Here is a 57,671-nt window from a genome sequence, read left to right as displayed (position 1 = left end):
GAAGGCCCGCATCGCCTTCGTCGCATGATGGCGTCGGTCGAGCGGCGCGCTCCAGTCGAATTCCTCCTCGACATCCACCGTCACGAGGAAGCGTCGCCCGAAATCGTCCGGCCAGTGGATGCGTTCGGCGGCGGAGGCCGCTTCGTGACGCCGGGGACGGGCGGCCTCGGGCACGGTCAGGCGATCGACGCCTGCCCTGCGCGCTGATCCTCGGCAATGGGCAGCGCCAGCACGACGCGGTGCAGGCCGATGGTCAGTCCGCCGCCCATCTCGGCCCCCAGCTTGTCGATCAGGCGCAGCGAGAAGCCGGTGCCCAGCAAAGGCGCACCGTCACGCTGTTCCTCATCCCCCGCCTCGCTGAGCAGCGCGGCATCGGCCTCGACGGTCAGCGCGAGGGGTCGGTCGATACGCAGCGCCGCCATGCCCTGATCGGCGGACAGGCTGGCGGACAGCCGCTCGCCCACCACGCAGTTGGACAGGAGGACGGAGAAGAGTCGGGTCAGCAGCCGCTCGCACGCGCGGTCGTCGGCCAGCGCCGACAGGGTTGCGGACGACGGATCGAAACGGATTTCGGCACGGCGCAACTCGGCCAGCGGGCGCAGTTCGGCCAGCACGCGCTGGATGAGCGGGGCGAGCGGGACGATGGTGGGCCGAAGCTCCAACACATGTCCCTCGATCCGCGCGGCGGTGTCGAGATCCTCGACCGAGGCGAGCAGATCGGCGGCCATCGCCCGGATCGCGCTGGCGCGGTCGCGATAGACCGGCGCGACCGGCCCCAGCAATTCGCTCTCGATCAGCTCGGCAAAGCCCGCCACCGCATTGGCGGGGGTGCGGAGTTCGTGGACCAGCTGGCGCAGCGAATCGGACGAGGATGTCTCGGGCGCTGCCTCGACCACATTGGCCATCTCGTCCCGGCGCGGACGACGGCCGCTGCCGCGATAGCCCGCATAACGCCCCGAAGCCGGGTCGAAAAAGGGCATGGCGGACACCCGCCACGATCCCGCCGCCGCCGAACTGCCACCAATCTCCAGCCGCGCATCGCGAAAGCCGGAGCGACGGCGAAAGGCGCCCATCGCCACGCCGTCGAACTGCGCCAGCCCCTGCATCGCGGTTTCGGCGATGCTGACGCCAACCAGCGGCCCGCGCGTGACGCCTTCCACGCCCAGGATCAGGCCATGGGCGTCGGTCTCGAAATCGAAATGCGCAGGTCCGGCATCGTTTTGCGTCGCGCCGGTCACTTCCTCGCGCCGCTGGTTGAAGGCGTCGATGCGGGCGACGAGATCGGCAATCTCGTAACGCGGCGGGGCGGCGGGCGGCGGCGCGTGCCGCATCGCCTCGGCCATGAAGGGCAGGCTGCGCGCGACCTGGCCCAGCGCGACGAAGGGCGTCGCGGCCTGGGTCGGCAGCGGATCGAGCAGGATGGAAACCGGCGCAGGCTCGGGTTCGGCGACAGGCTCGGGCGTGACGACCGGCTTCTCCGGCACGGGCGCTTGCCCGACCGGCTCGACCAGAGGTTCGGGCGCGGGTTCGAGAGGCATCGCGACCTCGGCGGGCTTCGCCATGTTCGGCAGGACGAAGTCGACGGAGCCGAAACTCTCCAGTCCGCGAATCACCCTGTCCGACAGGTCGCGCCGATGCCGCAGGACCGAGCGGGTGCGCGGCGTCAGGGCGGGCAGGATCGCCAGCCACTCGTCATCCGCGATTTGTGCGTTACGCAGCACGGTCGCGGCGACGGCCATCGTATCCTGCGCGAAGAAGGCCACGAGCGCGGCGGGCGGGCGGCTGGTGCCGAGGATACGGGCGCTCGCGACGCGAACGCCCTCGGCCACCGCATCGCGCAGTTCGGCAAGCCGCGCCAGCATCGGCGGATCGGCAGGCGCGCGGCCACGGCTTATCAGGTCGATCAGCTGCCGCCAGGCAGTCTGCGCGCCAAAGGGCGTCGCAGTGTCGGCCGATAAAATCGTCGCCAGACTATCGTCGAACCGCACTGAGCTCCCTTCGCGCATGGCCGATCGGCCGTAACGTCACTGTCTTAACGTCCTTATCCTTCCAACTGGTAACCTGCAAATATCCTTATCCGTGCCGTTGCAAAGCCCGAGAATTACGGTAGTGCGTAATTTTCTTATAGTACGCCGTCAAAGAGCATAGGGATTCGGCATTTTATGTGGAGTATCGTGTAATGGCGCTCGATCGCATCGATCGGCAAATCCTGGCGCTGTTGCAGGCCGATGGCCGTATGACCAATGTCGAGCTGGCCGAACGCGTCGGTTTGACCGCCCCGCCCTGCCTGCGCCGCGTCCGCGCGCTGGAGGAAGCGGGGGCCATTCGCGGCTATCACGCCGATCTGGACGCCGCCCGACTGGGCTTTCCGATCACCGTCTTCGCGATGGTGTCGCTGCGCAGCCAGGCCGAGCATGACCTCGCCGCGTTCGAGGCGCATGTCGCGGGCATCCCCGAGGTGCGCGAATGCCATATGCTCAACGGCGAGATCGACTTCATCCTGAAGATCGTCGCGTCGGACCTGAAGAGCTTCCAGGAAATCCTGACCGGCCATCTGACGCCCGCGCCCAATGTGGCGAGCGTGAAGACGTCGCTGACGATCCGGACGGCCAAGCAGGTTTCGGGGATTCCGATCGAAGCCGATTGATCCGGTTTCGGAGGCAATAAAAAGGGCCGGTTCTCCATGGCGGAGGACCGGCCTTTTTTTATCTGGGATTGGAGCGTGGCCTTCGACTTCGCTCAGGCTGAACGGATGTTCGAGAATCGGCTCACGATGCAAGCCAGCGTCCAACAGCCGTTCACGCTGAGCGAAGTCGAAGCGCACGCTCCGCGCTATCAGCCCAGTGGAAAAGGGCCCGCACCGCATCCGACGCGGGCCCCGTTCCTTTACGCCTGGGTCGACAGCCAGGTGTTCCAGAAGCTCGCCAGATCGGCGCGCGGGGCGCCCTTCACGGCGTCGAACGCGGCCTTGGCGCCCGCCTTGTCGCCGCTGGCGGCCAGCGCGATGCCGAGGCGGGTGTTCACCTCATTGGCGTCGACACCGCCCTTTTGCAGCGCCAGACGATACAGTTCCGCCGCCTTGGCGTAGTTGCCCTGGCCATAATAGGCCTCGGCAGTCAGCGCGGCGAGCTTACCGTCGGCGGCCGACTTGGCGCGCGCCTCGGTCGGGGCGAGCGAGCCTTCCTGGCGGTTCTTGGTTTCCGCGGCGGTCAGCATCGCCTTGGCGGTGGCGTTGCCGGCCGGGATCTTGCCGGTCGCCATGCCTTCCTTCAGCACGGTCGCGGCTTCGGCGGGCAGGCCCTTGTCCGTCGCGTACTGCGCATATTCCATATAGTCGTTCTGGTCGGCGAGCGACTTGGACGCGCGCATCAGGCGGAACAGGTCGAGCTTCTGGTTCTTGTCCAGCGTCGCCAGCGAACCCTGCTGCAGACCATAGATGACCAGCGCGTTGCGCCAGTTCTGGGGGGTCGGATAGGCCGCGATCCACTTGCGCATCCAGCCGAGCGTCTCGGGGACCATCTTCGCCTTGTTGGCGCGACCGATGGCGAACTTGTAATAGTCCTCCGGCGCCTTCTGGCCCGAGGCGTTCATCTGGTCGATCACCGACGACAGCTCGGCATTGCCGCCCGCGACGTCGCCCATCTCGATCTTCGACTTGACGATCAGCATCGGCAGGTTGGGATCGTTATAGCCCAGCTGCTTGGCCTGCTGGAAATATTGCAGCGCGATCGGATACTGCTTGCCGTTGAAGGCCAGCGCACCGCGACGATAGACATAGCGCGGCTTGTCGGCCGCCGGGGTCGACGGGCTGTTGATCAGCGCGTCGAGCGGCTTGGCGAGCACCGCCTCGTCGACCGGGGCGTTCGGATTGGCCTGCTGGGCCGCGAACAGCTTGCCCGATTCGAGCTCGTAGCGCATCGCCGCGGCGATATACTTGTCGTCTTCGGTCTTGGCGGCGGCCTCGACCGCGGCGACCAGCGGATCGGCGGCGGCATAATTCTTCTGCTGCAATACCGGCTGCGCGGCCTGGGCCGCCTTCAGCGCCTCGGGGCTCAGCTTCAGGCCACCGGCCGCTTCTTCCTTCTTCTTCTGCGCAGACAGCGGCGCGGTCAGCACGACGCTGCCCATGCCCGTCGCGAGCGCGGCCGCCAGCGCGAGCTTCGGTAGGATTTTCATGCGAATTCTCTCCAAGAATACAGCCGGTCGGTCCGGGATCGTCGATGGCAGGCTTGATAGGGACAGCGCGCGTCCCGTTCAAGCAGAGCGATTGATGGATGTCCCCTCTATCCAACAACCGCTGAACGCGGATTGAACGCGAACGCTCCCGGCGCTAGCCCGCGCGGCATGATCGCCGTCATCTCCCCCGCCAAGACGCTCGACTATCAGAGCCCCCTGCCCGACCTCGCGCCGACCGCGCCCCATTTCGCCGACGAGGCGCAGACCCTGGCCAAGGCAGCCTCCGGACTGGGCGAGGAGAAGCTCGCCTCGCTGATGCGGATTTCGCCTGCCCTGGCGCATCTGAACGCCGAACGCTTCCGCGATTTCGCCACCGCGCCGGAGCGGCCCGCGATGTTCGCCTTTGCGGGCGACGTTTATACCGGGCTGGAGGCCAAGTCGCTCGACGTGCCCGCTGTCCTGTTCGCGCAGGACCATCTGAGGATGCTGTCGGGCCTGTACGGCCTGCTCCGCCCGCTGGATGCGATGCGCCCCTATCGGTTGGAAATGGGCACGCGCTGGGCGCCGGGCGGCGGCAAGCTGACCGACTGGTGGGGCGACCGCATCGCCGAGCGGCTGACGCAAGAGGTCGAGGCGGAGGGCTCCGGCACCATCCTGAACCTCGCCAGCCAGGAATATTGGCATGCGGTCGAGGGCAAGCTGCCCGCCGCGATCCGGGTCATCGCGGTCGATTTCCGCGAGGGCGACCGTTTCGTCAGCTTCCACGCAAAAAAGGCGCGCGGCGCCATGGCCCGCTGGATGATCGAACATCACGTGACCGATACCGATGCGATGCGCGGGTTCGATAGCGACGGTTATGCGTTCGATGCCGAGGCGAGCACGCCGACCCTTTGGAGATTCGTGCGATGAGCGAGTGGAAGCAGGCGGTCGTCATCGGTGCCTCGGGCGGGATCGGCCAGGCGATGGCCGATGCGTTGGAGGAAGAGGGTGTCCGCGTCACCCGCCTCGCCCGCTCGATGCCGGGTGACGGCCATATCGATATCGAGGACGAGGCGAGCATCGCCGCCGCCGCCGAACGCATCGCCAAGGGCCCCGCCCCTGATCTGGTGATCGTCGCCACCGGCCTGCTGCATGACGGAGAACGGGGACCGGAAAAGGCGCTCGACCAGCTTTCGCCCGAATGGCTGGCGCGCAATTTCGCGGTCAACGCGATCGGCCCGGCGCTGGTCGCCAAGCATCTGCTGCCGTTGATGCCGCGCACGGGCAAGACGCTATTCGCGGTTCTCTCCGCGCGGGTCGGGTCGATCTCCGACAATCGCATGGGCGGCTGGTACGGCTATCGCGCGTCCAAGGCCGCGCTCAACCAGTTCGTTCGGACGCTGGCGATCGAGCACAAGCGTCGCAACGACCGCTCGATCGTCGTCGCGCTGCACCCCGGCACGGTCGACACCGCGCTGTCCAGGCCGTTCCAGGGCAATGTCCGCCCCGGCGGCCTGTTCGCCCCCGACCGCGCGGCGGTGCAGCTGCTCGACGTGATCGACGGATTGAAGGCACCCGACAGCGGCAAGCTGTTCGATTGGGAGGGGAAAGAGGTCCAGCCCTAGGCTGAGGGCCGACCCAACCCCATCATCCGTTCGCGCTGAGCGAAGTCGAAGCGCACGCCCGGACCTCGCGGCGTGAGCGCCGTCGCCCCTTGGCCTTCGGCTTCGGCGCGATGCGCCGAAGTTTATCCTGAGCGGCTGGCTTGCCAGTCAGCCGAAGGGCTCAGGCTGAACGGAAGTCGGGACAAGTGCGCTCGGTCCGAAAGCAGCAAACCCTCTTTATCATTCAGATTACAACATCGTAACATCCGAGACATTCAGCCGAAACGCCTGAAATCCCATAAGAACCGGGCTGGCCGCCGTTTACTCCCGTCGGCGGCCAGCGCCTCCAAAGTCCCGCGAACTTGCTGCCGAGGGGGGAGCACATTCCGTCGGGCCTGCCCCCGCCGGCCCGTTTCGCGCAGCCACCGTCCCTCCCGAACGGCCGCTCGCGAATGGGTCGTGCGGGGGTGGTCAGGCGCTTTCCGCTGGGCTAGGAACGACAATTCCCATCTGACCATCAAGCCGGAAAGCAACAGACTTTGGCCGACGAGACGACCCTCGCGGAACCTTCCGATATTTCGACGATCTCCATCGTCGACGAGATGAAGTCGAGCTATCTCGACTATGCGATGAGCGTGATCGTGGCGCGTGCGCTGCCCGATGTCCGTGACGGCCTGAAGCCCGTCCATCGCCGTATCCTCTATTCCGCCGCCGAAAGCGGCTTCGTCGCGGGCAAGCCCTATCGCAAGTCGGCGCGCATCGTCGGTGATGTGATGGGTAAATACCATCCGCACGGCGACAGCGCGATCTACGACGCGCTGGCCCGCATGGCGCAGGACTGGTCGATGCGCGTGCCGCTGATCGACGGTCAGGGCAATTTCGGCTCGATGGACCCCGATCCGCCCGCCGCGATGCGTTACACCGAAGCGCGTCTGGCGAAGGTCGCCAATTCGCTGCTCGACGATCTTGACAAGGACACGGTCGACTTCCAGCCCAACTACGACGGCTCGGAGCGCGAACCCTCGGTCCTGCCCGCCCAGTACCCCAACCTGCTGGTCAACGGCGCCGGCGGTATCGCGGTCGGCATGGCGACCAACATCCCGCCGCATAACCTGGGCGAGGTGGTCAATGCCTGCCTGGCCTATATGGAAAACGGCGCGATCACGGTCGAGGAACTGAACGAGATCGTCCCCGCCCCCGACTTCCCGACCGGCGCGCTGATCCTCGGCCGCTCGGGCGCGCGGTCGGCCTATCAGACCGGGCGCGGTTCGATCATCGTGCGTTCGCGCCACGAGATCGAGGAGATGCGCGGCGACCGCCGGGCCATCGTCCTCACCGAAATTCCGTATCAGCAGGGCAAGAACGCGCTTGTCGAAAAGATCGCCGAGGCCGCCAAGGAAAAGCGGATCGAGGGGATCAGCGACATTCGCGACGAATCGAACCGCGAAGGCGTTCGCATCGTCATCGACCTGAAGCGCGATGCGACCCCCGAGGTCGTGCTCAACCAGCTGTGGCGGCACACGCCCGCCCAGACCAGCTTCCCGGCCAACATGCTCGCCATTCGCGGCGGGCGGCCCGAGCTGCTGAACCTGCGCGACATCATCCAGGCGTTCGTCCAGTTCCGCGAGCAGGTGATCACCCGCCGCTCGAAGTTCGAACTGGCCAAGGCGCGCGAGCGGGCGCACATCTTGCTGGGCCTCGTCATCGCGGTGACGAACCTGGACGAGGTGGTACGGATCATCCGTGGCTCGGCTTCACCCGTCGCCGCGCGCGAGGCTTTGCTCGCCCGCGAATGGCCGATCGCCGAGATCGCCCAGTATATCCGCCTGGTCGAAGCGGTCGAGCATGAGGGCTTCGGCGACACCTATCGCCTGTCGGAGACTCAGGTTCGCGCGATCCTCGACCTGCGCCTGCATCGCCTGACGGCGCTGGGCCGCGACGAGATCGGCGACGAGCTGAAGGGTCTGGCGGACTCGATCACCGAGCTGCTGGAAATCCTCGCCAACCGCGTGAAGCTCTACGAGGTCATGCGCGGCGAGCTGGTGGCGATCCGCGACCAGTTCGCGACCCCGCGCCGCTCGGAAATCGCCGCCGCCGCCGATGGCATCGACGACGAGGACCTGATCGAGCGCGAGGACATGGTCGTCACCGTGACCATGCAGGGCTATATCAAGCGCACCCCGCTCGATGCCTTCCGCGCGCAGAACCGGGGCGGCAAGGGCCGCTCGGGCATGGCGACCAAGGACGAGGACGTCGTCACCGAGCTGTTCGTGACCAGCACGCACACGCCGGTCCTGTTCTTCTCGAACCATGGCAAGGTCTATCGCTACAAGGTCTGGCGCCTGCCCGAGGGCGGCCCGGCCACGCGCGGACGGCCGATGGTCAACCTGTTGCCGCTGGCACCGGGCGAGGTCATCTCGACCGTGCTGCCGCTGCCCGAAGACGAGGCGGAGTGGGGCAAGCTCCACGTCATGTTCGCCACCGCCAAGGGTGCCGTGCGCCGCAACTCGATGGACGCGTTCACCAACGTGCCCTCGAACGGCAAGATCGCGATGCGCTTCGAAGAGGGCAGCGAGGACCGACTGATCGGCGTCGCGCTGCTCGGTGCCGAGGACGACGTGCTGCTCGCCACCCGTTGCGGTCGCGCCATCCGCTTCGCCGCCGACGATGTCCGCGAGTTTCAGAGCCGCACCTCGACCGGCGTTCGCGGCATCGCGCTGAAGGGCGAGGACGAGGTCATCTCGCTCTCGGTCCTGCACCGTGTCGGCACCACCCAGGAAGAGCGCGAGGCTTATCTGCGCTTCGCCCCCTGGAAGGGTGAGAAGGAGGGTGAGCCCGAACTGTCGGTCGAACGTTTCGAGGAGCTGCGCAATTGCGAGCAGTTCATCCTGACCGTCTGCGCCAATGGCTATGGCAAGCTATCCTCGGCCTATGAATATCGCCGCACGGGTCGCGGTGGTCAGGGCATCACCAATATCGACAATATCGCCCGCAACGGCGATGTCGTCGCCAGCTTCCCGGCGGCCAAGGGGCATCAGTTGATGCTCGTCACCGACCAGGCCAAGCTGATCCGCATGTCGCTGGCGTCGCTCCGTGTCATCGGGCGCGGCTCGGCGGGTCTGCGGCTCTTCAACGTCGCACCGGGCGAGCATGTCGTCTCGGCTGCGCGCATCGAGGAGACCGAGGAGGATGCCGAGATGAACCTGGCCGACGGCACCCCCGAGGTCGCGCCCGAGCCGGATGCGGTCGTCGGCGAGAACCTGGCCGCCGGACCGGAGGATGGCGAGTGAGCCATCCCGTGACCGCCTATAAGGTGCTGACCGCCGATCAGATGGCGGCGCTGGAGCAGGAGGGCGTCTTCGCAGGCGCCCCGGTGGATCTGGCCGATGGCTATATCCACCTCTCCACCGCCACCCAGCTGACCGAGACGGTCGACAAGCACTTCGCCGGACAGACCGACCTGCACATCGTGGCCGTCGATCTGGAGGCAATGGGCGAGGCGGTGAAGTGGGAGGAGAGCCGGGGCGGCCAGCTCTTCCCGCATCTCTATGCCGACCTGCCGCTGTCGGCGGTGATCGCCTATGGCCCGATGAAGCGGGACGATGACGGCACGGTTCGTCTGCCGGTGGCGGGCTAATCCCCCCATCGGCTTCGGCTGATTCCGTTTCGTCATCGAAACGTCACAAATCCATCACATCGCGTTTACGGTCATGTCGTACGAGACGCTGTGATGAAGCCGCCCGCCTTCTCCTGCTGGTCCGTAAATGCGGAAAGCCCGGTGATCGGGGCGGATGCGTCGCTGATTGACGCCATCGCGCTGTTCCGGCAGTCCCCGGACATGCGGGTTTTGCCGGTCCTGGATGCCGAACGAAGGCCGGTCGGGGCGATCGTCGAGCGCGATGTGAAGGGCTTGCTCTACAACCCGTTCGGCCATGCGCTGCTCCACAATCCCGATTTCGGCGCAAGCCTGACCGCCTATGTCCGCCCGCATCCCAGTTGCGAAGAGGACGCGCCGCTGGCCGAAAAGCTGGCGCTTCATGCCGATTGGGGCGCCCCCGATGCGCTGATCCTGACCCGGAAGGGCGTGTTCACCGGCCTGCTCGACGCCGCCCGGATCGCCCGACTGGCGGCCGACGCGCAGATGGCCCTGGCGCAGGAGCGCATGGTGCGGGCGCGGCGCATCGACGAGGCGGCGCGATCCTTCACCGCCGACATCGCCGCCCTGTCGGCGGATCTGCTCCGTGCCACCGCCGATATGGGCGGCATGGCCAGCACCCTCGCCCGCTATGCCGGAGAGACGCAGGGCAGCGCCGATCGCATGACCGAGGCGATGGCCGATACCGGCCAGGCGCTGAGCGATATCGCCGCGCGCGGCCATGGTCTGGCCAGTGCCTTTGCCGCCATCACCCGCGACATGGACCAGTCCCGCACCGTGCGGGAGGTTGTCCGCCACCGCATCGCCGCCACCGACCAGCGGGCGGGGGCACTGGCGGCGAGCGCGACGACGATCGACACTTTGCTGTCGTTGATCGAAACCGTCGCGGCGCGGACCAATCTGCTCGCATTGAACGCCGCGATCGAGGCGGCGCGAGCGGGCGATGCCGGGCGGGGCTTCGCCGTCGTCGCGCATGAAGTGAAGGCGCTTGCCGGGCAGACCCGCGAAGCCGCACGCGACGCCGCGCGCAATATCGGCGAGGTCACCGCCAATCTCCACGCGCTGGTCGCCGAACAGGCGCAGCTCAACCGCGCGGTCGACACGATCGGTACCATCTCGCAATCGATCGACGAGGCGGTGGCGGCACAGGGCCTCGCCACGACCGGCATCGCCGCCAGCGTCGACCAGTCGGTCGCCTCCGCGCACCGCGTGGGCCAGCAGGTCCATCGCTTGCAGCAGGACGCCAACAGGATCGATCAGGACGCCGGATCGCTGCTGACTCTGGCCCAGGCGCTGGAAAGAAATATCGAAATGCTGCGCGACCGCGCCGACGCCTTCGTCGCGTCCGTTCTCTGACGGATCAGACGTAGAGATCGACGACGGTCATCTCCTGCCCCACCGCCTCCAGCAGCAGCGTCCGGTGGCAGTGGCAGGGATCGCGCTCGAAGCATAGCAGCGCACTCGGTTTCTCGCCCGCCAGATCGAGCATCCGCGCGGCCGCCGCCTGCGCCTCGGGCAGGGCCAACTGGTCGTCATAGACCTCGCGCAGCGTGCCGACATCGCCCTTCTTGGCCGCATCGCGCCCGCGCTTGGGGGTGCCCAAATCCTTCAGATGGACATAGTCGATGCCGACCTCCTTCAACGCGGCGGCCAGCGGTGACTTGGAAAAGCCCGGACGCCGGGACAGCGGCAGCGCGCGAACGTCGATCAGCCGCTGGACCCCGGCCGATTTCAACGTTGCAAGGAAGCCATCGACGGTCGCGCCCTCGTAACCGATGGTGAAGATGGTGGTCATATCACCGACTTGGGGAGCCTGCTCCCTCACGCCAAGTCCTTCCAACCGGGGACGTCCGGGTTTAAGGCGGCGCGATGACTTATGACATTCATGTGATCGGCGGCGGGCTCGCGGGCTCGGAAGCCACCTGGCAGCTCGCCGAGGCTGGCCTGAAGGTGCGCCTGTCCGAAATGCGCGGCGGGGCGGACACCACGCCCGCCCATCATGGCGGCGACCTGGCGGAGCTGGTCTGCTCCAACTCCTTCCGTTCGGACGACGCGACCTCCAACGCGGTCGGACTGCTGCATCAGGAGATGCGCGCCCTCGGCTCGATCATCATGGCCAAGGGCGACACCCATGCGGTGCCCGCCGGGTCCGCGCTCGCGGTCGACCGCGACGGTTTTTCGGGCGGCGTGACCGCGGCGCTCGAGGCCCATCCCAACATCACTATCGTCCGCGAACGGATCGATGCTTTGCCGGATGGCCCTGCGATCATCGCGACCGGCCCGCTGACCGCGCCGTCGCTGGCGGGCGGCATCGGCGAGGCGACCGGCGCGGAGGCGCTGGCCTTCTTCGACGCGATCGCGCCCATCGTCCACCGCGAGTCGATCGACATGGACGTCGCCTGGTTCCAGAGCCGTTGGAACAAGGGCACGGGCAAGGATTACATCAACTGCCCGATGGACAAGGAGCAATATTACGCCTTCCATCAGGCATTGCTCGACGGTGAGAAGACCGAGTTTCGCGAGTGGGAAAAGGACACGCCCTATTTCGACGGTTGCATGCCGGTCGAGGTGATGGCCGAACGCGGGGTGGAGACGCTGCGCTTCGGGCCGATGAAGGGCGTCGGGCTGGATGATCCGCGCACCGGGCGCTGGCCCTATGCGGTGGTCCAGCTGCGCCAGGACAATGCGGCGGGCACGCTGTGGAACATCGTCGGTTTTCAGACCAAGCTGAAATATGCCGAGCAGATCCGCATCTTCCGTACGATTCCGGGCTTGGAAAAGGCCGAGTTCGCGCGGCTGGGCGGCCTGCACCGCAACACCTTCATCCGCTCGCCCGAGTTACTCGATGCGACGCTGCGGTTGAAGTCACGGCCGAACCTGCGCTTCGCGGGCCAGATCACGGGGTGCGAGGGCTATATCGAGAGCGCGGCGATCGGCCTGCTCGCCGGGCGTTTCGCCGCCGCCGAACTGACCGGCAAGACCATTGCGCCGCCGCCGGTCGAGACGGCTCTGGGTGCGCTGCTCGGCCATATCACCGGGCTGGCGGAGGCCGAGACCTATCAGCCGATGAACGTAAATTTCGGCCTGTTCCCGCCCATTCCTGGCCGGACCAAGAAGGCCGACCGTAAGCGGATGTACACCGACCGCGCGCGCGAGGCGCTGCCCGGTTGGCTCAATTCTCTTCCGCCTGGCCCGCCTCCGGTGCCTCAGCCGGTGCCGTTCGCGCCGGAGGACAGTCCCGCCGAGCAGCCGGTCGACGCTTGACGGCGGTGGTGGCGAACTCTGCCGCGTTCATCGTGCCCGACTTGTCGCGGTCGGCATTGGCGAACTTGGTCGTGGCCTTGATCGCCCATTCGTCGAAGGACAGCTTGCCGTCGCCGTCCCGGTCCAGCTTGGCGTAGGCCTTGCGGCGCGCGGCGAGATATTCCTCGCGCGTGATCGTGCCGTCGCGGTCCTTGTCGTAGCGGTCGAAGCGCTTCTGCTCGCGCGTGCGGGCGGAGGCTTCGGGCAAAGGCGCGTGGTCGGTGGCGGTTTGCGGGGAAGCCGCCGTTGCGGCACTCGCGGCGGGGAGCGGGGAGGGTGTGTCCGGGCGGCTGCCCCATAAGAACAACCCTGCCCCCACCAGCACGAGCGTGCCCAACCCACCGGCCAGATAGCGCCACATCGGTTCCGTCTCCCCCCGTTCGACGGGCTTATGGTTAACCGGGGTTAGGCCTGGGCGACAAGGCGATTCCCTTGGCCTTGGACTTCGCTTGTACCCTGGCGAAGGCCGGGGTCCAGTTGCTCTGTCTTATCGACGGCGTAGGGTGTTTGCTTCTTCACCTACCCATGGCGCGCCACAAGCCACGTGGAAACTGGACCCCGGCCTTCGCCGGGGTACGGTTCCACCGCGAGAATAGGGGCGTCAGCGCCCCGTCAGGCCATGCCACGCCAATCGCGCGGCGCGCATCGGGTGGCCGGGCAGACGATCCGGGTGACGCAGGCTTTCGCGGGCCAGGATGGCCAATCCACTCAAACCCCGAACCGGCTTGGGAGATTTCGACGCCAGTATCGCGTCCAAATCCAACAGAGCCGCAGCCCCGATTCGCGTGCGGGTCGCTTCATCGGAAACATGCTGCGCCAGATCGGCCTTCGCCCATCCCGCTCCCAGCGGCACCATCCCCGATTGCCCCAACAACCGCCCGACACTCGCAAACAACACGCCCCCGCGCGCCTCGGCATGGCGCGCGATGCGCTCGTCATCCAGCGCCTCGCCATCATCGAGCAGCGCCTCCCACCCCTCGATCATCGGCGCGAGGTCCGCCCCCCGCACACCACCGGGCAAAACCGACGCCGCCAGCCGCTGCAATACCGGATGCGCGGGCGCGGGCTCGCGGTCGAGCTTTTCCAGCGCCTCATACCACCAGGTCAGCCGCATCTGGCCGATCATCGGCTCGGTCGTGCTTTGCAGGATCGAGGCAAGCTGGTGGTCGAGATCGAGCAGCGCGGCGAACCCCTCGCGCGCCGACGCAGGCGCATAGCCAACCGCCAGCGCCTGTTCGCGCATTACCGCTTCGATGGCGGGCGGGGGTGTGGCGGAGGCAGAAGCGTCGGTCATCCCCTGCCCTTCGCACAGGTCGCGCGCATGAAAAAGGGCCTCCCGGTTTCCCGGAAGGCCCCTTTCAACCAACAGGTTACATCACGGCTTAGCCGCGATAGGTCACCTTCTTGACCGCCGCGACGACCTTGTTCGCGTCGACCAGCGCCAGCTTTTCGAGGTTGGCGGCATAAGGCAGCGGCACGTCCTCGTTGGTCACGCGCAGCACCGGCGCGTCGAGATCGTCGAAGCCTTCTTCCATCACGACGGCAGTGATTTCCGACGCGATCGAGCAGGTCGGCCAGCCTTCCTCGACCACGACCAGGCGATTGGTCTTGGAGAGCGACTTCAGCACCGTCTTGGTGTCGAGCGGACGCAGCGTGCGCAGGTCAATCACCTCCGCGTCGATGCCCTCGGCGGCCAGCTTCTCGGCGGCTTCGAGCGCGACGCCCACGCCGATCGAGTAGGAGACGAGCGTCACGTCCTTGCCCTCGCGCATGATCCGCGCCTTGCCGATCGGCAGGACAAAATCGTCCATCTTGGGCACGTCGAACGACCGACCGTACATCAGCTCGTTCTCGAGGAACACGACCGGGTCTTCCGAACGGATCGCGGCCTTCAGCAGGCCCTTGGCATCGGCCGCATCATAAGGCGCGATCACGATCAGGCCGGGGACCGAGGCATACCACGGACCATAGTTCTGCGAGTGCTGCGCGCCGACGCGGCTGGCGGCACCGTTGGGACCACGAAACACGATCGGGCAACGCATCTGGCCGCCGGACATGTAGTTGGTCTTGGCGGCCGAGTTGATGATGTGGTCGATCGCCTGCATGGCGAAGTTGAACGTCATGAACTCGATGACCGGACGCAGGCCGCCCATGGCCGCACCCGTGCCGACACCGGCAAAGCCATATTCGGTGATCGGCGTGTCGATCACGCGACGGTCGCCGAACTCGTCCAGCAGCCCTTGCGTGACCTTGTACGCTCCCTGATACTGGGCGACTTCCTCGCCCATCACGAAGACACGGTCGTCGGCGCGCATTTCCTCGGCCATCGCGTCGCGCAGCGCTTCGCGGACGGTCAGCTTCACCATCTCGGTGCCTTCCGGGATTTCCGGCGAGGCGGGCGCTTCCTGCTCGGCGCTAGCGACCAGCTTCTGCGTGCCGCTTTCCTGCTCGGCGGCGGCGGCGCCTTCCGGCATCGGCGGCGCGTTGTGGTCGGTCGCCTCGTTCTTCGGCGCGGCATTGGCCGCATCGCCCGAACGCGAACCCGAAGCGGCGGCGGACGCGACGTCCTCGCCCTCTTCGGCCAGCAGCGCGATGGCGGTGCCGACCTTCACATTGTCGGTGCCCTCGGCGACCAGGATCTTGGCGATCACGCCTTCATCCACGGCCTCGAATTCCATCGTCGCCTTGTCGGTCTCGATCTCGGCCATGATGTCGCCGGACTTGACCGTATCGCCTTCCTTCACGAGCCACTTGGCGAGCGTGCCCTCTTCCATGGTCGGGGAAAGGGCCGGCATCTTGATCTCGATCGCCATCTTAGTAACGCTCCACCAGCACTTCAGTGTAGAGTTCAGCCACATCGGGCTCGGGGGTCTGCTCGGCGAAGTCCGCCGCCTCGTTGACCTGCTTGCGGATGTCCTGCTCCAGGACCTTCAGATCGGCCTCGGTGACGCCCTGTTCTTCGAGAAGACGCTTCACATGATCGATCGGATCGGACTTGTCGCGCACGCCCTGCACTTCCTCGCGGCTGCGATACTTGGCGGGGTCGGACATGGAGTGACCGCGATAGCGATAGGTCTTCATCTCGAGGATGACCGGGCCCTTGCCCGCGCGGACCCAGGCCAGCGCCTCTTCGGCCGCGCCACGGCAGGCCAGCACGTCCATGCCGTCGACCTGGATGCCGGGGATGCGGAAGCTCTCGCCACGGCGATACAGCTGGTCCTCGGACGAGGCGCGGTTGACCGCGGTGCCCATGGCATACTGGTTGTTCTCGATCACGAAGATGATCGGGAGCTTCCACAGCTCGGCCATGTTGAAGCTCTCGTACACCTGGCCCTGATTGGCCGCGCCGTCGCCGAAATAGGCGAGGCAGACGCCGCCGTCATTGCTGTACTTGTGCCCGAACGCCAGGCCGGTGCCCAGCGACACCTGCGCGCCCACGATGCCGTGGCCGCCGTAAAACTTATGCTCGGTCGAGAACATGTGCATCGACCCGCCCTTGCCCTTGGAGATGCCGGCGGCACGCCCCGTAAGCTCGGCCATGATGACCTTGGGATCGATGCCGTAAGCCAGCATATGGCCATGGTCGCGGTAACCAGTGATGACCGAGTCCTTGTCGCCGTCGAGCGCCGACTGGAGACCCACCGCCACGGCTTCCTGGCCGATATACAGGTGGCAGAAACCGCCGATCAGGCCCAGGCCATAAAGCTGACCCGCCTTTTCTTCGAAGCGGCGGATCAGGAGCATCTGCTTATAGAAATCCAGCAGCTGTTCCTTGGTCGCCTGGAACGGCTGCGGTTCGGCGGGACGCTCCCGATTGGGAATGGGGGGCTCGCTGGTACGGCTTGGAGCTTTTGCCACAGTCGGGAACACCTTTGTTTCCGTTAGGGAAGGATGGAGGCCTATTGGCGCGCTTTGTCATGAAACTCAATTCCCCCCTTGCAATTACTGCAATGCAGCAATTTTCCGTCGTAAAATTCCCAGTTCGACAGGGGAAATTTGTCGGGGACAAGCTTTGCCTTGGTTGCCTTGTCGACAAACCAAGGCCTACAACGCCTGCCGACCATGGATAGACCCAAACACCCGTTCCGCATCGCCAATTTCCGCAGCTATTGGCTGTCACGGTTCAGCGGAACCATCGCAGTGTCGGCCATGTCGATCGTCATCGGATGGCAGGTGTACAATCTGGCACGCGAGACGATGGACGTGCGCCAGGCCGCCTTCATGCTGGGCATGATCGGCTTTGCGCAGTTCGTGCCGCTGTTCCTGCTGACACCGATCACCGGACTGGTCGCCGACAGCGTCGACCGGCGCTGGATCGTCCGGGCGACGACGGCGCTGCTGGTCGTGACCGCCGCGACGCTCTGGTTGCTCACCTGGTCGGGACATCTGACGCTGGGCGCGCTGTTCACCGCCGCCGTCGCCTTCGGCATCGCGCGGGCCTTTTCGGGACCGGCCTATTCCTCGCTCGCCCCCAATCTGGTGCCGCGTGAAAGCCTGCCGACCGCCATCGCGGTCAGTTCGATCGCGTGGCAGGTCGGCACCATCGCGGGGCCGAGTGTCGGTGGCCTGCTTTACGCGGTGCATCCCGAATTCGCCTATGGCGTCGCGACCCTGTTGTTCGCCGTCGCCCTGTTCTGCATCTTCCTGATCGGCCCGGTGCCGCAACCCCCGGCGCAGACCGACCGCCGCCCGCTGACCCGAATCGTCGAGGGGTTCAGCTATGTCCGCCGCAACCGGTTGGTGCAGGCGGCAATCACGCTCGATCTATTCGCGGTGCTACTGGCGGGCGCGACCTCGCTGCTGCCGGTCTATGCGCGCGACATCCTGCATGTCGGGTCGCAGGGCCTGGGCGTGCTGGCGGCGGGCATGGGCATCGGGGCGGCGACCACCGCGATCTGGTTCTCGTTCAGGCCGATGAAGACCAATGTCGGCGTGAAGATGCTGGCGGCGGTCGTCGTGTTCGGGCTGTCGATCCTGACCTTCGGCATCGCCAGCCATATCACCGGCGCGCTGGGCCTGGGCACGGGCACGCTCGCGCTGGGCGGCGTCACCCTCTTCGTCCATCCCGCCTTCATCCTCAGCCTGATCGCCCTGATCTGCGCGGGTGGCGCTGACATGGTGTCGGTTTATGTCCGCCAGTCGCTGATCCAACTTCACACCCCCGACGCGATGCGCGGGCGTGTGAGTGCGGTGTCGCAGCTGACCATCTCCGCCTCCAACGAGCTGGGCGAGTTCGAGAGCGGGGTCATGGCCTCGATCCTCGGCCCGGTCGGCGCGGTGGTGTTCGGCGGGCTGGGCGCGATCGGCGTGACCTTGCTCTGGTCGCGGCTGTTCCCGGAACTCCGGCGCGCGCGAACCTTTGATCCTCCCGAGATCCTTGCAACCGAACCTGCCCACGGAGAAGCCAAGCCATGAAGGCCAACACCATCCTGGAAACGATCGGCAACACGCCGCACATCAAGATTCAGCGGCTGTTCCCCGGATCGGAGGTCTGGATCAAGTCGGAGCGATCGAACCCCGGCGGCTCGATCAAGGACCGTATCGCCCTCGCCATGATCGAGGCGGCGGAGGCCAAGGGCGACCTCAAGCCCGGCGGCACCATCGTCGAGCCGACCAGCGGCAATACCGGCGTCGGCCTGGCGATGGTTGCGGCGGTCAAGGGTTACAAGCTGATCCTGGTCATGCCCGAATCCATGTCGATCGAGCGCCGCCGCCTGATGCTGGCCTATGGTGCCACCTTCGACCTGACCCCGCGTGAAAAGGGCATGAAGGGCGCGATCGAGCGCGCGCTGGAGATCGTGCGCGAGACGCCCGGCGCCTGGATGCCGCAGCAGTTCGAGAACCCAGCGAACATCGACGTGCATGTCCGTACGACCGCACAGGAAATCCTGAACGACTTCCGCGATTCGCCGATCGACGTCATCATCACCGGCGTCGGCACCGGCGGCCATATCACCGGCGTCGCCGAGACACTGAAGAAGGAATGGCCGGGCCTGAAGGTCTATGCGGTCGAGCCCGCCGCCTCGCCGGTCATCCAGGGCGGCCAGCCCGGCCCGCACCCTATCCAAGGCATCGGCGCTGGGTTCATTCCCGCCAATCTCCACACCCAGGCGATCGACGGCGTGATCGAGGTTGACGCCAATGTCGCAAAGGACATGGCGCGCCGCTCGGCGACCGAAGAGGGGTTGCTGGTCGGCATTTCCTCGGGCGCGACGTTGGCGGCGATCCTGCAAAAGCTGCCCGACCTGCCTGACGGCACCCGTGTCCTGGGCTTCAACTATGACACCGGCGAGCGTTATCTGTCGGTGCCGGACTTCCTGCCTGAACAGTGAGCGACACGCCCCAGCCGCGCGGCGGCATCCGCGCGGCTCTGTTCGCGATCGCCGGTACGGCCAGCGTCGTACCGGCTTTGCTCGTGGCGAACGCGCCCGACATCCCCCGGATCGCGCATCGGTCGCCCCAGCGGGCAGGCCCTGCCCCTCGCATCGTCGCGCCCACCGAAGTCCCACCGGTCGAGCCGGTGGCGTTCATCGATATGACGCCCGACGAAGCGCGGGCCTATAACGAGAGCATCCCCTTCTCGACCGATCCCAACCCGGCGGCGCGCCCTTTCGTCTATCGCGGATCGGCGGAGGACAAGGCGCGGGCGCTCGACTGTCTGGCGGCGGGCGTGCTGTACGAAGCGGGCGACGACGCCCAGGGCGAACAGGCGGTGGCGCAGGTCGTGCTCAACCGCCTGCGCCATCCCGCCTTTCCCAAGACGGTGTGCGGCGTGGTGTTCGAGGGGCAGGAGCGCAGCACCGGCTGCCAGTTCACCTTCTCCTGCGACGGCGCGCTGACCAAATGGCAACCGCCCGAGGCCGCCTGGACCCGCGCGCGCCAGATCGCGGCCATGGCATTGAACGGCAAGGTCTTCCGCCCCGTCGGCCATTCGACGCACTATCATACCGACTGGGTCGTCCCCTATTGGCAGGCGAGCCTGGACAAGGTCGCGCGGGTCGGCAGCCATCTGTTCTTCCGCTGGTCCGGCTGGTGGGGCACGCCGCCCGCTTTCAACCGGCAATTGCTGGCGGGGGAGCCGGTGATCGCGGCGCTCGCCCCCTTCTCGCCCGCACACCGGGCAGGCACCGATGCCAGCGACGATGCCGGAGCCGCGCTGGCCGAAGGGGCGGCCGCCACGGGCGCGATGGCGCCGCTCGCGAGCGAGCCGGACACCTTCCTCATCACCCTGCCCGCCGGATTGGCACCCGAAGGCTTCCCGGCGCTGGCGACAACGCTGTGCGGGCCGCGCAAGCATTGCACGGTCATGGCCTGGCGCGATGCCAGTGCCACCGCCTTCTCGGTGCCGCTCAATCAGGTTCAGATGGAGACGATGGCGTTCAGCTATTTCCGCGACGCAGACATCGGGCTGGAGCGAACCCTTTGGAATTGCGGCGTCTATCCGACGTTCAAAGGTCCGCGCTGCATGAAGCGCATGTCGATGACCATCGTCCCGTTGGCCGCTCCCACGCCGCAGCCCAGCCCGACGCCGACCCCCACCGGCGAACTGACCGGCGTCCGTCGCGCAAGCACGCCACCGGCCGAACCCAAGCCCAAAATTCCTCCCCTGTAAGGGGAGGTGGCAGGGCGTAGCCCTGACGGAGGGGTGTCACGGCTGGCGAGGGGCGGATCATCACGACGGGTCACACCCCTCCACCATCCTTCGGATGGTCCCCCTCCCCTTACAGGGGAGGAATATCGTCGATTAATCCCGGTGCGATTCGACCAGCGCCACGAACTCGGTCAGCTCGGCGATCGCTGCGTCGATATCCCGCTTCTGCGCCTGGAGCGCCTCGATCTTGGCGGTGCACCGTTCCAGCGTCACTTCGCGCTGGAGGCGCCGCCCGTCGCCCAGATCGTACAGATCGATCATCTCGCGGATATCGGCCAGGCTGAACCCCACCCGCTTGCCCCGCAAAATCCAGGCAAGCCGCGCGCGATCCCGCTGCGAATAGATGCGTTGCGTCCCCCGCCGCTGCGGCGAGATCAGCCCTTCATCCTCATAGAAGCGCAGCGCACGGGCGGTGACGCCGAACTCGGCGCACAGCTCGGTGATCGAATAATCGTCGCGATCGGCGCTGGGCAGCGGTTCGGCGGAGGCGGCGACCTGGGTCATGGCACCTGACGCTAGATACCCTTTACGTGAACGTCAATCAGCGCAGAGCATAGTCCCGTTCGGGCTACGCAACGCCTGCGCCTCGGCGACCGAGGCACTGATCCGCTCGACGTTCAGCGCCGACAGCGTGGCCCGGCCCGTACAAAAGGCGTTGCATGCAGACGGCAGCATCGCCGGGAACTGGATCGAGTCGCCATCGAACCGCGCGGTGAAACGGCACGCCCCCAGCGTCAGCTTCAACGCCGCGCCGGAACGCTCCATGGTGCCGATGGCGGTACAGCCCTGCCCCTCGCCATAGTCCAGCATCACGCCGATCCGGCGCGCCGGACCGCTGCCCGCGGGCAGGATGCACATGCGATCGGTATCACGCGACCAGATGCCGTCGAGCGGCGCGGCGGCCGGATCGGCGACCAGCCCGGCGGCGATGCTCGCGGTCTCCAGTTTCTCCCCCGCCTTGTCGTCTCCGCCGCCGCTCCCCCGGCCGCAGGCCGTCAGCAGCAACAGGGTCGCCAGCGCGATCCCCGGCCGGATCACGCGACCGGGGCCAAGCCGTCGCCCTCGATCCGCCGATAAAAGCAGCTGCGCGCGCCTGTGTGGCAGGCCGGTCCCGCCGGATCGCAAATCAGCCAAATCGCGTCCTGATCGCAGTCGATCCGCATCTCCACCACGCGCAGCACATTGTTCGAGCTTTCGCCCTTCTTCCAGAGCCGCCCCCGGCTGCGCGACCAGAAATGCGCGTCGCCGGTGGACCGCGTGGCTTCGAGCGCCTCAGCATTCATATGCGCGACCATCAGCAGATCGCCGGTCGCCCGATCGGTGACGATCGCGGTCAGCAATCCGTTTGCATCATATTTCGGGTCGAGCGTCAGCCCGGTATCGCGGTAATCGGCCATGAGGCAGGGTTAGAACGGATCGCGGCGCCCCTCAATCACCCGTGATCGCGAATCGCCTTGATGAGCGCGTCCTTGTTCATCTTCGATCGCCCCGCGATCCCGATCCTGCGCGCCTCGTCCATCAGCTCGTCCTTCGACCGATCCTCCAGATGAGTGGATTTGTGATCCAGGCTGCCCTTCGCCTTGGCATTGGCGATGCGCGCGGCTTTTTCCTTGGATTGGCCCTGCTTGCGCAGTTCCTCGTACAGGGCGTCGTCCTTGATCTGGGCGCCGTGATCGCGTGCCATGTGGGATCTCCTGCTTTCGGGTCCGAAACGCAGCCTTCGCGAAAATGATCCCGGCGATGATGACAAACAGGCGACAAACGCGGACGACATTCCTATATGCGCCCCGTCTGCCCCTTAGTTGCGAACGTTGCGAGCGCCTCTCCCATGCTGACCACCAACCCCTTCGACGACGACAAACTCCGCGAGGAATGCGGTATTTTCGGTGTGACAGGCGCCGACGGCGCGGCTGCGCTGACCGCGCTCGGCCTGCACGCGCTCCAGCATCGCGGGCAGGAAGCGGCGGGCATCACCAGCTTCGACGGCACGCTGTTCCATACCCACCGCGCGATGGGGCATGTCGCGGGCAATTTCGACCGTGACGACGTGATCCGTGGCCTGCCGGGCGAAGTCGCCTGCGGCCATGTCCGCTATTCGACCACCGGCGACACCTCGCTGCGCAACGTCCAGCCGCTTTATGCCGACCTGTCGACCGGCGGCTTCGCCATCGCGCATAACGGCAATATTTCCAATGCGATGAAGCTGCGTCGCGAACTCGTGCGTCGCGGCTCGATCTTCCAGTCGACCAGCGACACCGAGACGATCATCCATCTGGTCGCGACCTCCAACTACCGCACCCTGCTCGACCGGTTCATCGACGCTTTGAAGCAGGTCGAGGGCGGCTATGCGCTGATCGTGATGACGCCCGAGGGCATGATCGCCTGCCGCGATCCGCTGGGCATCCGTCCGCTGGTCATGGGTCGCCTGGACGGCGCGGTGATCTTCGCGTCGGAGACGGTGGCGCTCGACGTGTGCGGCGCGACCTTCGAGCGTGCGGTCGAGCCGGGCGAGCTGGTCATCGTGCAGGGCACCGAGATCCGTTCGATCCGTCCCTTCCAGGCGGTCGATCCGCGTCCGTGCATCTTCGAATGGGTCTATTTCAGCCGCCCCGATTCGATCGCGGGCGACCAGTCGGTCTATTCGGTGCGCAAGGAAATCGGCGCGCAGCTGGCGCATGAGTCGCCGGTCGAGGCCGATCTGGTCATCCCGGTCCCCGATTCGGGCGTCCCCGCCGCCATCGGCTATGCGCAGGCCTCGGGCATTCCGTTCGAGCTGGGCATCATCCGCTCGCACTATGTCGGCCGCACCTTCATCCAGCCGGGCGACAAGGTCCGCCATCTGGGCGTCAAGCTGAAGCACAATGCCAATCGCGCGCTGATCCAGGGCAAGCGGATCATCCTGGTCGACGACTCGATCGTGCGCGGTACCACCAGCCTCAAGATCGTGCAGATGATGCGCGAGGCGGGCGCGGCGGAGGTGCATATGCGCATCGCATCGCCGCCCACCCGCCATTCCTGCTTCTACGGCGTCGACACGCCCGAGCGCGCTAAGCTGCTCGCGGCCAAGCTGGACCTGGGCGGCATGACCGACTTCATCCATGCCGACAGCCTGTCCTTCGTGTCGATCGAGGGGCTGTACAAGGCGCTGAACGCGTCGCGCGGCGACAAGCCGAGCTATTGCGACGCCTGCTTCACCGGCGACTATCCGACGACGCTGACCGATCATGACGAGACCGCGTCGGTCGACCAGTTCGCGATGCTGGCCGAGCGGGTCGCCTGATGGCGGGTGCGCTCGACGGCAAGCTGGCGCTGGTCACGGGTGCCAGCCGGGGTATCGGCGCGGCGACCGCCATCGCGCTGGGCGCGGCGGGCGCGCATGTCGTCCTGACCGCGCGCACGCCGAAGGGGCTGGAAGAGGTCGAGGAGACCATCTTCAACGCCGGGGGATCGGCCACCATCGCGCCGCTCGACTTGGCTGAGAACGAGTCGATCGGCCGCCTTGCCAGTGCCATCGGCGAGCGCTGGAAGGCGCTGGACGTGCTGGTGCTCAACGCCGGGATGCTGGGTTCGCTGGCCGCCGTGCCCGCGATCGATGCCAAGGAGTTCGCACGCGTCCTGACTCTGAACGTCAGCGCGCAGGCGGCGATGATCGCGGCCTTCGACCCGATGCTTCGCCGTTCGAGCGGCGCGCGGGTGATCGGCGTCACCTCCTCGGTCGCGCGCAAGCCGCGGGCCTATTGGGGCGCGTACGGCGCCTCCAAGGCGGCGTTCGAGACGCTGCTCGGCGCCTATGGTGACGAGACGTCCGAGATCAGCGCGATCCGTACCGCCATCGTCGATCCCGGCGCGACCCGGACGCAGATGCGGGCCAAGGCCTATCCGGGTGAAGACCCGGCGTCGGTCAAGGCGCCAGAGGTTGTGGCGGAGCGGATTGTCGCGCTGGCGATCGAGGGCTTCGCGCCCGGGCATTTCGAGCGGGTGGGTTTGTAAAAAGCTATTTGGCTGGCGGCTGGGCGTGGGCTTCGACTTCGCTCAGCCTGAACGGAGTTTTGAGGTAGCCTTTTCCAACCTCCGTTCAGCCTGAGCGAAGTCGAAGGCCAAGGGAAACCTCTCACCGCAACGTCGCGATGATCCCCGCCATCTCGAACACCGTCCCCTGCGCATCGAGCGACAGCCCGCGCGCCGCGCCGGCCAGATCCTGCGCCGCCGCATAGGCATCCAGCGCCACCTTCAGTCCCGGCCCCGACCGACCGCGTGCACGGCCCGCGATAAAGGCGGGCACCCGGTCCAAAAACGCCTCGTACCGCGCCTGCGACGCCTTGCCCGCCAGCGACTTGGCGAGCTTCACCCGCTCGGCATTGCCGGGGTCGCCCGTCTCCGCGATCCGCGCAATGGCACTGTCCAGCCCGGCGATGTTGAGCCCGGCAAAGCGCAGCGCCCGGCCCGGTGCACCATCGGCCACCGCGACCAGCGAGGCGATCTCGTCCTCGTCCGCCTCGGGCAGTTGCTGGCGCAACACCCGCGCGACATCGGCGTCGGACAGCCGCTCGAACCGCAGCAATCGGCAACGCGAACGGATCGTTGGCAGCAACCGCCCAGGCGCATGGCTGACCAGCAGGAACACCGTGCCCGCAGGCGGTTCCTCCAGATTTTTCAGCAGCGCATTGGCCCCGCCGCGCTCCAGATCGTCGATCGCGTCGATCAGGACGACCCGCGCCGGGCCCATGGCGGGCGCGGTCGCGAACATCGGCTGGAGCGTGCGGACCTGCGCGATGGTGATCGATCGCGCCAGATCCTGATCCGGCTTCTCGGCATCCTTGGGCAGCCGCGCCATCACCCGGAAATCGGGATGCGACCCCGCCGCCATCAGCTTGGCGGTCGGATGGTCCTCCGGCACTGACAGGCCGGGCGGCAAGGCCCCCGCCCCGCTCGCCCGCGCCAGCAGTCGCGTGGCCGCCGCGCGCGCGAAACCGGCCTTGCCCACGCCCTCCGGCCCGGCAATCAGCCAGGCATGGTGCAGCTTGGCCCCGCCCAGCGCGGCGGCGAAGGCAGCCTGGCCCGCATCATTGCCGACCGGCAGCATCGTCAGGCGATCAACCGAAGAACGACGTCAGCCCGGCCCAGGCGCGACCGAAAAAGCCCGCTTCGGCAACGTCCTTGTCCGCGACCAGCGGCAGGCGCTGCGCGGGCATGTCGGGCGAGGTGACGACCAGATCGGCGATGTGCTGCCCCGCCTTGATCGGGGCCTTTATCGGCCCCTGATAGACGACCTTCGCGCTGATCGCGGGGTCGAGACCTGCGGGCAGGGTCACGGTCAACTGGCGCGGCGCGATCAGGCCGACCTTGCTCGACGATCCCATCTGGACCTCGGCATCGGCAACCTTCTTGCCCTTGGCCACGACCGGCTTGGCCTGCCACGCGCGGAAGCCCCAGTTCATGAACTTCACCGACTCGTCGGCGCGCGCGTTCGAGCTGTTCAGCCCGGCCATCACCATCACCAGACGGCGACCATTCTGCTCGGCCGAGCCGGTGAAGCCGTAACCTGCCTCTTCGGTATGGCCGGTCTTCAGTCCGTCGGCACCCGCTACGCGGCCCAGCAGCGGGTCGCGGTTCGCCTGGGTGATGGCGTTGCCGCCCATCGTCTTGCCCCACGAGAAATCGCGGCGCGAATAGAACTGCTTGTAGAGCTGCGGGAAGTCCTGGATGGTGTGATCGGCCAGATCGGCCAGGTCACGCGCGGTGACATAGGTCACGCCGCCATCGGGCCAGCCGTTCGACGTGCCGAAGTGACTGTTGTTCAGCCCGATCTGCTTGGCGGTGCGGTTCATCCGCTCGGTGAAATTCTGTTCGGTGCCCGCGATATGCTCGGCCAGCACGACGCACGCGTCGTTACCCGACAGCGTGACGATGCCATAAAGGAGGTTGGCGACGCTGACCTGCTCGTTCGGCGACAGGAACATGGTCGAACCCGCCTGCGGCCCGTGCCACTTCTTCCACGTCTCCGGCTGCACCGTGACCATGTCGTTCAGCTTCAGCTGGCCCTTCTTGACCAGGTCGAAGGCGACATAGACCGTCATCATCTTCGCCATCGAGGCGGGCGGCATCCGGCGATCGGCGTCCCGCTGGAACAGGATCGCGCCCGAGGACAGGTCCTTCATGAAGGCGACCGGCGCGGGCGTGTCGAACTGCGGCGCGGCCGCGATCGAGGGGTAGGCCAGCGCGACGAGAGCGAGCGGGGCGGCGAGCGTTGCGTACAGGGTCTTCATGGGTGTTCCGTGACCAAAGGGAGCCGGGAGGTCAATCCTGATGCAGGATGCGGGCGTCGTCATAACCCGCCTCTGCCGCCGCGTCACGCAGCGCTTTGGCGGAATCGGCATTCAGTCCGGCGCTTTCCACTCGCCAAACGCGCCCCGAGGGGATCGCCCTTGCGGCGAACCGCTGGGCCAGCGCCTGGGCGCGGGCCTGGCTGGAGAAGCTGGCGATCTGCACGCGGTAGCGAGCCTGGGGATCAAGCGCGATCGGGCGGGCGACCGGCGGAACGGCACTCGCCCCCGCCAGGATCAGGCCCGGTCGGTCGCTGCCCGGCGACAGCGCCCGCACCCGGATATGCGCGACGGCGCGCCGGTTGGTGCCGAGCAGCTTGGCCGCGCCCAGCGACAGGTCCGCCACCCGGTCGGCACGCCCCGGCCCCCGGTCGCCGACGCGCGCGATGATCGCCCGGCCGGTATCGACGTCCGTCACCTCGACCATCGACTCAAGCGGCAGGGTGCGATGCGCGATCATCACATCGTCGGGATCGAAGCGCTTGCCCGTCGCGGTGCGCCGCCCGGCCAGCTCATGCCCGTACCAGCTCGCCTGCCCGGTGGCGTCATACTTGCCGTAACGGACCGGTGGCGCCTCCTCGGCGGAAGCGGAGCAGACTGGCGCGGCAAAAGCCAACGCCAGCAGGGCGATCGCCTCAGCCCGCAATCGCATCGGCCAGCAATCCCACGGAGAGTGCGTAGAAGTTCGAGCAGTTGTAATCCAGGATGACCCGGTAATTGCCGGTCAACAGATAGGCGGTCGCCCCCTGCCCGTCCGGCTCCATCAGCGTCGCCAGCACCTGGTCGTTCGGCCAGGCCGCGCCCTGCGGCACGATGCCCAGCGCGCGCCACTCCGCGATCGTCCGCCAGCCGCTATGCCGCTCGAACACGCGCGGGCAGCGCGGGCTGACCAGCCGGTTGCGCACCATTGATCGGTCGAACCCGGCGGGCACCGTGACCGCAAAGCCCCAGGGCTGGCCCGCGCGCCATCCGGCATTGACGAAATAATTGCCGATCGAGGCCAGCGTATCCGCCTCGCTGTTCCAGATGTCTGCGCGTCCGTCACCATCGCCGTCGCGCGCCAGGCGCAGATAGATGGAGGGCAGGAATTGCGGATTGCCGGTCGCCCCCGCCCAACTGCCCTTCAACTGGTCGCGGGTCACGCCCCGGTCCATCATCTTCAACGCGGCGATGAACTCGCCCTCGAACAGCGGCCGCCGCCGTCCCTCATAGGCCAGGCTCGCCAGCGAACGCAGCAGGTCGAAATTGCCGGTATAGGCCCCGTAATTCGTCTCATGGCCCCAGATCGCGACCATGATCGATTCCGGCACCCCCGTCTCGCGCTCGATCCGCGACAGGCGCGGGCGCTGCGCCAAATACTTGGTCCGCCCCCGCCCGATGCGCGCGGCATCGACATGCGCGGCCTTATAAGGCGCGAAGGGGCTGAACCCGCTATTGGCCGGGCCGCCGGGCTGGCGCCGGTCCAGCTCGATCACGCGGGAATTGAGCGTCAGCGTCGGCAGCACCGAGTCCAGTGTCGCGCGGCTAACCCCTTGCGTTAGCGCGGTGCCGCGCACCTGTTGCAGATAGGTCTGGAACCCGGCCTCGTCCTGCGCGCAGGCAGGTGCCGCGCTGACCGAAGCCGCAAAGATCGACACGATGGCGAGGCGCTTCAGGCGCCGGGTAATGTCCCCCCACATGAGCGTCTATGTGCCACAGCGGCGCCGAAGCCGGAACCTCGCACCACCGCAAGGCTGGCACGTCCAGCCGCGCCGCTCGTCCGCAAATCGATAGTGGATTCACCCGACGGCTTGGCGTAGAGGCCGCTTCCACCGCGACCCGGAAGAGTGGCCGAGCGGTTTAAGGCACCGGTCTTGAAAACCGGCGATGGTGCAAGCCATCCGTGGGTTCGAATCCCACCTCTTCCGCCAGATACCCCGCACCCGCACCTACATGCCCCGAGCTTCGCCTCCAGTGATGTCGGGCAACATGGGCCAAGCGGATAGCTCCGCACCTTCATGACAAATTGTTACCTAAAAGACACGCCGCGTGACAATTTCGCCTTTTGGGCCACCGCGTTGTTGCCATCGCCGCTATGATTGCATTTTGGTCATGACATAAACCAAAATCATCAGGGGGTTATCATGACACGTATGTCATTTACCTATGGCGTGGCCGTCATGGCCATTGCGGTTTCCAGCCTCTCCGGCGCGGCACAGGCGCAGGAGGCGGCTCCGGCGACCACCCAGACCGACAGCACGCTGCCGGGTCAGAACGCGGCCCCCGGCGCGGTCGAGGACAGCAGCAATGCCGGACAGACCAGCGACGTGGTCGTCACCGGCTCGCGCATCCGCCGCCAGGACTTCTCCACGCCCAGCCCGATCGTCACGCTCGATGCCAAGACGTTCGAGGCACAAGGCACGACCAACGTCACCGACTTCCTGCGCGCCTATCCGGCGCTCGTCGGGTCGGGCGGGTCGGCCAACAACTCGGGCGATCGCGCGGGCATCGGTGAGACCGGCCTGAACACGCTCGACCTGCGCAACCTGGGGCGTCAGCGCACGCTCACGCTGGTCGATGGCCGCCGTCACGTCGCGGGCATTCCCGGCGAGCAGTCGGTCGACATCAACACCATTCCGACCGACCTGATCGAGGGCGTCGACATCCTGACCGGCGGCGCCTCGGCGATCTACGGCGCGGATGGCGTGTCGGGCGTCGTCAATTTCCGGCTGAAGCAGAATTTCAACGGGCTGACCGTCCGGGGCCAGACCGGGATCTCGGATCGCGGGGACTCGGGCCAGCGCCTGGTCGCGGTGACCGCCGGGCGGAATTTCTCCGATGGTCGCGGCAACGTCGCGCTCGCCTATCAATATTCGATGGACGACCGGTTGCAGGCCAAGCAGCGCCCGCAGTTCGGCCAGTACAACTTCCCGGTCTTCACCCGGAACCCCAACGGCACCGTGCCCGCCCGCGTGCCGATCACCGATGCCCGCTATTATGGTAGTTCCCCGGACGGCGCGGTCGATGTCGATGGCGACGGCATGCCCGATTTCACCGGCACCGGCGCGGTCTATAACAACGGCGTCGCCTATCCCGGCGGTTATGCGGTGGGCGGGTCCAGCACGCCGGTCTCGCGCTATCTGAACGACCTTCAGCCGCGCATCGAACGGCATATCGCGAATTTCCTGGGCCATTACGACATCAGCGATACCGTCACGCTGTTCGGCGAAGCGAAATATGCGACCACCCGGTCCTTCTCGCTGGCGCAGCCGACCTTCGACTACAATCTGCTGATCGAGGGCGACAATCCCTATCTGCCCGCCAATATCCGGTCAGCGATCGATCCGCAGATCGGTGGCGCGCTGGTCAGCCGCGACAATTTCGACCTCGGCATGAACGGCAACGGTCAGCGCGGCGAGAACATCAAGCGCGACACCTATCGCACGGTCATCGGCCTGCGTGGCGACTTGGAAGACAAGACCCATTACGAAGTGTCCTATGTCTTCGGCCGGACCGATGTGCGCAGCCGGTACACGAACGACATCTATTCGGACCGCTTCTTCGCCGCACTTGACGCGGTGCGTGATCCGGCAACCGGGCAGATCACCTGCCGCGCCAATCTCGACCCCAACTGGACGCCGAACCAGCCCTATTCGAGCGGGCGCACCGTGCTGCCGCGCACGACCTTCCAGCCCGGCCAGTGCCGTCCGATCAACATCCTGGGCGAAGGGCTGTCCGACCCCGCCGGGATCGCGTTCATCCTGGCGCCGACCACCGATCGGTCGAGCGTCGAGCAGCATGTCGTCTCCGCGTCGGTCAGCGGCGATTTCGCGAAGTTCTTCGAGCTTCCCGGCGGTCCGCTCGCTTATGCGTTCGGTGCCGAATATCGCAAGGAGATCAGCCGCTTCACGCCAGATCCCCTTGAGCAGCAGGGCCTGACCTTCACCAACGCGCTCAGCCCGACGCGTGGATCGTTCGACGTGAAGGAAGTCTTCGCCGAGTTGAACGCGCCGATCGCCAAGAACATGCGCTTCGCGCACGACCTGGAGCTGGGTGCCGCCATCCGCGTGTCGGATTACTCGACGATCGGCCGCGCGACGACGTGGAAGGTCGACGGCATGTACGCCCCGATCCGCGACATCACCTTCCGCGGCACCTATTCGGTCGCCATCCGCGCGCCCAATATCGGCGAACTGTTCGGCGGCCGGTCGCAGACCTTCGCCTTCTTCAACGAAGATCCCTGCATACCGGCGAACACCGGCAACGGCACCCAGTATCGTGCCGCCAACTGCCGCACGCTGCTGCAAAGCCTGGGCGCCAACCCGGCGACCTATAACGACAACCGCTCGATCAACGTGTCGGGAACGGCTGGCGGCAATCCGCTGCTGCGCCAGGAAGAGGCCAATACCTGGACCGCCGGCGTCGTCCTGTCGCCGCGTTTCATTCCGGGCCTGACCCTGTCGGCCGACTGGTACGACATCCGGCTGAAGAACGCGATCAACACGGTCACGCCGATCCAGCTGGCCCAGCTGTGCGTCGACTCCCCGACGCTCAACAACCAGTTCTGCGGCTCGATCACGCGCCAGAACGGCCCCGGCAGCGGCGTCGTGCAGGCGGGCAACGTCGTCGGCTTCAGCGTGGCGCCGCAGAATGTCGCGTCGTTCCAGACCGCCGGTCTGGACTTCAACCTGAACTGGCGCCTGCCGACCGCCAATCTGGGTCTGTTCAACCTGCAGGTGAACGGCAACTATCTCGACAAGCTGCTGTTCATCGGCGTGCCGGGTGCGCCCGCGACCAACTATCGCGGCACGATCGCCTCCGTGGCGCCCAAGTATCAGGTGACGTCTAACCTGTCCTGGACCAAGGGCATGCTGACCCTGAACTATGGCCTGCAATGGTTCGACAAGACGCTGCGCTACACGCGCGAAACCTCGGGCAGCAATCCCGATTTCGTCGCGGCGGAATATTACTTCATCAAGCCGCGCTGGCAGCATAACATCTATGCCAGCGTCGATGCGACCGACCACTTCCAATTCTATGGCGGCGTCAGCAACCTGTTCGACCAGCTGCCCGATGTGGGCCAGACCATCCAGCCAACGACGGCCGTGGGCCGCTTCCTGTTCGTCGGCGCGCGGGTGAAGATGTAAGAACGACTGGCGATCGGGTTCCGTCGTTCGTGACGGGGCCCGATCGTTTTTTTGGGATGGCGATGACGGCCTCCCGCATCAAGGCCCCAAAGCCGGGCCATCAAACCGACAGCAACATTTCGTTACTTTCCAGAACCTCCTGCGTTGTCGTGCTGACATTAGTTCGAGGTTCCATCATTCATGCCCCTGCCCGCCGATCGCACTGCCATTCTGGAAGCCCGACGTACCCTGAAGATGGCGCGATCTGCCCATGCCTATGTTCGCGGCAATACGGCGAAATTCTACGAATGGCTGGCGGCGTCCGAGGCGGCGCGGCGCGTTCCCACGGGACCGGCCGTGTGGATCTGCGGCGACTGTCATCTCGGCAATCTGGGGCCGGTCGCCAATGGTCGCGGTTCGGTCGAGATACAGATACGCGATCTCGATCAGGCGGTGATCGGCAATCCGGCGCATGATCTGATCCGGCTGGGCCTGTCGCTTGCCACGGCCGCGCGTGGCTCCGACCTGCCCGGCGTCATCACGATGCGGATGATGGAAGCGATGATGGAGGGATATGCGACGGCGATCCATGATCCGACCAGTGGCGATGTCGGCGTCGAGTCCGAGGTCGTTCGCAGTATCGAGCGCGAGGCGCTTGGCCGACGCTGGCGCCATCTGGCGAAGGAGCGTCTGGATGCAGTCGAACCGCGCATCCCGCTCGGCAAGAAATTCTGGGAGCTAGCCCCGGAGGAACGCGAGGCGCTGACCGCGCTGTTCGCCGACGAGCGGGTCGGGGCCATGGTTCTGTCGCTGAAGGGCAAGCCGCAGGACCGCGAGGTCCGGCTGGTCGATGCCGCCTATTGGATGAAGGGATGCAGCTCGCTCGGCCTGCTGCGCTACGCCGCGATCGTGGCGCTCAAGACGCGCAAGGGCAACTGGTCCTATGCGCTGGTCGACCTGAAGGAAGCGACCGCCCCCATCGCCCCTGCGGTGCACGGCGCAGACATGCCCGCCGACAATGCCGAGCGGGTGATCGAGGCGGCGCGCCATCTGTCGCCCTATCTCGGATCGCGGATGATGCCCGTGACGATGCTGGACCGCTCGCTGTTCATACGCGAACTGACACCGCAGGATCTGAAACTGGAGGTCGAACAGTTCAGTCAAGGTGAAGCCGTGCGCGCGGCCCGTCATCTGGCCTTCGTCGTCGGCATGGCCCATGGTCGCCAGATGGACGCGGCGACCCGCGCCGCGTGGCTGGAGACCCTGGAGGCCGATCGCCGCGACGGGCTGGATACGCCGTCATGGCTATGGGAAAGCGTCGTGGCGCTCTCGGGCAGCCATGAGGCGGGTTATCTCGACCATTGCCGTCGCTACGCGCTGGCCGCCTGACATCGGCTGTCGGCGCTCGACCATCGACGCCAGCGGATATTTTCCCTATAAATCGTTATCCTGACGCAGCTTTGGGATAATCCCCGCCGCGTGAGGGTTGGGGAGATGCTCCCTATTCGATGGGCAAGGAATGCACCCCCCGTCTTCGTGAAGGACATCCCTATGAGCGATATCGAAACCTCGCGGCGCGGCGTTCTGGGCGGGGCGGCGCTTGGTTTGGCGGCGACGGCCGCACCGGGCGCGGCGCTGGCGCAAGCGGGCGGCGACGGCGTGCCCAGCCTGCGCGATCCGCGTTCGGCCTATACCCGCACCCCCTTCCCCGAACAGCGCCAGCCCTGGCCCGCACTCGCCAGCAAGATGACGCCGCGCCCCGATCATGGCGAGACCAGCTATCGCGGATCGGGCAAGCTGACGGGGCGCAAGGCGCTGCTGACCGGCGGCGACAGCGGCATAGGGCGCGCCGCCGCCATCGCCTTTGCCCGCGAAGGGGCGGATGTCGCGATCAACTATCACCCAAGCGAGGAGCCGGACGCGCGCGAGGTCGCCGACCTGATCCGTCAGGCGGGGCGCAAAGCGGTGCTGCTGCCCGCCGATATCCGCACGCAAAAGGCCTGTGAGGAGGTGGTCCGCAAGGCGATCGCACAGCTCGGCGGGCTGGACCTGCTGGTCAACAATGCCGCCTATCAACAGTCCAAGGCGGACATCGTGGAGATCAGCGACGAGCAATTCGTCCGCACCTATGAGACGAACGTCTTCCACGTCTTCCGCTTTTCCAAGGCGGCGATCCCGTCGATGCCGCCCGGTTCGGTCATCATCAACACCATCTCGCAAAACAGCTACGATCCGGGTGAGGATCTGATCGACTATGCCTCGACCAAGGCAGCGATCCAGAATTTGACGCGCGGGATGGCCAAGCAGCTTGCGAAGAAGGGTATTCGCGTCAACGCCGTCTCGCCCGGCCCGGTCTGGACCCCGCTTCAAGTCGCGGGCGGGCAGTTGCCGGGCAAGATGCACGAGTTCGGCCAAGACACCTCGCTCGGCCGTGCCGGGCAACCCGCCGAGCTGGCCTCGCTCTATGTCGCGCTGGCGAGCGGAGAGGCGACCTTCTCCACCGGCACCGCCGTCGGCGCGCATGGGGGCAAGGGCTTTCCCTGAACCCGCCCCCGATCGTGATTGCCCTGCCCTCCATTCCACGCCACGAGAGGCGGCCGGCTGGAGGGGCAGGGAATGAGCCAGGATACACGCATTACGACCATCGAAGGCCTTGAGGCGCTTTACGGACCGATCGCCGCGCCGTCGAAGTTCAAGGTCGTCGACCATATCCACCCGGTCTATCGCCCCTTCATAGAAGCAGCGCCTTTCGCGGTTCTCGCCACGGCGGGTCCGGCGGGACTGGATACCACACCGCGCGGCGATCCGGCGGGCTTCGTCCATATCGAGGATGACAGGACGCTGCTGCTGCCCGACCGGCGCGGCAACAACCGGATCGACAGCCTGCGCAACATCGTCACCGATCCGCGCGTCGCGCTGCTGTTCCTGATACCCGGCATCGGCGAGACGTTGCGGGTCAACGGCACGGCGGAAATCCTGGTCGACCCGGACCTGCTCGATCGGTTCGTCATGGCCGGACAGGTGCCGAAATCGGTGCTGCGGATCACGGTCGGCAGCGTCTTCTTCCAGTGCAGCCGGGCCGTCATCCGCGCCGGATTATGGAACCCGGACGCCCATATCGACCGCCAGACGCTGCCCAGTCCGGGAACGATCCTGCGCACCCTGTCCGCCGCCGGGATCGATGGCGACGCCTATGACCGCGCCCTGCCCCAGCGGCTGGCCGATACGCTTTATTGAAGGCATGGCCATCGAGGATCATGACACGAAGTTCATGTTATGATCCTTGACTTGGGGTCGGTGAAGGGTGCTCCATCGGGCATAATCTCCCGATTGCAGGATCATCATGAAGCGCTTTGCTTTTGCCGCCGCCCTCCTCGCTTCCTCCGCCGCCATCGCCCAGACCGGCTTGCTGCCCGGCGTCGACAAGGCGCTGATCGACCCCAGCGTCAAACCCGGCGACAATTTCAACGACTATGCCAATGGGACGTGGATCAAGACCGCGCAAATCCCGGCGGACCGCTCCTCGATCGGCGTCGGCCTGGACGTCTCGCTGCGGGCCGAGGCGCGCACCGCCGCGATCATCAAGGGCGCGGCATCCGCCAAGGGCGCGCCCGGCAGCGACGAGCAGCGGATCGCCGATTATTATGCCGCCTATACCGACACCGCCGGGATCGAGGCGCGCGGGTTGAAGCCGATCCAGGGCGATCTGGCCGCCATCGCCGCGATCAAGGACAAGCGCGACCTGTCACGCGCGATCGGCGCGGCGATGCGGTCGGACACCGATCCGTTCAACAACAACAATTACGCCAGCACCAACGACCTGTTCGGCCTGTTCGTCAGCCAGGACTTGAACCAGCCGACCCGCAACGTCCCCTATCTGATGCAGGGCGGCCTGGGCCTGCCCGACCGTGACTATTACCTGTCGGACAAGCCGGAGATGGCGGAAATCCGCACCGCCTACCGCGCCTATCTGACCCAGCTGATGACGCTGGCCGGGCTGTCCGATCCGCAAGGCCGCGCCGACCGGGTGTTCGCGCTGGAGATGAAGATCGCCGCCGCGCAGACCGACATCATCGCCAGCCAAGACGCGCATAAGGGCGACAACCCCTGGACCCGCGCCGATTTCGATACCAAGGCCCCCGGCATCGACTGGAACGCCTTCTGGACCGCATCGGGCGTACCCGCCAGCCAGCGCGACTTCATCGCCTGGCAGCCGGATGCGATCACCAGGCTGTCGGCCTTGGTCGCCAGCGAGCCGCTACAAAGCTGGCAGGACTGGCTGGCCTTCCACACCATCAACCAAGTTACGGGTTCGCTGCCCAAGGCGATCGACGATGCCTCGTTCGGCTTTTACGGTCGCACGCTGAACGGCACGCCCGCGCAGCAGCCGCGCGAGAAGCGGGGCATCTCCGCCGTCAACGGCGCACTGGGCGAGGCGGTCGGCAAGATCTATGCCGCGCGTTATTTCCCGGCCTCGTCCAAGGTCGAAATCCAGAAGATGGTGAAGAACATCGTCGCCGCCTTCGACCGGCGGATCGCCGCGCTCGACTGGATGGCGCCCGCGACCAAGAAGGAAGCGCGCGCCAAGCTGGCGGTGCTGAAGGTCGGCGTCGGCTATCCCGATCACTGGTGGAACTATCCGAAGTTCGAGGTTCGCGCCGACGATCCGGTCGGCAATGCCCAGCGCGCCAGGCTGTCGCTCTATCGCTATCATCTGGCGAAGCTGGGCAAGCCGGTCGATCGCGGCGAATGGTGGATGACGCCGCAGACGGTGAACGCGGTCAACCTGCCGCTCCAGAACGCGCTGAACTTCCCCGCCGCGATCCTGGAAAGCCCCTATTTCGATCCGAAGTTCGACGCGGCGGCCAATTACGGCGCGATCGGATCGGTGATCGGGCATGAGATCAGCCACAGCTTCGACAATCTCGGGTCCGATTTCGACTCCACCGGGCGGCTGCACAATTGGTGGACGCCCGCCGATCTGAAGCGGTTCGAGGGCGCCGGTCAGGCGCTGGTCGCGCAGTATAGCGCCTATGAGGCGCTGCCCGGTCTTCACCTGAACGGCGAGCAGGAACTGGGCGAGAATATCGCCGACGTCGCCGGACTGACCGCCTCTTATGAGGCGTACAAGGCCTCGCTCGGCGGCAAGCCCGCTCCGGTGATCGACGGCCTGACCGGCGACCAGCGCTTCTTCCTGGCCTTTGCGCAGAGCTGGCGCACCAAGATGCGCGACAAGGCGCTGCGGGCACGGATCGCCACCGATGTCCACGCGCCCGCGCCGTGGCGGGTGCTGACCGTGCGGAACCTCGATGCGTGGTACGGCCCGTTCAAGGTGCAGCCCGGCCAGAAACTGTACCTGACGCCCGAACAGCGGGTCCACGTCTGGTAAGTTAGGACAGACCGCCCGTCACGAACACCCACTTCCCTCCCCCCTCTCAGAGGGAGAGGGTTGCGCAGACTTGGTCTTTGCGAGAGCAAAGGCCTAGTCGGAGCTGGGTGAGGGGTGGAGCGCTCGCTGGGCGAGCGCGCGAGCCGGAGGCTCGCTCGACCCCTCACCCAAGCTGCGCTAGCCAGCACGCTGGCAAGCTCCGCTAACCCTCTCCCCTGTCCAGGGGAGAGAGGAGAGGGTTATTGATCATCATACTTCGCCAGCCCACCATCCGTCACCGCCAAGCCAACCTTATCGCCCCCCAAGGAAGCCTTGCCCCCCAATTCCCAGCATCGGTGTAGAGATAGGAGCAACAAAGCCCATCTCGTTGATAATATTAAGGGGGAACGACCCGATGCGCACCGCGCGATCCGTGCTGCTTACCGGCACCATGCTGCTGACGCCGCTGCTAGCGGCACCTGCTCTGGCCCAGAACGCCACCGAGCCGACCGCCCAGACCGAGGCCGAACCCGCCGCCACCCCGGCGCAGAACGACATCGTGGTCACCGGCACCCGCGCCCAGGGGCGCAGCCGCCTCGACTCCGTCTCACCCGTCGACGTGCTGAGCGGCAACGCCCTACGCGCGCAGGGCACGACCGAGCTGGCGCAGGCGCTGTCGAGCGTCGCCCCCTCGATCGACTTCCCGCGTCAGGCGGCGGTCGACGGCACCGATGCGATCCGCCCCGCGACGCTGCGCGGCCTGTCACCCGACCAGACGCTGGTGCTGATCAACGGCACGCGCGCGCATACCTCCGCGCTGCTCAACATCAACGGCTCGATCGGGCGCGGCGCGGCGGCGGTCGATCTGAACACCATCCCCACGGTCGCGCTCGACCGGGTGGAGGTGCTGCGCGACGGCGCGGCGGCACAATATGGCTCGGACGCGATTGCGGGCGTGGTCAATCTGCGGTTGCGCGAAGCCCGGTCGGGCGGCGGTGCGAACGTGACCTTCGGCACCTTCGCCACCCAATATGACGCGGCGCGCACCTCGCGCTCGGTCCGCGATGGCGAGTCCGTGACGATCAGCGGCTGGAAGGGCTTCGGCCTGGGCAGCGATGGCTTCCTCACGCTGTCAGGCGAATATGTCGCGCGCCAGCCGACCAACCGCGCCGATATCGACCCGCGCGGCCCCGCGCCCTTGCGCATCCGCGCGCGCTTCGGTGATCCGCAGATCGAGCAGGGCACGGTCTATCTCAACGCCGCGCTGCCGCTCGCCGACAGCGGCTGGACCGCCTATGCAAATGGCGGTTTCCAGCAGCGCAGCAGCGAAAGCGCGGCCTTCCCGCGCGTCGCGGGCGCGAACAACGTCAACGCCGAAGCCGTGCGAGGCCTCTATCCAGACGGCTTCCTGCCGCTGATCGGTACGACCTCGCGCGACTATACCGCGACCGGCGGCGTGCGCGGCGCGATCGGCGAATGGAATGCCGACCTGACCGTCAGCTATGGCCGCAACACGATCGACTTCGCGACGCTCAACTCGGCCAATTCGACCTATGGCAATGCGACGCTGCGCGACTTCGACGACGGTCGCCTGACCTATGACCAGCTCGTTACCGGGCTGGACCTGTCGCGCGAATATACGCTGGGGGCGGCGGTCTTCAACGTCGCGGCGGGTGCCGAGTATCGCCGCGAGGGCTTCAAGATCGATGCGGGCCAGCCCGAAAGCTATAACCGTGCGCCCGGCGCCGCCGCCAATCTGGCTTCGGGCGCGCAGGGTTTCGTCGGCTTCCGACCCGAAAACCAGGTCGACGCGCATCGCAGCAACGGCAGCCTTTATCTGGATGTCGAAGCCAAGCTGTGGGATCGCCTGACCCTCGGCGCGGCGGTGCGGGGCGAGAGCTATTCGGACTTCGGCGAAACCGCGACCGCCAAATTCTCCGCCCGCTATGACGTGGCACCGTGGCTGGCCTTCCGTGGCACGCTGTCAACCGGCTTCCGCGCACCGTCGCTGCAACAGCAATATTACACCTCGACCCAGACGCTGGTCACGAACAACCAGATTCTGGAAACCGGCCTGTATCCGGTCGACAGCAATCTCGCCCGGACGCTGGGCGCGCTGCCGCTGGAACCGGAGAAGTCGCGCAACTATTCGCTGGGTACGGTCGTGCGCTTCGGCGGGTTCAGCCTGACCGTCGATGGCTATCGCATCCGCATCCGCAACCAGATCGTGCTGTCGGAAAATATTCAGTCTTCGGCCAGCCCGCAGGTCGCAGGCCTGCTGTCGCCGTTCGGGGTACAGGCGGCGCGCTTCTTCATCAACGGCGTCCAGACCACGACCAAGGGCCTGGATATCGTCGCCGCCTACAACTGGCGCACCGAGACGCTGGGCAATTTCAACCTGAGCGCGGCGGCGAACATCAACGACCTGTCGGTCGACCGGGTGCCGACCTCGACGGCCTCGCTGAACCCCGCGCCCAGCCTGTTCGGCCGCAACCGTATCCTGACCATCGAACAGGGCACGCCGCGCACCAAGATCGTCGGCTCGGTCGACTGGACCCGTCAGGCGGTCGGCGCGACGCTGCGCGCGGTGCATTATGGCGATGTGCTGCAACCCGGGTCGGTCGTCGCCAACGACCTCTATACCGGCCCGCGCACCATCGTCGATCTGGAGGGGCGGTACCGCTTCAACGACAATGTGTCGTTCGCGCTAGGCGCATCGAACCTGTTCGACGTCTATCCCCGTACGACGCCCGCCACGCTCAACAACAATGGCGTGACGGCGTTCCCATACTACTCGCCCTTCGGCTTCAACGGGCGGCAGCTTTACGGCCGGTTGAACCTGACCTGGTAAGGCCCGCCAATTCCTCCCCATCTTTGATGGGGAGGGCAACCGCGCTCGAAGAGCGTGGTGGAGGGGCATGGGGCACCTCCCCCTCCACCACCGCTGCGCGGCGGTCCCCCTCCCCAAGTGGGTTTGGGGAGGAATGGTTTAGCGGGTAAGCTGCGCCTGGAACGCCTGCATCGTGCAGAGCCCCACTATACCCCGCGCCTTGCAGCCCGCGATCGGCAGCACAGCGACATAGGGCGCCTCCGCCCCCGGATCGGCCAGCTTGCGGATCTGCTCGACAGTCTGCGACCGATAGAGCGCGCGAACATAGGCCTGTCCCCGCGCATCGACCAACCGCTCCAGCACGATCGCCCCGCCCGGCGCGGGATCGTCGGCCGCCAGCCCCGGCACCTTCCAATGCAGGTCGAGCAACCCGCCCAGGCTGGCGATGTTGGTGTCGTGGCCCGAGATCATCGTGACCACCGGCCCCTTGCCCGCCGTCAGCCCCTGGACGATCAACGGCGCAATCCCCGCCATGTTCGCCTTGGCGACATAGCGCGGGCGGGCGAGCAGCCGGAACTCCTCGGCATGGAAGACGCCCAGCCGCTCGATATCGGCGGCCGTCGCGCGGCCCCAGCCAACCTCGGCCATCGGCTTGCCCTCGGCATATTCGAGCAGCAGGATCTGCGCCGCCGTCGACGCCCGATCGACCGCGCCGGTCAGCTTGGGGCGTTTGTCGGGTTTGGCCGGGGCCAGTCCGGTAGGCTTCTGCCGCACGCCGCAGGTCGGCGATACGGGCGCGCAAAGGATCGCATCCAGCCGCGCCAGCTCGGGCGCCAGCCGCCGGTCGAGCGCGGCAAGGCCCGCCTCGCCCCCTGCCCCGTCCAGCACCGCCGCCCGCGCCTTGGCCGCGTCGAAGGGCACCGCACGCTCATCGATCGGCGAGAAGATCGGATCGGCCACGTCTTGCGGTTTATGCTCGATCGCGACCGTGCACCCCGGCTCCAGCGTCCCGGCATAAGCCTCGGCCGTGCGGATGGTACGCTCGTCGCTGTCGGCCACGATCCGGATCGCGGCACAGCTCGAGCGGGGCAGCAGGCCCGCCGCCGTCCAGACGCGCCGGTCATAGCCGCCCAGCCGCTCGACGCCCACGCGCCCGTGCGGGGTCAGATAGCCGGGCGCGACCGGCCAGTCCGGCCAGGGCTGGTTAGCGGTGCCTTCGGGCATCGGCGGAGACTTGGTCGGCGGGCGGACGCCGTGCCGCATCAACAGAACGACCCGATCGAGCTTCAATCCCGGCGGCGCAGCCGTTTCCTGCGCGGATGCCGCCCCCGCCAGCAACAGTCCCAGGGCAGACACACCCACAAGTCGCGAAAAACTCTTCATAATGTCACCCGCCCCTTTCGCTCACCCGCCGGTGGGTAGGGCGGTCGAAAGACAGGAAAGCGACACGGGCATGAACAATATGTTACAGTGGCAAGTCGCCTGCATCCCCGTTTGACCTGCGGCCAAGCGCCGGTCATCCTGCGGGCATGACCAGTTCTTTCTCCCGTCGCGAAACCCTGGCGGGCATCACCGCCCTCTCCGCCTCCGCCTCCATACGCGCCGCTGCCCCCGCCAGCGATGCGGGCGCACTGCTCGATCGGCTGGCGTGGCAGTTGCTCGAACTGGTCCCTGAGCGGGCGACGACCCTCGGGGTGGATACCGGAACCCATGCCGATCTGCGACGCAGGCTGGAGGATCGCTCGCCCACCGGCATCGCCGCGCGACAGCACTTCCTGACCGATGCGCTGAAACAGGTCGCGCGGGTGCCGCGCGCCGGGCTCGATCCTTCGACGCTGACCAGCCTCGCCGTCGTGGAAAGCGCGTTCCGGACCGCGCTGGACGGCATGGCACTGCCGTACGGCGTCGCGACGATCGGGGACTGGCGGAACACGCCCTATGCCGTCATCCAGAATGTCGGCGCTTGGCTGGACGTGCCGCAGATGCTGGACGGCGACCAGCCGGTTCGCGACAAGGCCGATGCGGAGGCCTATCTCGCCCGCCTTGCCGCCATGCCCGCGCAGCTGGATGGAGAGACGGTGCGGATCCGGCAGGCACGCGAACAGGGGTTGGTACCGCCCTCCTTCCTGCTCGACAAGACGATCAAGGGCATGACCGGCACCATTGCCGAGGCGGCGAAGGCCGACGGCCCATTGATCGGCCCGCTCGCGTGCAAGACGACCGCGATTCCGGGCGATTGGACCAACCGTGCCGCGCAGATCGTGCGCTCGGCGATCGTGCCCGCGCTGGAGCGGCAACTGGCCGAGTTGCAGGCGCAGCGCGGCGTGGCCATCGCGGCACCCGGCATGAATGTCCGCCCGCACGGGCCGGAATGGTATGGCTGGGGCCTTCGTGCCGGGACGACCACGCGGCGCAGCGCGGCCGACCTGCACGCCATGGGCGTCGCCCGCCTCGCCGACCTCCAGGCGCAGATGGATGCGATCCTGCGCAAGGAAGGGCTAACCCAGGGCAGCGTCGCGGAGCGGACCATCGCCTACCAGAAGCGCCCCGGCATCGGCTTTCCCGATGGCGACGAAGGACGGCGGCAGATCGTCGCCTATATGCAGGGGCGGATCGACGCGATCCGGCCGCGCCTGCCCGATGCGTTCCGGCGTCTGGCGCGCGGCAATCTGGAAATCCGGCGGATGCCCGTGGCCCAGGAACCGGGCGCACCTGCGGCCTATGGCGGCCCCGGCACCATCGACGGCAGCGTGCCGGGCAAGGTCTGGGTGAATCTGGGCGATCCGTCGATCCACAACCGCGTTACCATCCCCGATCTCGTCTATCATGAGGGGATACCGGGCCATGTCTGGCAGGGCGAATATGCGCAGAAGCTGCCGCTAATCCGCTCGATCCTGGCGTTCAACGCCTATTCGGAGGGCTGGGCGCTCTATTCCGAACAGCTGGCGGACGAGCTGGGCATGTACCGCGACGATCCTGCCGGGCGGCTCGGCTATCTGATGGGTCTGGCGTGGCGCGCGGTGCGGCTGATCGTCGACACCGGCATCCATGCGATCGGCTGGTCGCGGGACAAGGCGCTGGCCGAGTTCATCGCCGCCACCGGCCTGCCGCGCAGCAATGCCGAGAGCGAGGTGGACCGCTATTGCGCCTGGCCGGGTCAGGCCTGCGGCTACGAGGTCGGGCGGGCCGAGATCGTGTCGCAGCGCACCCGCGCGCAAAAGGCGCTCGGGACGCGCTATGACCTGCGCGATTTCGACCAGGCGGTGGTCGATGGCGGCAACGTTCCGCTGAACGTGCTGGCGGATAATGTGACCCGCTATATCGACGGCGTGCGCTGAACCCGGCCCATTCCTCCCCTGCAAGGGGAGGTGGCAGGCCGAAGGCCTGACGGAGGGGTGTCTCGCTATCGAGAAGGGTGACACCCCTCCACCATCCTGCGGATGGTCCCCCTCCCCTTACAGGGGAGGAATGAAACAAGCCCGGTCAATCCTCGCCGAACAGCGCTCGCTGCGCCTTGTCCATCTCCTCGGCGTAGCGGCGGCGGACATAGGGTTCGGACAACAGGCCCAGCACCGTCCGGTCCGGGCCGACGACCGCCATTTCGTCGGCACCCGCTGCGTCGAGCGCGCGCATGACCGCCTTCACATCCGCCTCGGGCGTCAGCGCATGATCGCGCTGGATGGCGAGCGTCGCGACCGGCTCGGCCGGGTCCAGCCCGTCGACATAGGCCCGCGCGGTCTGGACGATCCCGGCATAATGATCCTTTTCGTCGACCAGCACGACACGACTGGTCGATCCCAGTGGAAAGGCACGGCGAAATTCGGCGATGGTCCATGCCGAGGGCGTCGCCCGCTCGACCCGGCGCATCATGCGGCCAGCGGTCAGGGTGCGCATCCAGCCGACATCGCGCGCGCTCTTGATCGTCTCGCCACGCAGATGGAGCCGCCAGGTCGAGAAGGAATAGCCGAACGTCTCGCGCACGATGGTCGTCGTGACCAGCGAGGCCGCGATCGCCGCCCCCGCCAGCGAGAAGTCGTGCGTCGCCTCCAGAACCAGCATCGCCATGGTCATCGGCCCACCGACGACCGCCACAGCGAAGGCCGCCATGCCGACCAGCGCGGCATTTTGCGGATCGACGACCGGCGTGCCGACCATCAGGCCGATCAGATCGGCATAGATATGGCCGAGCAGGCTGCCGAGGAATAGCGAGGCGAAGAACAGGCCGCCACGAAAACCGAAACCCAGCGACACGATCGATGCTGCGCTCTTCATGACGAAGATGGCGGCGAGGAAGCTGAGCGGCAGGCCATATTCCAGGTCGAGATGCAGCGCCCCGTGCCCCGCCGACAGGATCTGCGGCGTCAGCCACGCTAACGGGATCAGCAGGAATCCACCCAGCACCGGCCGCCACGCTGCCGGGATGGGCAGGCTACGCGTCAGCGTCTCCATCTCCGCGACCGCGCGCATCAGCACGATGCCCAGCGCCGCCGCCACCGCTCCCAGCCCCGCATAGATAAGGTAGTGATGGGTCAGCACCGCCTCACCCGCGACGGCATTGACCAGATAGGGTTGCGCCCCCAGCGTCTGCGCCACCAGCACGCCGGTCAGCGTCGCGGCGGCGACGGGTGCGATGGCGGCGGGGGTATAGGCACCGATCACGATTTCGAAGGCATAGAATGCCCCCGCCAGCGGCGCCCCGAACGCGCCCGCGATCGCCGCGCCGGTCCCCGCCCCGACCAGTACGCGCAGGTCGCCGCGCCGCAGTCTCAGCCAGCCCCCGGTGATCGAGGCCAGCCCCGCCCCCAGCTGCGCATAGGCCGCCTCCAGCCCGACCGAGGCGCCGAAGCCGTTGGAGATGATCGTCTGCCCCGAAATCACCAGACTGTCCGACCAAGACATACGCCCGCCGTGCAGCGCATTGGCCTCCACCGCGTCGACCAGCCGCCGCTTGCGCGCGCCGGTTACGCGCGAAAACAGAACCAGCACCAACCCGCCGAGCGGCAGGGCGAGCAACCCCCAGACGGGCACTGTCGCGGTGGCGCTCAATCGCTGATCCGCCTCCAACGTGAACAGCAACCGCTGCAAACCCCGCGCGATCACGCCCTGTGCCACGCTGAGCAGTCCCGCCGCCGCGCCGATCGCGATGGCGAGAAGGACAAGGCTGGCCTCGCTCGATCGGACCCGGTGGCGGAACCAGGATGGTGAGAGTCGAGGGAAGGACATGGTCTTCGCTATGTCGCCAAACAATTGGTCCTGCCAGCGTCGTTAATGACCGTGGCATAAGGCATGGAACAGGTTGCTCCCGAGCATTCTCCGAATTACTCTTACAAAATAATAATGTCACGGGAGGATCACGGGTGGGAAAATTCACCATGGCGCGGCGTTTGGCATGGGTCAGCGGCTTGGCACTAGCTCTATCGAGTGCACCCGCGCTCGCGCAATCTGCTGTCCCTTCGGCGTCCGAAGCAGTGGCGCCGCGCACCACCCTGTTGCTTCACACCGATCGCCCCGGCCCTCGGATCGCGCCTGAGATTTACGGCCAATTTGTCGAACATCTCGGGCGTGGCGTCTATGAGGGCATCTGGGTCGGCGAGGACTCCCAAATCCCCAACACGCGCGGCATCCGCAACGACGTGACCCGGGCACTGCGGCAGGTGAAGGTGCCCGCGATCCGCTGGCCGGGCGGGTGCTTTGCCGATGGCTATCACTGGCGGGACGGCATCGGCCCGCGTGCGAAGCGGCCGCGCAGCATCAATGCCGCCTGGGGCAACACGCCCGACCGCAATGCCTTCGGCACGCATGAGTTCATGGACTTTCTGGGCCAGATCGGCGCAAAGTCCTTCATCTCGGTCAATGTCGGCTCGGGCAGCGTGCGCGAGGCCGACGAGTGGCTGCGCTACATGACCGCGCCCGCCGAAAGCTCGGCCGGGGCGGAGCGCGCGGCCAACGGCCATGCCGCAGCGTGGGACGTGCCCTATGTCGGCGTCGGCAACGAGAGCTGGGGCTGCGGCGGCAACATGACGCCCGAAACCTATGTCGCCCAGTATCGGCAATATGCCGCCAACATTCGCACCTTTCACGGCGATCCGGTCAAGCTGATCGCGGTGGGCGCGGACACCGACGATTACGAGTGGACCGAAAAGGTCATGGCCGGCGCGATGAAATGGCGGCCCAACCCCACACCGCTGGCCTATATCGACACCAAGCCGCTGATGTGGGGCCTGTCGCTCCACTTCTACACCTTCACCGGCAATGACTGGTACGCCAAGGGCCGCAATGTCGGCTTCACCCGCGACGACTGGGCCAAGGCGCTGGGCCGGGCGCAGCTGACCGACGAGATGGTCCGCCGCCACGCCGCGATCATGGACCGCTACGACCCCGAAAAGAAGGTCGCGCTGGTCGTCGACGAATGGGGTGCCTGGTTCAACAGCGAGAAGGACGCGCCCTCCGCCCTCTATCTGGAAAGCACGCTGCGCGACGCGGTGATCGCGGGGTTGAGCCTCAACATCTTCAACAACCATGCCGACCGGGTGCGGATGGCCAATATCGCGCAGATGGTGAACGTCATCCAGTCGCTGATCCTGACGCGCGGTAAGGAGATGGTGGTGACGCCGACCTGGCACGTCTTCGACCTGTACAAGGTGCACCAGGGCGCGACGCAGGTGCCGGTCGATGTCGATACGCCGGATTATGTCCAGGGCACGACGCACCTGCCGACGGTCAGCGCCTCCGCCTCGCGGGATGCGGCGGGCAAGCTGCATGTGTCGATAGTCAATCTCGATCCCGACAAGCCCGCGCCGGTCGAAATGGTGGCCACCGGCCTGTCCGGGCGGCGCGCGCAGGCGTCCGCGATCACCGCCGACCGGATCGACCGCAAGGTGGAGTTCGGCCAGCCCGATCCCTTCCTGCCGCAGCCGGTGCAGGGGATCGCGATCGACGGCGACCGCCTGACCCTGACCGTGCCCGCACGCTCGGTCACGATGGTCACGGTCGAGTAGCGCCGGAGGCGGGATATGGGATAGGCGACCGGTATGAGCGACCAGAAAACCTATCCCCTCCTCAAAGACCTTCTGGGGGCCGAGGCGGTGGCGATCATCGCCGATGCAGGCGCGGCGGCGTCGCTGGTCTTCGACCGGGACGCCTTTATGGGTGCGGCGCTGGACGGGTTGGAGCCGCTGTCGATTATGGAACGCGTGCGGCACATCGCCGACGCGCTCCATGCGGCCCTTCCGACCGACTATGCGACCGCGCTGGAGGTCGTCCGCGCGATCGCCCCGCGCCTGACCCACGGTTTTCAGGCCATCGCCGTCACCGAGTTCGTCGCGCGGCAAGGGCTTGGCGATTTCAAGCGATCGATGGAGGCGCTCGCCGACCTCACCCGCTTCGGCTCGGCCGAGTTCGCCATCCGCCCGTTCCTGGCCGCCGATCCCGAACGGACGCTAGCGCAGATGCTGCGTTGGACCGGGGACGCGAACGAGCATGTCCGCCGCCTCGCCAGCGAAGGTAGCCGACCACGCCTGCCCTGGGCGTCACGCGTTCCTGCGCTGAAGGACGATCCGACGCTGGCCGCCCCGATCCTCGATGCGTTGAAGTCCGACCCCAGCCTCTATGTCCGCAAGTCGGTCGCCAACCATCTGAACGATATCGGCAAGGACCGTCCTGAGTGGCTGGTCGACCATCTGCAAGGCTGGGAGCCCCAAGCGCCGGAAACGGCCTGGATCATCCGCCACGCGCTACGCAGCCTCATCAAGAAAGGCGATCCGGGTGCGCTGGCGCTGATCGGCGTGCGCCACGGCGCGGAGGTCCGCGTCGATCGCTTCGCGGTCGAACCGCCGGTCGTTCAGCTCGGCGAGGCGATCGCGATCACGGTGTCGCTGTCGTCGCTGGCCGCCTCCGACCAGCGCCTCGTGGTCGATTACCGCCTTCATTATGCGCGGGGGGCGGGCAAGACGGCGGGCAAGGTCTTCAAGCTCAAGACCTTCGACCTCGCCGGATCGACATCGGCGACGCTTCGAGCCCGGCAGACGATCCGCGATTTCAGCACCCGCCGCCACCATCCCGGCCGCCATGAAGTCGAGTTGCTCGTCAACGGCCAGGTCATGGCCACCTCAGCCTTCGACCTGATCGTGCCGGAGAACTGAGGGCGACCGAAACCCGCGTCAGTTCCCCTCGGCGTCGACCGTGAAGACGACCGGCCTGCCGCGCGACGTCGGGTCCCAGCCCGCCGCCAGGGCCGAGCGCACACAGCGCATCATCGTCGCATCGTCGAGTTGAAGCCGTCCGCGTGGCAGCCCCTTCAACAGACGCTTGGGCGCCGGAAATTCCATCTGCGCCTCGCGCTTGGCGCCCTGTTCGACAAGGGCGATGGTCATGCCCTTCCAGCCTTCATCGTCCGACAGATGGGGCTCGCAATGGAGGCGCCAGTCATAGGTGACGCCGTCGACGGTCACGCTACCGTCCTGGATCTGGGATTTCGACATGGCACCGCCCCTAGCACGTCTGCCGTGCCAAGGCACAGGCCGCCTCGCCAAGGAAGGCAGCGGCAAACCGCCCCGCAAAATTCTCGTCCGATTCCGTAGCTTTAGCGACGCACCGCCCCATTCGCGCTTTTGACGGAACGTGATTTGGAGGATTTTGGTCGTGAAACCCTATCTCGCCCCCTTCGGCATCGCGGCGCTCGGCTGCGTCATGATCGCCGATCCCGCCGCCGCGCAGCAGAGCACCCAGTTTCAGGTGTCGATGACGATCCAGGCGGAATGCCGCCTGACCTCGGCAAGCGATCTGGCGTTCGGCAATACCGGCGTGATCCAGGCGGCGATCAATTCGACCAGCAGCATCGGCGTCCAGTGTACCAACACCACGCCCTACAATATCGGGCTGAACGCCGGGGCGGGCACGGGCGCGACGGTGGCGGCGCGGCGGATGACCTCGGGCGCTGGGGCCACGGTCGTCTATGAGCTGTTCCGCGATCCCGCGCGGTCGCAAATCTGGGGCAATACGGCGGGCACCGACACGCTGGCCGGGATCGGCAACGGCGCGGTGCAGACGCTGACGGTGTATGGTCGCGTCCCTGCCCAGACCACTCCGGCGGCGGGCAGCTATACCGATACCGTCCAGGTCACGGTGACATACTGATGATGACGCGCACGAAGCGGTCGCTTGCGGTTGCCGCCGTAGTCCTGGCGGTTCCGGCGGCCAGCCCTGCCTCCGACATCCGGGTCGCGCCGGTCGCCATCGATCCGCTGCCGGGCGCGCGCACGACCTCGCTGACGCTCAGCAATGCCGAGCAGCGGCCGGTGCGGGTCCAGGTGCGGGTGATGAAATGGACCTCGCGCGACGGCGCCGATGTGCTCACCACGACGAGCGACGTGGTGGCCAGCCCGCCCTTCTCGACCCTGGCACCGCAGCAGCAATATCTGATCCGCGTCGTACGCACCGCCAAGGCCGCGCCGGTCGGCGAGGAAGCCTACCGCGTCCTGATCGACGAAGTGCCCGAGCCGACCCGCGCCCAGCCGGGCACGGTCGATCTGGTCGTCCGCCAGTCGATCCCCGCCTTCTTCTCCGACATTCCGCGCCGGGTACCCGATGTCGAATGGCGGATCGATCGGTCGGGCGGCGGCGCGGCGCTGGTCGGGCGCAACAAGGGCAATCGGCGACTGCGCATCGCCGACCTCCAGCTGATAGCGGGCAGCCAGCAGTTGCTCGCCCGGTCTGGGCTGGTCGGCTATGTGCTTGCCGGGTCCGAGCTTCGCATTCCGCTGAACCCCGGCACGACGCTTCCGAACGGTACCGACCTGCGGATGCGGGCCGTCTCCGATGGCGGTCCGATCGAGGTCTCCCTTGCGACCCAGCCGCGCCGGTGAGCTGGCCTGGATCATCCTGGCCACCATGTCCTGCGCGCAGACGGCTCGTGCGCAGGACAGCGACAGCCTGCGCGTCGGGGTTGATGTCGACCCCAGTCGCCAGGAACAGGCGCTCCAGCTCGAGGTCTATCTGAACGACAAGCCCACCGGCTATGTCGCGTCATTCACGCAGCGCGCGGACGGAGGCTTCACCGCCCCCGTCGCGCAATTGCGGACGCTCGGCGTCAAGGTTCCGCTGGACGCCGAGACGGGCGAGGTGCCGCTGGAGCGCATATCAGGCCTGCGCTACCGCTATGAGCAGATGCGCCAGATCATGTGGCTGGTCGCAGGACCGACCGTGCAGAGCCCGACGCTGATCGATGGCGGGCGAAGCGACCGCTCCAGCCTGAAGCCCGACCGGCCGCCCTTCGGCGCGGTGCTCGACTACACCCTGTTCGCCAGCGGCGACCGGAGCGCGGTGGGACCGCGTTTCACCGGCGCATCGGGGGCGTTCGGCGCGCGCGTGTTCGGCGCGTTCGGCTTGTTCGAAAGCAGCGCGGTCGCCCTGTTGTCGGGCGGGCCGCGCGTCACCCGGCTGGCCACGACCTATAGCTATGAAGACCCCATGCGGCTGGTGACGCTGCGCGCCGGCGACACGATCAATGGCGGCCATGCCTGGACCCGCCCGATCCGCATGGGCGGCCTTCAAATCCAGCGGACCTTCGGGATGCGCCCCGATCTCGTCACCATGCCGGTTCCCCGGCTGGTCGGCAGCGCCGCCGCCCCCTCGACCCTCGACCTGTTCATCGACCGGGTCCGCACCCTGTCGGCCGATGTGCCGCAAGGTCCCTATGCCGTCATGCACCCGCCGGTCGTGCAGGGCGCGGGCATCGCCACCGTGGTCGTGCGCGATGCGCTGGGGCGGGAAACCGTGCAAACCGCGCCCTTCTATGCCTCGCCCCAGTTGCTGGCGGAGGGGCTGACCGATTTCAGCGCGGAGATCGGCTTTGCGCGGCGCAGCTATGCGATCCTGTCGAACGATTATGACCGGCGGCTGATCGGCTCGGCCTCGGTGCGGCGCGGCATGACCGACCGGTTGACGCTGCAAGGTCACGCGGAACTGGGCGCGGGCCTCGTCCAGCTGGGCGCTGGTGGCGTCGTGACGTTGCGCGATCAGGCGCTGCTGTCGCTGGCGGGCGCGATCAGCCAGGCGGAGGGGCGGCGCGGCGGGCTGATCGATCTGGCGTTCGAGACACGCCGATCCGGCTTTTCGGTGCTGATACGGTCGATGCGGACGATCGGCAGCTATGCCGACCTCGCCTCGCGCACCGCGTCCTTCGGCCCGATCCTGGCGGGCGATCGACGCATCTTCGGCGCGCCGCGCGAGGTCGATCAGTTCTCGCTATCTTTGCCCATCGCCGCGACCTCGGCGTCGGTCGGGGTCAGTCTGGTAAATTCCAAGACGGCGGCGGGGGATCGCTATCGGCTCGCCAGCCTGTCCTCGACCGCCAATGTCGGTCGGCTGTCGCTCTTCGCCAATGCCGTCGCGGACCTGAGCGGCGGCCGCAGCTTCGGCCTGTTCGTCGGGGCCAGCCTGCCCTTCGGACGGCGCGCATCGGTGACGACCGGCGCGACCGTATCGGAGGGGCGCGTGTCGGGCTATGCCGAGATGTCGCGGCAGGGCGCGCACGAACCCGGCTCCTGGGGCTGGTCGGTGCGGGTGGCCGATGGCCGGGAGCGAGCGGGCCATGCGATCGTCCGCCATACGACCGGCTTCGCGCAGTTCGAGGCGACGGGCCTTTATGCGGGCGGCAACGTCTCCGGCACCTTGCAGGCCGAGGGTGCGGTCGCGTTGATCGGCGGCGACGTCTATGCCGCACGGCGTCTCGATCAGTCCTTCGCGGTCGCTGATGCAGGGGCGAGCGGCGTGCGGGTGTACCGCGAGAACCGGCTGGTCGGCACCACCGGCGCGTCGGGCAAGCTCCTCGTCCCCGACATCGCGCCGTTCGAGCCCAGCGCGATCTCGATCGATCCCTCCTCGCTGCCCGTCGATGCACGCATCGCCTCCACCCATGCCGAGGCGGTGGCCTTTACCCGCGTCCCCGCCCTCGTCGCCTTCGGCGTGGCGCGCGAGACCGATACCGCGCTGGTCGAGTTCGTCGATCGCGAGGGTCGGCTGCTGCCGCTCGGCTCGGGCATCGCGCGGCCGGGCTTGCCCGATGACGTGATCGGTTATGACGGTACGGCCTTTCTCGGCGCGCTTGGCCCACAGAATGAGGCGATCGTCACCGATCCCGATGGCCGACGATGCCGGGCGCGCTTTCCCTTTACCGCCCAGCCGGGCGAGCAGGTCCGAGTTCGTGCCGTCTGCGCGCCCCTGGCGAGCGCTACGCCATGAAGCGCCTGACCCTCATATTGCTGGCCGTCATCGCCTTTTTGGCCCTTCCGGGCAGGGCGCAGGCCCAGACCTGTTCGGCGACGGTGTCGTCGATCGATTTCGGCAGCCCGTCGCTCCTGACCAGCGGCCCGGTCGACGTGACCGGTACCGTGACGATCACCTGCACCAGCATCCCGTTGCTCAGCGTCGTAAAGGTCTGTCCCGGAATCGGCGCAGGCAGCGGCGGCACCGATGGCTCGGGTCGCTTGATGACGGGTACGGGCGGGGCGCTGCGCTACCAACTCTATCAAGACGCGGCGCGGTCGGTCGCCTGGGGATCGCTCGACAATCCGGTGTTGGGAAGCGTGCCCGCGATCATCATATCGAACCTGATCAACGGGGCGGGTTCAGCGACACGGACCATCTATGCCCGGCTGTTCGGCGGTCAGGCGACGACGGTGCCGGGCGCCTATCGCTCCAGCTTCATCGGCAACGCCACGCTGTTCAGCTATGGGGCCGAGCTACTGGGCACCAGCACAAACTGCACCGGCTTTGCGGGTACCGCGTCCGTCCGCCCGACCTTCGAGGTTACGGCCGCCCCCGCCAAGGGGTGCACCGTTACGGCCACCGCGCTGACCTTCCCGGAAACTGGCGTGCTGTCGCGCGCAGTGACGGCGCAGAGCGGATTGACGCTGACCTGCACCAACCAGACCCCTTACGCCCTGCGCCTGGATGCGGGGCGCAATGCCGATGCGTCGGGAGGGCGCCGGATGCGCGGGGCCTCGGGCAGCTTCATAACCTATGCCCTGTTTCGCGACGCCGCCCTGTCCTCCAGCTGGGACAGCGGTCTCAGTGCCTCCGGCACCGGCCTCGCCCAAGCGTTGGCGATCCATGGACGCGTTCCGGCCCAACCGACTCCGGCACCGGGGCTCTACACCGATACGGTCGTTGTCTCCGTCACCTATTAGCCATTCCGGGCCCCGCCACATAAGCCGCTGACATTCTATATTTCCTGTCAGTCGCGCCATCGGGGGCGATGTCAAAGCGACCTCGTCTGTGGCAGGGTGCGGACACGCGCGGCGTGCGCACTCGTTACCAGGCAGCATCGCCCACAAAGCCGGAGTGCCTCCCATCTTCAATTTCGTATTTGCCATACCGGCGCTGATCGTCATCGCCCGCTGGCTGTGGCCCTTGCCGCTGCCGCTCTGGGCCAGGATCGCCACCGCACTCTTGATGCTAGCGGCGTCGCAATTCCATCTGTGGAGCCGGTTCTCGTCGGGGTCGGTCTTCGCACCCGAATTTCCCCGGCTGATCGTGATCCTTTTCAATTGGGCATTCGGCGCCCTGGTGCTGCTTGCCGTGTTCCAGTTGATCGTCGACATCGGCACGCTGCTGACGATGCTGGTTCGTCAGGAGGTGATGCGCGCACCCTCCCCACTTCGCTACGCGATCGCCGGGCTGGCGGCCTTGCTCGCCGGGGTCGGGGTGGCCAACGCCCTGCGCGTGCCGCCGGTCAAGGACGTGACGGTCAGGATCCGCAACCTCCCGCCATCCTTCGACGGCTATAGGATCGTCCAGCTTACCGATCTGCACATCAGTCGGCTCTTCACGGCCGGGTGGGCGAAAGAGGTCGTCGATCGCAGCAACGCGGCCGGGGCCGACCTGATCGTCGTGACCGGCGACTTCATCGACGGGTCGGTCGCGATGCGACGCGACGACGTGGCGCCCTTGCAGGGATTGCGGGCGCCGGACGGGGTCTATGCCATTCCGGGCAACCACGAATATTTCTTCGATTACGGCGCGTGGATGCGGCACCTGTCAGGCATGGGGTTCCACATGCTGACCAACGCCCATGCGGTGATCGAACGGGGTCGCGACCGGCTGGTCGTCGCCGGCGTAACCGATCTGTCGGCCCCCAGCGTCGGCGAAGCCGGGCCGGACCTCGCCCTCGCGCTCCGGGGGGCGCCCGCCGACGCGCCGGTCGTGCTTCTCGATCATCAGCCCCGCAAGGCGCCACAGGCCGCGGCGCAGGGAATCGCGCTCCAGCTGTCCGGGCATACCCATGGCGGGATGATCGTCGGGCTGGATCGCCTGGTCGCCAAGGGCAATGACGGCTATGTCTCGGGGCGGTACGCGGTGGGCGGCATGACGCTCTACGTCAGCAACGGCACCGGGCTGTGGCCGGGCTTCGCGCTCAGGCTGGGCGTGCCGTCCGAGATCACGCGGTTCACGTTGCGACCGGCGGATTGACGTACCCCCGGTCAATCGACCGGGGTCCGCCGTACCCAGAATACCGCGATCAGGACGATGGCGGTCAGCACGCCGCACATCGCCCAGGCGGCGTTGACGGCGGGGACCAGCGCGGCCTTTTCCACCAGCGGCCGCACCATCTCCACCGCGAAATCGTCGAGCGGCTGGCCGCGCTGCTCCAGAAACGCGTCCTTGGGAATGCCGATCCGCAGCGCCGTGTCGAGGTCGCCCGCCTGAAGGCGGCTGGCGATATGGCGGCCCTCGGTCGCCGCGCGGCTGAAGATCATGGTGTCGACCAGCGCCAGGCCGACCGCGCCGCCCAGATTACGCATCAGGTTGAACAGGCCGCTGCCGTCGGCGACCAGCGTTCGCGGCAGGCGGCCCAGCGCCATGCGGGTCGGCGGCAACAGGCAGAACATGATCGCCGCGCCGCGCACGATCTGCGGCAGGATCATCGCATGGAAATCGGTCTGCGGGGTCTGGCCCATGCTCATCAGCAGGCCGACCGCGAACAGCCCGAAGCCGAAGGCGGTCAGCCAGCGCGGATCGACCCGCCGCTCCGCCCAGACCGCGATGGGCGCGGTGACGAGCTGAGCGATCCCGGTGACGAGCATGATCTCGCCGATGCGGAGCGCGCCGTGCCCGCGCACCAGCCCCAGGAAGAAGGGCATCAGATAGGTCGAGCCGAACAGGCCGAACCCCAGCACGAAGCTGAACAGACATCCGATCGCGAAATTGCGGTCGGCGAAACAACGCAGCTCGACGAGCGGCACCGCCGCGCGCCAGGTCCGCACCACGAACCCGATCCCGCACGCCACGAAGACAGCCAGCAGGCCCAGCACCCGTGCATCGCGCCAGCCGCGCGTCGGCGCGTCCTTCAACCCGATCTGAAGCGCGACGAGCGCGACGGCGAGCAGGACGAGCGCCACGATGTCGATCGTGCGCCGCGTGCCCGATCGCTCGACCGCCGCCTGCCCCCGAAGCAGCCAAGCAACGCCCAGCGCGGCGACGATGCCCGGCACGATGTTGATGCGGAACAGCCAGTGCCACGAAAAGGACTGCGTCACCCAGCCACCGACGATCGGCCCGACCGTCGGTGCCATCACGGCGGCGACCCCGGCGATGGTGGTCGCCAGCCCCTGCACCCGCTCCGGAAAGAGCAGGAACACCGCGGAAAAGACGATGGGGATCAGCGTGCCGCCCGAAAATCCCTGCACCACCCGCCACAGGATCAGGCTTTCGAAACTGCCGCTCATCGCGCACCCGATCGAGGCCAGCGTGAACAGGCTGACCGCGCCGACGAACAGCCGCCGCATCCCCAGCACATCGGTCAGATAGCCGGTCAGCGGGATCGCGACGATCTCGGCGGTCAGATAGGCGGTCTGGATCCAGACCATCCGGTCGGGGGCGATGCGCAGCGCCGTCTGGATCGTCGGCAGCGAGGTCGCGACGATCTGCACGTCCAGGATCGCCATGAACATGCCCAGGCACATGAAGGTAAAGCCAGCCCAGGCCCGCCAGGTGGCGGATTCGGCCTGCACGTCGGACGGCGCCGTCATTGGAGTCATATCGTCCCTTCTCACGCCGAAGGCTTGGCCCGAACAGTATTTCGCAGGGCAAGAAACTTGCCGCGACGCAGTTCGTTGCGCCCCAGAATCTATTTCCGCCGGTCCGCCGGCTATGCGGACGGTGCATGTCTCAATCGGTTGCCATTCTCTCGCTTGCGACGCGCACGCCGCCTCACTCGCTGTCCCAGGATCAGGCCTTGGCCACCGCGCGGGAGCTGATCGGGGATCGCTTCGCCGATTTCGACCGGTTGGCCCCGGTGTTCGACCATGCGGGCATCGCCGAGCGTCGACTGGCGATGCCGCTCGACTGGTATCGCACGCCCCGCTCGTTCGAGGAGCGTAGCGCCGCCTATCTCGACGTCGCGCTCGATCTGTTCGTCGCGGCGGCCAGCGGCGCGCTGGACGAGGCGGGGCTGACGGCGGACGAGGTCGACGCGATCGTCACCGTCTCCTCGACCGGAATCGCCACGCCCAGTCTGGAGGCACGGGCGATGGCGCATCTGCCGTTCCGGGGCGATGTGCGCCGCGTGCCGGTCTTCGGACTGGGCTGTGCGGGCGGCGCCACAGGGCTTGCGCTCGCCGCCGATCTGGCACGGGCGCGGCCGGGTTCGACCGTGCTGTTCGTGACGGTCGAGCTGTGCAGCCTGGCGCTGCGGACCCATGCGGCGGACAAGGCCGACCTGATCTCGACCGCGCTGTTCGGCGACGGTGCGGCGGCCTGTGTGCTGCGGACCGACGCGCCCGGCTTTGCCCGCATCGTCGGCAGCGCGGAGAAGACGTGGAACGACACGCTCGACATCATGGGCTGGCGGACCGAGCAGACGGGGCTGGCCGTGGTCCTCAATCGCGCGATTCCGACCTTCGTCGAGCGCGAGATGCGCCAGGCGGTGACCGAAATGCTGGCCTCGCAGGGGCTGGCGCTGTCCGATATCGACCGTTTCATCTGTCATCCGGGGGGCGCGAGGGTACTCGACGCGCTTGAAAACGCCCTGGGTCTGGAACACGGCGCGATGGTGCAGGAACGCGCCGTTCTCCACGACCATGGCAACATGTCCGCGCCGACCGTGCTGTTCGTGCTGGATCGTTACCGCCGACAGGGCCTGCCGCCCCGATCGGTCCTGAGTGCGTTGGGGCCGGGCTTCACGGCCTCCTCGCTGGTGCTGGAGTGCGACCGATGAACCTTCCCTATGCGATCATGGCGTTCGTCACGCTCCAGCGGCTGAGCGAGTTGGTCATCGCGCGGCGCAACACCGCGCGGCTGATGGCGGCGGGTGCGCGCGAATATGGCGCGAGCCATTATCCGGTGATGGTGGCGATGCACAGCGCCTGGCTGCTCGCTTTGTGGTTCAGCGTCGGCGACCGGGCGGTGTCCTGGCCGCTGCTGCTGGTCTTCGCGGTATTGCAGGGGATGCGGGTCTGGGTGCTGGCGACGCTGGGGCCGCGCTGGACGACGCGGATCATTGTCCTGCCCGGTGCCTCGCTGGTCGCCAGGGGGCCGTTCCGCTTCCTTCGCCACCCCAATTACGCAGTCGTCACCGCCGAGATCGCGGTCCTGCCCCTCACCTTCGGGCTGGTCGGCATCGCCGCCCTGTTCACCGTGCTGAACGCGGCGATGCTGTATGTCCGGATCGGCGCGGAGA

The 57,671-nt window shown here is 67.0% G+C and carries 48 protein-coding genes and 1 tRNA gene (2 of these 49 cut by a window edge); 29 read left to right on the top strand and 20 right to left on the bottom strand.

What is annotated here, in order from left to right; all coding sequences use genetic code 11:
• Positions 1-174: the 5' end (the start) of a polysaccharide deacetylase family protein gene (locus KV697_RS01225; protein WP_219019770.1), read on the bottom strand. It extends 825 nt beyond the left edge of the window; 174 of the gene's 999 nt are visible here — the first part of the coding sequence; the start codon lies at positions 172-174; its stop codon lies beyond the left edge, outside the window.
• Between the two features lie 2 nt (positions 175-176).
• On the bottom strand, positions 177-1,988 hold the full coding sequence (locus KV697_RS01220) for a hypothetical protein (protein WP_257575508.1): 1,812 nt from the start codon (positions 1,986-1,988) through the stop codon (positions 177-179).
• A 191-nt stretch (positions 1,989-2,179) separates the two neighbouring features.
• Here KV697_RS01220 and KV697_RS01215 point away from each other — a divergent pair, with 191 nt between their 5' ends.
• Positions 2,180-2,647, top strand: a complete 468-nt coding sequence (locus KV697_RS01215) for an Lrp/AsnC family transcriptional regulator (RefSeq protein ID WP_042487895.1) — start codon at positions 2,180-2,182, stop codon at positions 2,645-2,647.
• A 239-nt stretch (positions 2,648-2,886) separates the two neighbouring features.
• Here KV697_RS01215 and KV697_RS01210 read toward each other — a convergent pair whose 3' ends face one another.
• Entirely contained in the window at positions 2,887-4,176 is a 1,290-nt protein-coding gene (locus KV697_RS01210; RefSeq protein WP_219019768.1) for a hypothetical protein, read from the bottom strand.
• Between the two features lie 168 nt (positions 4,177-4,344).
• Between KV697_RS01210 and KV697_RS01205 the strand changes: the two genes are divergently transcribed.
• The 5 genes from KV697_RS01205 to KV697_RS01185 all read left to right on the top strand — a co-directional run bounded on the left by KV697_RS01205 (position 4,345) and on the right by KV697_RS01185 (position 10,770).
• Positions 4,345-5,085, top strand: a complete 741-nt coding sequence (locus tag KV697_RS01205; protein ID WP_219019767.1) for a YaaA family protein — start codon at positions 4,345-4,347, stop codon at positions 5,083-5,085.
• A complete protein-coding gene (locus KV697_RS01200; protein ID WP_056432922.1) occupies positions 5,082-5,780 on the top strand; it encodes an SDR family NAD(P)-dependent oxidoreductase in 699 nt (232 codons plus the stop codon). Before KV697_RS01205 ends, KV697_RS01200 begins: the two co-directional genes overlap by 4 nt.
• A 518-nt stretch (positions 5,781-6,298) precedes the next feature.
• Positions 6,299-9,049: a DNA gyrase subunit A gene (gene gyrA / locus KV697_RS01195; RefSeq protein WP_219019766.1), complete on the top strand. Its 2,751-nt coding sequence runs from the start codon at positions 6,299-6,301 to the stop codon at positions 9,047-9,049.
• Between the two features lie 41 nt (positions 9,050-9,090).
• Complete coding sequence (locus KV697_RS01190; protein ID WP_219021160.1) at positions 9,091-9,396, top strand: DUF952 domain-containing protein; 306 nt, start codon at positions 9,091-9,093, stop codon at positions 9,394-9,396.
• A gap of 93 nt (positions 9,397-9,489) precedes the next feature.
• Positions 9,490-10,770 carry a methyl-accepting chemotaxis protein gene (locus tag KV697_RS01185; protein WP_219019765.1) on the top strand — a complete coding sequence of 427 codons (1,281 nt, stop codon included), beginning with the start codon at positions 9,490-9,492 and terminating at the stop codon, positions 10,768-10,770.
• Between the two features lie 4 nt (positions 10,771-10,774).
• Here the strand turns inward: KV697_RS01185 and KV697_RS01180 are convergent, their stop codons facing one another.
• Positions 10,775-11,209, bottom strand: coding sequence for a DUF488 domain-containing protein (locus KV697_RS01180; protein WP_219019764.1), 435 nt, complete (start codon positions 11,207-11,209; stop codon positions 10,775-10,777).
• Positions 11,210-11,283: 74 nt separating this feature from the next.
• Here KV697_RS01180 and trmFO point away from each other — a divergent pair, with 74 nt between their 5' ends.
• Positions 11,284-12,678: a methylenetetrahydrofolate--tRNA-(uracil(54)-C(5))-methyltransferase (FADH(2)-oxidizing) TrmFO gene (gene trmFO, locus KV697_RS01175; RefSeq protein ID WP_219019763.1), complete on the top strand. Its 1,395-nt coding sequence runs from the start codon at positions 11,284-11,286 to the stop codon at positions 12,676-12,678.
• Here trmFO and KV697_RS01170 read toward each other — a convergent pair.
• The 4 genes from KV697_RS01170 to pdhA all read right to left on the bottom strand — a co-directional run bounded on the left by KV697_RS01170 (position 12,587) and on the right by pdhA (position 16,575).
• The gene (locus tag KV697_RS01170; protein ID WP_219019762.1) at positions 12,587-13,078 is read right to left on the bottom strand and encodes an EF-hand domain-containing protein; all 492 of its coding nucleotides are present in this window, start codon (positions 13,076-13,078) and stop codon (positions 12,587-12,589) included. The two genes, trmFO and KV697_RS01170, sit on opposite strands and share 92 nt — an antisense overlap.
• 240 nt (positions 13,079-13,318) lie before the next feature.
• Positions 13,319-14,011 carry a squalene/phytoene synthase family protein gene (locus tag KV697_RS01165; protein ID WP_219019761.1) on the bottom strand — a complete coding sequence of 231 codons (693 nt, stop codon included), beginning with the start codon at positions 14,009-14,011 and terminating at the stop codon, positions 13,319-13,321.
• Between the two features lie 88 nt (positions 14,012-14,099).
• A complete protein-coding gene (locus tag KV697_RS01160; RefSeq protein ID WP_219019760.1) occupies positions 14,100-15,530 on the bottom strand; it encodes a pyruvate dehydrogenase complex E1 component subunit beta in 1,431 nt (476 codons plus the stop codon).
• 1 nt (position 15,531) lies between these two features.
• Positions 15,532-16,575 carry a pyruvate dehydrogenase (acetyl-transferring) E1 component subunit alpha gene (pdhA, locus tag KV697_RS01155; protein WP_056432896.1) on the bottom strand — a complete coding sequence of 348 codons (1,044 nt, stop codon included), beginning with the start codon at positions 16,573-16,575 and terminating at the stop codon, positions 15,532-15,534.
• Between the two features lie 204 nt (positions 16,576-16,779).
• Here pdhA and KV697_RS01150 point away from each other — a divergent pair, with 204 nt between their 5' ends.
• The 3 genes from KV697_RS01150 to KV697_RS01140 are packed head-to-tail and all read left to right on the top strand — an operon-like array spanning position 16,780 to position 20,329.
• Positions 16,780-18,132: an MFS transporter gene (locus KV697_RS01150; RefSeq protein ID WP_219019759.1), complete on the top strand. Its 1,353-nt coding sequence runs from the start codon at positions 16,780-16,782 to the stop codon at positions 18,130-18,132.
• Positions 18,129-19,049, top strand: coding sequence for a cysteine synthase A (gene cysK / locus KV697_RS01145; protein WP_219019758.1), 921 nt, complete (start codon positions 18,129-18,131; stop codon positions 19,047-19,049). Before KV697_RS01150 ends, cysK begins: the two co-directional genes overlap by 4 nt.
• Positions 19,046-20,329 (top strand): cell wall hydrolase, encoded by a 1,284-nt coding sequence (locus tag KV697_RS01140; protein ID WP_219019757.1) that lies wholly within the window; start codon positions 19,046-19,048, stop codon positions 20,327-20,329. The genes cysK and KV697_RS01140 overlap by 4 nt, the downstream gene beginning before the upstream one ends.
• A gap of 132 nt (positions 20,330-20,461) precedes the next feature.
• On the opposite strand, the gene KV697_RS01135 is transcribed toward KV697_RS01140, so the two are convergent.
• From KV697_RS01135 to KV697_RS01120, 4 genes are read right to left on the bottom strand one after another with little or no spacing between them, the layout of a single operon-like run.
• Entirely contained in the window at positions 20,462-20,872 is a 411-nt protein-coding gene (locus KV697_RS01135) for a MerR family transcriptional regulator (RefSeq protein ID WP_219019756.1), read from the bottom strand.
• A 33-nt stretch (positions 20,873-20,905) separates the two neighbouring features.
• The gene (locus KV697_RS01130) at positions 20,906-21,406 is read right to left on the bottom strand and encodes a hypothetical protein (protein ID WP_257575507.1); all 501 of its coding nucleotides are present in this window, start codon (positions 21,404-21,406) and stop codon (positions 20,906-20,908) included.
• Entirely contained in the window at positions 21,403-21,765 is a 363-nt protein-coding gene (gene hisI / locus KV697_RS01125; RefSeq protein ID WP_219019755.1) for a phosphoribosyl-AMP cyclohydrolase, read from the bottom strand. Before hisI ends, KV697_RS01130 begins: the two co-directional genes overlap by 4 nt.
• Positions 21,766-21,800: 35 nt before the next feature.
• A complete protein-coding gene (locus KV697_RS01120; protein ID WP_219019754.1) occupies positions 21,801-22,052 on the bottom strand; it encodes a DUF7218 family protein in 252 nt (83 codons plus the stop codon).
• Positions 22,053-22,196: 144 nt separating this feature from the next.
• Here KV697_RS01120 and purF point away from each other — a divergent pair, with 144 nt between their 5' ends.
• Together purF and KV697_RS01110 are read left to right on the top strand one after the other, a co-directional pair.
• Entirely contained in the window at positions 22,197-23,648 is a 1,452-nt protein-coding gene (purF, locus tag KV697_RS01115; protein ID WP_172839649.1) for an amidophosphoribosyltransferase, read from the top strand.
• Positions 23,648-24,358 carry an SDR family NAD(P)-dependent oxidoreductase gene (locus tag KV697_RS01110; RefSeq protein WP_219019753.1) on the top strand — a complete coding sequence of 237 codons (711 nt, stop codon included), beginning with the start codon at positions 23,648-23,650 and terminating at the stop codon, positions 24,356-24,358. The genes purF and KV697_RS01110 overlap by 1 nt, the downstream gene beginning before the upstream one ends.
• Positions 24,359-24,479: 121 nt before the next feature.
• Here the strand turns inward: KV697_RS01110 and KV697_RS01105 are convergent, their stop codons facing one another.
• Genes KV697_RS01105 through KV697_RS01090 form a run of 4 tightly spaced genes read right to left on the bottom strand, consistent with a single transcriptional unit; the run spans position 24,480 to position 28,370 of the window.
• A complete protein-coding gene (locus KV697_RS01105) occupies positions 24,480-25,451 on the bottom strand; it encodes an AAA family ATPase (RefSeq protein WP_219019752.1) in 972 nt (323 codons plus the stop codon).
• 10 nt (positions 25,452-25,461) lie between these two features.
• Positions 25,462-26,634: a D-alanyl-D-alanine carboxypeptidase family protein gene (locus tag KV697_RS01100; protein ID WP_219019751.1), complete on the bottom strand. Its 1,173-nt coding sequence runs from the start codon at positions 26,632-26,634 to the stop codon at positions 25,462-25,464.
• 31 nt (positions 26,635-26,665) lie between these two features.
• On the bottom strand, positions 26,666-27,343 hold the full coding sequence (locus tag KV697_RS01095) for a septal ring lytic transglycosylase RlpA family protein (RefSeq protein ID WP_219019750.1): 678 nt from the start codon (positions 27,341-27,343) through the stop codon (positions 26,666-26,668).
• Positions 27,327-28,370, bottom strand: coding sequence for a lytic murein transglycosylase (locus KV697_RS01090; protein ID WP_257575506.1), 1,044 nt, complete (start codon positions 28,368-28,370; stop codon positions 27,327-27,329). Before KV697_RS01090 ends, KV697_RS01095 begins: the two co-directional genes overlap by 17 nt.
• A 141-nt stretch (positions 28,371-28,511) precedes the next feature.
• Here KV697_RS01090 and KV697_RS01085 point away from each other — a divergent pair.
• The 7 genes from KV697_RS01085 (at position 28,512) to KV697_RS01055 (ending at position 40,015) form a co-directional block, all read left to right on the top strand.
• Positions 28,512-28,601: transfer RNA gene (locus KV697_RS01085), tRNA-Ser, on the top strand.
• 213 nt (positions 28,602-28,814) lie between these two features.
• Positions 28,815-31,817, top strand: a complete 3,003-nt coding sequence (locus KV697_RS01080; protein ID WP_219019749.1) for a TonB-dependent receptor domain-containing protein — start codon at positions 28,815-28,817, stop codon at positions 31,815-31,817.
• A 180-nt stretch (positions 31,818-31,997) separates the two neighbouring features.
• Positions 31,998-33,185: a DUF2252 family protein gene (locus KV697_RS01075; RefSeq protein ID WP_219019748.1), complete on the top strand. Its 1,188-nt coding sequence runs from the start codon at positions 31,998-32,000 to the stop codon at positions 33,183-33,185.
• Positions 33,186-33,347: 162 nt separating this feature from the next.
• Complete coding sequence (locus KV697_RS01070; RefSeq protein WP_306822671.1) at positions 33,348-34,340, top strand: SDR family oxidoreductase; 993 nt, start codon at positions 33,348-33,350, stop codon at positions 34,338-34,340.
• 72 nt (positions 34,341-34,412) lie between these two features.
• Positions 34,413-35,033, top strand: coding sequence for a pyridoxamine 5'-phosphate oxidase family protein (locus tag KV697_RS01065; protein WP_219019747.1), 621 nt, complete (start codon positions 34,413-34,415; stop codon positions 35,031-35,033).
• A gap of 106 nt (positions 35,034-35,139) precedes the next feature.
• A complete protein-coding gene (locus KV697_RS01060) occupies positions 35,140-37,185 on the top strand; it encodes a M13 family metallopeptidase (RefSeq protein ID WP_219019746.1) in 2,046 nt (681 codons plus the stop codon).
• 394 nt (positions 37,186-37,579) lie between these two features.
• The gene (locus KV697_RS01055; RefSeq protein ID WP_219019745.1) at positions 37,580-40,015 is read left to right on the top strand and encodes a TonB-dependent receptor plug domain-containing protein; all 2,436 of its coding nucleotides are present in this window, start codon (positions 37,580-37,582) and stop codon (positions 40,013-40,015) included.
• Positions 40,016-40,153: 138 nt separating this feature from the next.
• On the opposite strand, the gene KV697_RS01050 is transcribed toward KV697_RS01055, so the two are convergent.
• Positions 40,154-41,350 (bottom strand): histidine-type phosphatase, encoded by a 1,197-nt coding sequence (locus tag KV697_RS01050; protein ID WP_257575505.1) that lies wholly within the window; start codon positions 41,348-41,350, stop codon positions 40,154-40,156.
• Positions 41,351-41,523: 173 nt separating this feature from the next.
• Here KV697_RS01050 and KV697_RS01045 point away from each other — a divergent pair, with 173 nt between their 5' ends.
• Positions 41,524-43,332, top strand: coding sequence for a DUF885 domain-containing protein (locus KV697_RS01045; protein ID WP_257575504.1), 1,809 nt, complete (start codon positions 41,524-41,526; stop codon positions 43,330-43,332).
• 145 nt (positions 43,333-43,477) lie between these two features.
• On the opposite strand, the gene KV697_RS01040 is transcribed toward KV697_RS01045, so the two are convergent.
• Positions 43,478-45,217 carry a chloride channel protein gene (locus KV697_RS01040; RefSeq protein ID WP_219019743.1) on the bottom strand — a complete coding sequence of 580 codons (1,740 nt, stop codon included), beginning with the start codon at positions 45,215-45,217 and terminating at the stop codon, positions 43,478-43,480.
• Between the two features lie 245 nt (positions 45,218-45,462).
• On the opposite strand from KV697_RS01040, the gene KV697_RS01035 reads away from it, so the two are divergent.
• Positions 45,463-46,992 carry an alpha-N-arabinofuranosidase gene (locus KV697_RS01035; RefSeq protein WP_257575503.1) on the top strand — a complete coding sequence of 510 codons (1,530 nt, stop codon included), beginning with the start codon at positions 45,463-45,465 and terminating at the stop codon, positions 46,990-46,992.
• A 33-nt stretch (positions 46,993-47,025) separates the two neighbouring features.
• Positions 47,026-48,135: a DNA alkylation repair protein gene (locus tag KV697_RS01030; RefSeq protein ID WP_219019741.1), complete on the top strand. Its 1,110-nt coding sequence runs from the start codon at positions 47,026-47,028 to the stop codon at positions 48,133-48,135.
• A gap of 18 nt (positions 48,136-48,153) precedes the next feature.
• Here the strand turns inward: KV697_RS01030 and KV697_RS01025 are convergent, their stop codons facing one another.
• Positions 48,154-48,474 (bottom strand): hypothetical protein, encoded by a 321-nt coding sequence (locus tag KV697_RS01025; RefSeq protein ID WP_219019740.1) that lies wholly within the window; start codon positions 48,472-48,474, stop codon positions 48,154-48,156.
• Positions 48,475-48,634: 160 nt separating this feature from the next.
• Here KV697_RS01025 and KV697_RS01020 point away from each other — a divergent pair, with 160 nt between their 5' ends.
• From KV697_RS01020 to KV697_RS01000, 5 genes are all read left to right on the top strand, one after another.
• Positions 48,635-49,129: a Csu type fimbrial protein gene (locus KV697_RS01020; RefSeq protein ID WP_257575502.1), complete on the top strand. Its 495-nt coding sequence runs from the start codon at positions 48,635-48,637 to the stop codon at positions 49,127-49,129.
• On the top strand, positions 49,129-49,857 hold the full coding sequence (locus KV697_RS01015) for a fimbrial biogenesis chaperone (protein WP_219019739.1): 729 nt from the start codon (positions 49,129-49,131) through the stop codon (positions 49,855-49,857). Before KV697_RS01020 ends, KV697_RS01015 begins: the two co-directional genes overlap by 1 nt.
• Positions 49,835-52,234, top strand: a complete 2,400-nt coding sequence (locus KV697_RS01010) for a fimbria/pilus outer membrane usher protein (protein WP_219019738.1) — start codon at positions 49,835-49,837, stop codon at positions 52,232-52,234. The genes KV697_RS01015 and KV697_RS01010 overlap by 23 nt, the downstream gene beginning before the upstream one ends.
• A complete protein-coding gene (locus tag KV697_RS01005; protein ID WP_219019737.1) occupies positions 52,231-53,181 on the top strand; it encodes a Csu type fimbrial protein in 951 nt (316 codons plus the stop codon). Before KV697_RS01010 ends, KV697_RS01005 begins: the two co-directional genes overlap by 4 nt.
• A 154-nt stretch (positions 53,182-53,335) precedes the next feature.
• On the top strand, positions 53,336-54,463 hold the full coding sequence (locus KV697_RS01000) for a metallophosphoesterase (protein ID WP_219019736.1): 1,128 nt from the start codon (positions 53,336-53,338) through the stop codon (positions 54,461-54,463).
• 11 nt (positions 54,464-54,474) lie between these two features.
• On the opposite strand, the gene KV697_RS00995 is transcribed toward KV697_RS01000, so the two are convergent.
• The gene (locus tag KV697_RS00995) at positions 54,475-56,022 is read right to left on the bottom strand and encodes a DHA2 family efflux MFS transporter permease subunit (protein ID WP_257575501.1); all 1,548 of its coding nucleotides are present in this window, start codon (positions 56,020-56,022) and stop codon (positions 54,475-54,477) included.
• A gap of 206 nt (positions 56,023-56,228) precedes the next feature.
• On the opposite strand from KV697_RS00995, the gene KV697_RS00990 reads away from it, so the two are divergent.
• Together KV697_RS00990 and KV697_RS00985 are read left to right on the top strand one after the other, a co-directional pair.
• Positions 56,229-57,209: a type III polyketide synthase gene (locus KV697_RS00990; protein ID WP_257575500.1), complete on the top strand. Its 981-nt coding sequence runs from the start codon at positions 56,229-56,231 to the stop codon at positions 57,207-57,209.
• Positions 57,206-57,671 carry the 5' portion of an isoprenylcysteine carboxyl methyltransferase family protein gene (locus tag KV697_RS00985; RefSeq protein WP_219019733.1) on the top strand. 53 nt of this gene lie beyond the right edge of the window, so only the first 466 of its 519 coding nucleotides appear in the window; it begins with the start codon at positions 57,206-57,208; its stop codon lies off the right edge, out of view. Before KV697_RS00990 ends, KV697_RS00985 begins: the two co-directional genes overlap by 4 nt.

It is taken from the genome of Sphingomonas sanguinis (genome assembly GCF_019297835.1).
In the GTDB taxonomy this organism is placed as follows: domain Bacteria; phylum Pseudomonadota; class Alphaproteobacteria; order Sphingomonadales; family Sphingomonadaceae; genus Sphingomonas; species Sphingomonas sanguinis_D.
Note: the sequence above shows the minus strand (reverse complement) of the source record. Positions and strands in the feature narration are given on the sequence as shown.

Coding starts and splice junctions, on each gene's coding strand:
- KV697_RS01170 (WP_219019762.1), bottom strand. CDS start 13,078: ATGTGGCGCTATCTGGCCGGTGGGTTGGGCACGCTCGTGCTGGTGGGG.
- KV697_RS01215 (WP_042487895.1), top strand. CDS start 2,180: ATGGCGCTCGATCGCATCGATCGGCAAATCCTGGCGCTGTTGCAGGCC.
- KV697_RS01100 (WP_219019751.1), bottom strand. CDS start 26,634: ATGAAGACCCTGTACGCAACGCTCGCCGCCCCGCTCGCTCTCGTCGCG.
- KV697_RS01080 (WP_219019749.1), top strand. CDS start 28,815: ATGACACGTATGTCATTTACCTATGGCGTGGCCGTCATGGCCATTGCG.
- KV697_RS01025 (WP_219019740.1), bottom strand. CDS start 48,474: ATGTCGAAATCCCAGATCCAGGACGGTAGCGTGACCGTCGACGGCGTC.
- KV697_RS01180 (WP_219019764.1), bottom strand. CDS start 11,209: ATGACCACCATCTTCACCATCGGTTACGAGGGCGCGACCGTCGATGGC.
- KV697_RS01055 (WP_219019745.1), top strand. CDS start 37,580: ATGCGCACCGCGCGATCCGTGCTGCTTACCGGCACCATGCTGCTGACG.
- KV697_RS01045 (WP_257575504.1), top strand. CDS start 41,524: ATGACCAGTTCTTTCTCCCGTCGCGAAACCCTGGCGGGCATCACCGCC.
- KV697_RS01135 (WP_219019756.1), bottom strand. CDS start 20,872: ATGACCCAGGTCGCCGCCTCCGCCGAACCGCTGCCCAGCGCCGATCGC.
- KV697_RS01090 (WP_257575506.1), bottom strand. CDS start 28,370: ATGTGGGGGGACATTACCCGGCGCCTGAAGCGCCTCGCCATCGTGTCG.
- KV697_RS01120 (WP_219019754.1), bottom strand. CDS start 22,052: ATGGCACGCGATCACGGCGCCCAGATCAAGGACGACGCCCTGTACGAG.
- KV697_RS01205 (WP_219019767.1), top strand. CDS start 4,345: ATGATCGCCGTCATCTCCCCCGCCAAGACGCTCGACTATCAGAGCCCC.
- KV697_RS01185 (WP_219019765.1), top strand. CDS start 9,490: ATGAAGCCGCCCGCCTTCTCCTGCTGGTCCGTAAATGCGGAAAGCCCG.
- KV697_RS01065 (WP_219019747.1), top strand. CDS start 34,413: ATGAGCCAGGATACACGCATTACGACCATCGAAGGCCTTGAGGCGCTT.
- KV697_RS01030 (WP_219019741.1), top strand. CDS start 47,026: ATGAGCGACCAGAAAACCTATCCCCTCCTCAAAGACCTTCTGGGGGCC.
- trmFO (WP_219019763.1), top strand. CDS start 11,284: ATGACTTATGACATTCATGTGATCGGCGGCGGGCTCGCGGGCTCGGAA.
- KV697_RS01165 (WP_219019761.1), bottom strand. CDS start 14,011: ATGACCGACGCTTCTGCCTCCGCCACACCCCCGCCCGCCATCGAAGCG.
- KV697_RS01110 (WP_219019753.1), top strand. CDS start 23,648: ATGGCGGGTGCGCTCGACGGCAAGCTGGCGCTGGTCACGGGTGCCAGC.
- KV697_RS01210 (WP_219019768.1), bottom strand. CDS start 4,176: ATGAAAATCCTACCGAAGCTCGCGCTGGCGGCCGCGCTCGCGACGGGC.
- KV697_RS00995 (WP_257575501.1), bottom strand. CDS start 56,022: ATGACGGCGCCGTCCGACGTGCAGGCCGAATCCGCCACCTGGCGGGCC.
- KV697_RS01060 (WP_219019746.1), top strand. CDS start 35,140: ATGAAGCGCTTTGCTTTTGCCGCCGCCCTCCTCGCTTCCTCCGCCGCC.
- hisI (WP_219019755.1), bottom strand. CDS start 21,765: ATGGCCGATTACCGCGATACCGGGCTGACGCTCGACCCGAAATATGAT.
- KV697_RS01150 (WP_219019759.1), top strand. CDS start 16,780: ATGGATAGACCCAAACACCCGTTCCGCATCGCCAATTTCCGCAGCTAT.
- KV697_RS01040 (WP_219019743.1), bottom strand. CDS start 45,217: ATGTCCTTCCCTCGACTCTCACCATCCTGGTTCCGCCACCGGGTCCGA.
- KV697_RS01160 (WP_219019760.1), bottom strand. CDS start 15,530: ATGGCGATCGAGATCAAGATGCCGGCCCTTTCCCCGACCATGGAAGAG.
- KV697_RS01190 (WP_219021160.1), top strand. CDS start 9,091: ATGGCGGCGCTGGAGCAGGAGGGCGTCTTCGCAGGCGCCCCGGTGGAT.
- KV697_RS01200 (WP_056432922.1), top strand. CDS start 5,082: ATGAGCGAGTGGAAGCAGGCGGTCGTCATCGGTGCCTCGGGCGGGATC.
- cysK (WP_219019758.1), top strand. CDS start 18,129: ATGAAGGCCAACACCATCCTGGAAACGATCGGCAACACGCCGCACATC.
- KV697_RS01075 (WP_219019748.1), top strand. CDS start 31,998: ATGCCCCTGCCCGCCGATCGCACTGCCATTCTGGAAGCCCGACGTACC.
- KV697_RS01070 (WP_306822671.1), top strand. CDS start 33,348: ATGAGCGATATCGAAACCTCGCGGCGCGGCGTTCTGGGCGGGGCGGCG.
- purF (WP_172839649.1), top strand. CDS start 22,197: ATGCTGACCACCAACCCCTTCGACGACGACAAACTCCGCGAGGAATGC.
- KV697_RS01105 (WP_219019752.1), bottom strand. CDS start 25,451: ATGCTGCCGGTCGGCAATGATGCGGGCCAGGCTGCCTTCGCCGCCGCG.
- KV697_RS01005 (WP_219019737.1), top strand. CDS start 52,231: ATGAAGCGCCTGACCCTCATATTGCTGGCCGTCATCGCCTTTTTGGCC.
- KV697_RS01015 (WP_219019739.1), top strand. CDS start 49,129: ATGATGACGCGCACGAAGCGGTCGCTTGCGGTTGCCGCCGTAGTCCTG.
- KV697_RS01095 (WP_219019750.1), bottom strand. CDS start 27,343: ATGCGATTGCGGGCTGAGGCGATCGCCCTGCTGGCGTTGGCTTTTGCC.